Source organism: Pseudomonas sp. RW409, from assembly GCF_003184125.1.
In the GTDB taxonomy this organism is placed as follows: domain Bacteria; phylum Pseudomonadota; class Gammaproteobacteria; order Pseudomonadales; family Pseudomonadaceae; genus Aquipseudomonas; species Aquipseudomonas chlororaphis_I.
In genome coordinates, this window is sequence record NZ_QHHP01000041.1 from 470,473 (window position 1) to 514,351 (window position 43,879).

The following is a 43,879-nucleotide window of genomic DNA, read 5'->3' on the forward strand; positions in this document are numbered from 1 at the left end:
CCTCCCTCGGGAGGCCTTTTTTATTGCCCGCCCATCGCCCCGGAGCATTCCCCCGGACCAGCCATCCATGGATAATCCGCGCCTCTCGCGCCCGCTGTCCGGCGCCTCGACGAAGGGATTCGTATGCAGTGGACTCGTTCTCTCGGCCTGATCGCCTGCCTGGCGTTCGGCAGTACCCAGGCCGCTCCTTTCTATGCTGACAAATCCCTGGCCCACCCGCTGATCACCGGCCTGGCGGAAAGCTCGGCGACCCTGGCCTTTATCAAGCAGGCCGGCAGCGTCAAAGGTTATTACTCGGTCGACCCGGACGAGGGCCAACCGCAGCTGCTGGACGACTTCGGCGATGCCACCATCGAGTCGGTGTTCAACATCGCCCTGGATGATGAGTCCCTGACCCGCCTGGTGCTGTTCAAACAGCGTGGCCAATACCGCCTGCATGCCTATCGCTATGACGAAAACGACCGCCTCTACCGGCGCCTGGAGAAACTGCAGCCCGCCCTGGAGCGCATCGCCAAAGACCGCAAGAAGCTCGATGCCCCGACGGTGAAACAGGCCCTGCGCCAGCTGACGCCACTGAACTACAGCGTCTTCTATGAAGACTCGGGTTTCGACGAGTTCAACCAGCTCGACCATTCGGCCGGCACCCTGGTGGGTTACTTCGACCAGAATGGGCAGCCCATCACCACCAATCCGCCCGGAGCTGAGCAGTACAGCTACAAAAAGACCTTTGCCGAAAAGGACGGACGTTTTCTCACCGCCACCTACTGGCGTGGCGAAGCACCTGCGCCGGAGGGCGAGCCCCTGCTGTACAACTACCGGGCCAGCCACATCGCCTGGGAGACCGAGCCGCAGCGCTTCATTGGCAGTGAGGACGGGGCCTACGTGGAGTACTCCAGTTTCGGCGGTGCCGTCATCGCCCAGGGTGCCTATGCCCACGGCCAACGCACCGGCGAATGGAGTTTTTCCAACCCAGACGATGGCTGGACCCACGGCCGTTTTGTCGATGGCAAACGCCAAGGCCAGTGGACTGAGTCCTACGGCTGGCAAACCGCTACCGGCGAGTATCGGGACGATCTGCGTGAGGGACGCTGGGTGCTGTCCTACGACGAAGGAGGCGAATCCGCTGTCACCGGCTTCCAGACCTATGTCCAGGGTGTGCTCGACGGTCCGAGCGAAGAGCGGGTGGACGGCTCCACGGAGAGCGGCAGCTACCGCAACGACAAACGCGAAGGGCCATGGGTGACCCAAGCAGGTCGCGGCAACTTCGAGAACGGCCTGAAAAGCGGCCCGTGGATACTCAAGACAGACAAGGGCCATAACCAGAGCGTGAACTTCGTCGCCGATAAAAAAGACGGTGAGTTGCGCGAAACCGACGCCAACGGCGTGCTGGTCCTGATCGAGCATTACAAGGCAGATGTGCTGTCCGGTACCCGCGAAGGCTATAGCCCCAGCGGCAACCTGCAGTACTCGCAGCAATATGAGAATGGCAAACGGGAAGGCCGATCACTGGGTTACAGCGAAGACGGCAAGCTGATCAGCGATATTTCCTGGCACAACGATCGCTACGAAGGCCCTCACCTGACCTTCCTGCGCGACGGTACGCCGGCCACGGTCGGACGCTTCGAGGGAGGGCGCTTTGTCGGCCTGATGAAACAATACGATCAGGACGAAGTGCTTTATGAAGAAGCCAACTGGTGCCGCTTCGACAAGCGCGGTTCAACCGTCGAACGCTGTGGAAAACAACGGCGGTTCACCCACGGAAAGCTGTCCTGGGAAACGGACTTTCTCTTTGGCAGCCCCCAAGGCTCCATCGAGTACAACTATGAAACAGGCCAAAAGATCCGCGAGAAGATCATCGGCGACAATGACCAGATCACTCAGCGCACCTACTACGACAATGGGCAGGTCGAGTGCCAGAAAAACTCGGTGGGTTTCACCTGGATGACCATCAACCAGCAACAGGTGAAAAGTCATGAGTCCGACGGCCAACTGACCGGCGAACAGCTGTGCTATCACCGCAACGGCGTGGTCAAGAGCCGCGAGCTGATCGACAACGGCTTGAGCGCCTGCCGGATCGTCTATGACGAAAGCGGCAAGCGACTGTCTTCCAGCCCGACCGATTGCGGGGCGCCCGCGACCGCCGCGGCCGGCCAATGATCCATCTTGTGCCCGACGCTTGCCAGGCACTGCGGTTTTGCGTGCATCATGGCCGCCGACTTGTCCCCAAGAAGCCGAGACTGCCCATGACTTCGCGATTCTGCCTTGCCCTGTTGACCCTGTTGCTGGCCGGCAATGCCTGTGCCGCCCCTGCCACCCTCAGCCCTCTGTTGGCCAGCATCGAAGAACGCCTGGCCATCGCCGACCAGGTGGCCCTGAGCAAATGGGACAGCCACAAGCCGGTGGAAGACCGCCCGCGCGAGCGTGAGGTGATTGCCGGCGCGGTGGCCCAGGCGCCGGCCTACAAGCTCGACGGCGCGGCGGTGGAACAGTTCTTCGCCGCGCAGATCGAGGCCAACAAGCTGGTGCAGTACGCCCATCTGTCCGAGTGGACCTTGCAAGGCCAGGCACCGGACGCCCCGCGCCCGGACCTGGTGGGGCAGATCCGCCCGCAACTTGATCGGTTACAAAAACGCCTGCTGCAGCAACTGGCCGATTTCAGCCCCCACCGCAACGACCCGCAGTGCCCACAATGGCTGGCCCAGGCCACCCACGAAGGTGATCGGGCACCACTGCGTCAACTGGCGCTGATCCGTGCCACCGCCGAGCTTTGTGTGTTCAAAGGTTGAAGCGGCGAACCCGGGCACGGTCTGCGGCTCTATGCTGGAGGCACTTCCATCCTTGAAGCCGCCGCCCCCAGCGCCCAGGAAAGCTGCCATGCGTGTGCCCTGTCTCTACCTGCTGTTGCTGGCCGCCCTGCCGGCCGCCGCGCAGATCTACCGCTACACCGACGCCCACGGCAACACTGCCTACAGCGACCAGCCGCCGGCCGGCGTGCCCGGCCAGGCCGTCGAGCTGGCGCCGCTGAATCGCATCGAGGCGCCCAGGGCGCTCACACCGCCCGGCGTCGAACCAACACAGGCGCCACCCACCCGCGCACCGGCCTACACCACCCTGGAGCTGAGCGGCGTGGCGGATGGTGGCGTGGTGCGTGCCAATAACGGCACCTTCGAGGTCGAGGTGCGCCTGCAACCGCCCCTGCTCAACGAGCATCGCCTGCGCCTGCTGCTGGACGACCAGCCTTACGGTCAGCCCGGCAACCTGCCTAGCCTGCAATTGGTGAACATCGATCGCGGCGAGCACCGCCTGGCGGTGCAAGTGCTCGATGGCGAGCGGGTGATCCAGCAAAGCCCGCCGCTGACCTTCACCCTGCAACGGGTTCATCGGCCCTGAGGTGTTGTCGCGCCTGAATCTGCGAGTACAGGCGCCGCTCATGTTCGAGCAGCCAGCGTTTGCGCCACAGCCCACCGCCATAACCGGTGAGCGAACCGTCGGAACCTATCACCCGGTGACAGGCAATCACGACGGCGATCTGGTTGGCGCCATTGGCCCGGGCCACGGCCCGCACGGCGGAGGCCGAACCGATGCTGCTCGCCACCTCGGCGTAACTGCGGGTAACGCCTGGAGGAATGGCCCTGAGTGCCTGCCACACCGTGCGAGTGAAGGCCGAAGCATTCAGCGCCAGCGGCGTGGCAAAGCTCGCCGACTCCCCGGCGAAAAATCGCCGCAATTCGCTCTCGATCTGGTCGATGGGGGCAAAACGCCCGAAGCCGATGGTCGAGCCGGTGTGCTCTTGCAGGCGCTTCAGCTCAGTGGCCAATGCCGGGCGGTCGAAGAACTCCAGCAGATGCAGGGCCTGCGCATCGGCCACCGCCAGCATCACGCCGATCGGGGTTTGCAGCCAGTCGGCCTTGAGCAGTTCACGGCCGCGCAGGTTCGACGGTGGCTGGCCGAGCAGCCGGGTGAAGGCACTGCGAAAGCCGCTGTCGGAATCGAAACTGGCGCTGATCTGCGCATCGATCACGCTGGCGCCGCCCGCCAGTTGCTGCATGCCCTCGCCAATCCGCCGCAGCCGGGCCATTTCCAGGAAGGTCACGCCAAAGTGTCGCTTGAAGGCCCGGCGCACCGTGGAAGGGTCGAAGCCGAGCTCGATCAGGTCGCCTTCATACCAGCGCTTGTCGGCATTGTTTTCCAGCAAGGCCAGCAGCTGTTTGACCAGGGGCTCCTGGGCACCTGTCTGCTCCAGCGGACGGCAGCGCAGGCAGGCGCGAAAACCGGCCTCGACACAGGCCTTGATCGAGCTGAAGAACACCGTGTTTTCGCGCTTGGGCTTGCGCGCCGCGCAGGTCAGCCGACAGAACACCCCCGTGCTCTTGACCCCGACGAAAGCGAACCCGTCATAGGCCGGGTCGCGTTCGAGCAAGGCGCGGTACAGGGTGTCGTCATCGGGCAGTTGGAACAGCAAGGGGGCGTTGTCCATGGCCGTCTCCAGCACCAGAGGGAATGTCTGTGCACTGTAGAGCAGCGCCGCAGCGGATGCCGCCGCAAATCAGGCGTTGATTCGCCAACGGTGCCCCCACTTTGCGCCCGGCGTGAAACAACGCCGAGCGGTAGCTCCGCCTCAGGCGCGCTCGATCACCATGGCCACGCCCACGCACAGGCTGACCGAGGCCGATGAGAGGATTCGCGCCATGGGCACGACCCCATGCTCCATGCCGATCTCGCGGCTGCTGAGCAACCACACCGCCGCGCCATCGTTAAGCATTGTCGGCGTGGCCATCGCCTCGGCCTGCTATGCCCTGGTCTCCCTGGTGTGCATGCTCCTGCTGCTCAAGCGCATCGGCCACAACGCCGCCGACCTGTCCACCGCCGAGCAGGCGGACGCCGACGAACCGGCCCGGGAACCCCTTGCCACGCCGCTGATCGAGGGTCCCACGATGCTGCCACCGAGTATCGACAAGGACGCCCAGCCCGCCCACTGAGACGCCATCCGCCGCATTCTTCCAGGCCCGCAGCAAGCGGGCCTTTTTGCGTGCGCCGAAAATTTTCGGCCCGGCGTGCCGCTGGCCATTCTTTAGCGCAGCCTCGGATAAATCGCACTATATTGGTGCATCAAACTGCACCTTCATCCATCCGCAGCCCATTTTGGTTCGAAAGTACCCAGCGCAGCCGGCAAAACGCTGCGAAAGAGAACTTTAAACGTCTGTTTCAGGGCTCGAGCGCTTCTTTTCGGAGCCTTGGTTTGGTTTTTGCATTTTCTCGATACCAGCGCCTTATTCGCGCGCGCAATCCTGGGCCGGCCCGGGATTGCCTTGTTTCAAAGAGGTCAACATTTACCCATGACCATCAGCGATCAACTGCACCGCTTGCTACTCGACAACCTGACCACCGCGACCATCCTGCTCAACGCCGACCTGCGCCTTGAGTACATGAACCCGGCGGCGGAGATGTTGTTGGCCATCAGTGGCCAGCGCAGCCATGGGCAATTCATCAGCGAACTGTTCACCGAATCGGCCGAAGCCCTGAGCTCCCTGCGCCAGGCGGTGGAACAGGCGCATCCGTTCACCAAGCGCGAAGCCATGCTCACCGCGCTGACCGGCCAGACCCTGACCGTGGACTACGCCGTGACGCCGATCCTGAGCAATGGCGACACCCTGCTGTTGCTCGAAGTCCACCCCCGTGACCGCCTGCTGCGGATCACCAAGGAAGAGGCCCAGCTGTCCAAGCAGGAAACCAGCAAGATGCTGGTGCGCGGCCTGGCCCACGAGATCAAGAACCCCCTCGGCGGGATTCGCGGCGCCGCCCAGTTGCTGGCCCGCGAACTGCCGGACGAGAACCTCAAGGACTACACCAACGTCATCATCGAAGAGGCCGACCGCCTGCGTAACCTGGTGGACCGCATGCTCGGCTCCAACAAGCTGCCGTCGCTGGCCATGTGCAACGTGCACGAAGTGCTGGAGCGCGTGAGCAGCCTGGTGGAAGCCGAAAGCCAGGGCTGCATCACCCTGGTGCGCGACTACGACCCGAGCATTCCCGATGTATTGATCGACCGCGAACAGATGATCCAGGCGGTGCTCAACATCGTGCGCAACGCGATGCAGGCCATCAGCAGCCAGAACGAGCTGCGCCTGGGCCGCATCTGCCTGCGTACCCGCACCATGCGCCAGTTCACCATCGGCCACGTGCGCCACCGCCTGGTGACCAAGATCGAGATCATCGACAACGGCCCGGGGATCCCCGCGGAACTCCAGGAAACCATCTTCTTCCCCATGGTCAGCGGCCGTCCGGACGGTACCGGGCTGGGCCTGGCCATTACCCAGAACATCATCAGCCAGCACCAGGGCCTGATCGAGTGTGACAGCCATCCCGGCCACACCACGTTCTCGATCTTTCTGCCACTGGAACAAGGAGCCCCATCGACATGAGCCGTAGTGAAACCGTGTGGATCGTCGATGACGACCGTTCTATCCGTTGGGTTCTGGAGAAAGCCTTGCAACAGGAAGGCATGACCACCCAGAGCTTCGATAGCGCCGATGGTGTGATGAGTCGCCTGGCCCGCCAGCAGCCGGACGTGATCATCTCCGACATCCGCATGCCCGGCGCCAGTGGCCTGGACCTGCTGGCGCGGATCCGCGAGCAACATCCGCGCCTGCCGGTGATCATCATGACCGCGCACTCCGACCTGGACAGCGCTGTCGCTTCCTATCAGGGCGGCGCCTTCGAGTACCTGCCCAAGCCGTTCGATGTCGACGAAGCGGTGTCGCTGGTCAAGCGCGCCAACCAGCATGCCCAGGAACAGCAAGGACTGGAGGTGATCCCCGCGCTGGCCCGCACCCCGGAAATCATCGGTGAAGCGCCGGCGATGCAGGAGGTGTTTCGCGCCATCGGTCGCCTCAGCCACTCCAACATCACCGTGCTGATCAACGGTGAGTCCGGTACCGGTAAAGAGCTGGTGGCCCACGCCCTGCACCGCCACAGCCCGCGGGCGGCTTCGCCGTTCATCGCGCTGAACATGGCGGCGATCCCCAAGGACCTGATGGAATCCGAGCTGTTCGGCCATGAAAAAGGCGCGTTTACCGGCGCCGCTAACCTGCGGCGTGGGCGCTTCGAGCAGGCCGACGGCGGCACGCTGTTCCTCGACGAGATCGGCGACATGCCGGCCGACACCCAGACCCGCCTGCTGCGGGTGCTGGCCGACGGCGAGTTCTACCGGGTCGGCGGGCATACGCCGGTCAAGGTCGACGTGCGCATCATCGCCGCGACCCACCAGAACCTGGAAACCCTGGTGCACGCCGGCAAGTTCCGCGAAGACCTGTTCCACCGCCTGAACGTGATCCGCATCCATATTCCGCGCCTGTCGGACCGTCGCGAAGACATCCCGACCCTGGCCAAGCACTTCCTCAGCCGCGCCGCCCAGGAGCTGGCCGTCGAGCCCAAGCTGCTGAAAAGCGAGACCGAGGAATACCTGAAGAACCTGCCGTGGCCCGGCAACGTGCGCCAGCTGGAGAACACCTGCCGCTGGATCACCGTGATGGCTTCGGGTCGCGAGGTGCATATCAGCGACCTGCCGCCGGAGCTGCTGAGCCTGCCGCAGGATTCGGCGCCGGTGACCAACTGGGAGCAGGCCCTGCGCCAGTGGGCCGACCAGGCCCTGGCTCGCGGCCAGTCGAGCCTGCTGGACAGCGCGGTGCCGAGCTTCGAGCGGATCATGATCGAGACCGCCCTCAAGCACACCGCCGGCCGCCGTCGCGACGCCGCCGTGCTGCTGGGCTGGGGCCGCAACACCCTGACGCGCAAGATCAAGGAGTTGGGGATGAAGGTCGACGGCGGGGATGACGACGACAGCGACGAGGGCTGAGCCGCTGTGAGCCTGTAGCCGCTGCCGCAGGCTGCGATAAGGCCGAAGGCCTTCAGCGATCTTGAGGTCCTGCGCGTCCTTCGGTCGCGATCGCAGCCTTCGGCAGCGGCTACAGTGCAAGGCATTCGTGCTGTGTCGAATGGCAGGGCCAATCGCGGGCAAGCCTCGCTCCTACAGATTCAGGTCGTTTGCGGCAATTGCGCCCGACACGGCTTCTGTAGGAGCGAGGCTTGCCCGCGATGCTTTTTGTGCACCGCAATGGTGAGCCTGCACTGCCGAAATGCGCGAACAGACCTGGGGCTTCAGCGCGGGCGACTTCGGTATTTCTCGCCAGAACAAATCCACAGAACGACGAAAGCCCCATAAACCGGGGCTTTCAGCATTTCTTGAAAATTCGCTTAACCGTTTAAGCCAGAATTGGCACGCCCCCTGCAATGACAAGATCACGAGTGCAGTCACTCACCCGTTTTGGGGACCTTGGTACAGGCAGGCCGAGAATCCCCTTCTTTACACCCGGAACCCCTACCGCTCGCAGCGACGGGTTCCAGCCGGTTTGGGGAACCCTGGTACAGGCAGGCCAGGGATTCCCTCTTTAACACCCGGGCTCATCACGCTCACAGCGACGAGCCCCACCCGTTTCGGGAACCTTGGTACAGGCAGGCCAGGGATTCCCTCTTTAATACCCGGGCTCATCACGCTCACAGCGACGAGCCCCACCCGTTTCGGGAACCTTGGTACAGGCAGGCCGGGGATTCCCTCTTTACACCGGGCCCAGCGCGATCAGCGCGGCCCTCACGCTTTTGGGAACCTTGGTACAGGCAGGCCGGGGCTTCCCCTCTTTACACCGGGCCCGGCGCAATCAGCGCCCCGCCCTCACGCTTTTGGGGACCTTGGTACAGGCAGGCCGGGAATCCCCTCTTTTATTCCTCGCGCAGCTGGAGCTCCAGGCGCCAGCGCCCGTCGACCTCGCTGCCCGACCACTCGCCGTGCAGCGCCCGCGCGGCGACCACGTTCAGCAGCAAGCCTTCCTCAGCCGCCCTCACCCGCCAGTTGGCATCCTTGTCGTTGATCTTCAACTGGCCCTTCTGCGCTCGCCCCTCGGCTTCGAACAGCAGCGCCACTGCCCCGTCGATGTGCTCGCCATGGACCTTGGGCTCGTTGTTGAACCACACCACCAGGGCATTGGGCTGGACCTGCACTTCCTGCAGCTCGGTGGGATCCGGGGTCGTCAGGCGACCGATCATCAGCCCCACCATCACGCCAAAGATCGCCAGCGAGCCGAACACCCGCAGCATTAGCTTCGGCCTGACGTCCGCTTCAGGCGTAGAATGCGGCCTGTCTTTTTCTTCGGAGCCGTGCATGTTTCACGTCATCCTTTTTCAACCAGAAATTCCGCCGAATACCGGCAACGTAATCAGGCTGTGCGCCAATAGCGGCTGCCACCTGCATTTGATCGAGCCACTGGGTTTCGAAATGGACGACAAGCGCCTGCGCCGGGCCGGCCTCGACTACCACGAATATGCCACCTTGCAGCGCCATGCCGACCTCGCCAGCTGTCTTGAAAGCCTAGGCCATCCGCGCCTGTTCGCCTTCACCACCAAGGGCTCGCGACCGTTCCACGACGCCAGCTTCACCGAGGGCGACGCCTTCCTGTTCGGCCCGGAAAGCCGCGGCCTGCCCGCCGAAGTGCTGGACGCCCTGCCCGCCGAACAACGCCTACGCCTGCCCATGCGCGAAGGCTGCCGCAGCCTGAACCTGTCCAACACCGTGGCGGTCGCCGTCTACGAAGCCTGGCGCCAGCTGGGGTTCAAATAAGCCACCCACTTCTGCGCCACTCCCTGTAGCCGCTGCCGCAGGCTGCGATAAGGCCGAAGGCCTTCAGCGATCTTGAGATCCTGCGCGCCCTTCGGTCGCGATCGCAGCCTTCGGCAGCGGCTACAGGTTCAGCGCCGGTATCGACATCAGTCTCGAAACCTTGGGCCCGAACATGAAAAAAGCGCCTGAAACGGCGCTTTTTTCATGGAACCCAGCAGCTTATTGAACGGTGCCTTCACCAGCTGCCTGCAGGCGTTGCAGCTCTTGCGCGTACAGCGCGTCGAAGTTCACCGGAGCCAGCATCAGGGCCGGGAACGAACCGCGGGTCACCAGGCTGTCCAGCGCTTCGCGAGCGTACGGGAACAGGATGTTCGGGCAGAACGCGCCCAGGGTGTGGCTCATCGAAGCGTCGTCCAGGTTCTTGATCAGGAAGATACCGGCCTGTTGCACTTCGGCGATGAACGCTACTTCTTCACCATTCTTCACGGTGACCGACAGGGTCAGCACGACTTCGTGGAAACCTTCTTCCAGCGCCTTCTGACGGGTGTTCAGGTCCAGGCCGACGCTCGGCTCCCACTGCTGGCGGAAGATCGCCGGGCTTTTCGGAGCTTCGAAAGACAGGTCACGCACATAGATACGCTGCAGCGAGAATTGCGGTGCGGATTCGTCTTCGGTCGCAGCGGTGTTCTGTTGGTCAGTCATCTCAGATCCTTCTTGATCTCGGGGTCATGTAGGGTTTGCTGATCTTGGGGGGGGCAGTCAGGCCGCGAGCAGTGCGTCGAGCTTGCCGGCGCGCTCCAGGGCGAACAAATCGTCACAACCGCCCACATGGGTGCTGCCGATCCAGATCTGCGGCACGGACGTGCGCCCGGCCTTCTGGGCCATTTCGGCGCGAACCTGCGGCTTGCCGTCGACCTTGATCTCTTCGAAGGCTACGCCTTTGTTCTCGAGCAGGTACTTGGCCCGCGAGCAGTAGGGGCAGTAATCGCTGGAATAGACGACGACGGCGGCCATATCACTTCACCAGCGGCAGGTTGTCGGCTTTCCAGCTGCCAACGCCACCGGACAGCTTGGCGGCGGTGAAGCCGGACTTCATCAGCTCGCGAGCGTGGGTGCCGGCGTGCTGACCCAGGGCGTCGACCAGAATGATGGTCTTGGCCTTGTGCTTTTCCAGCTCGCCCACGCGGGCGGCCAGTTTGTCTTGAGGGATGTTCAACGCGCCGACGATATGGCCCGCGGCGAAGTCCTTGGACGGACGGATATCGATCACCACGCCCTGCTCGCTGTTGACCAGCGCGGTCAGTTCACGGGTGCTGAGGCTGCGGCCACCGCGGCTCAACTCGTGAGCGATCAACAGAGCCAGCAAGATGACGAAGGCGCCGACGAGCAAGTAGTGTTCAGTGGCGAATTGAATCAGGTGAGCAACCATCAAGGAGGTTCCAGGGCGTTAAAATGTCGGCCAGTATACACAGCCCTCCGGGTCGGCCAAACCCCGCCCGGCGGTGACGCCACCGGAACTTCGCTTTAAACTGCCACTCCCTTTTTCCAACATTCTCCCAATCCAGCCACGAGTGGAATCTATGACTACCACGCCTAAACCTTTGGTCCTGATGATTCTGGATGGCTTCGGTCACAGCGAGAGCCACGAATCCAACGCTATCTATGCGGCCAAGAAGCCGGTCCTCGACCGCCTGTACGCCAGCGTGCCGAATGGCCTGATCTCGGGTTCGGGCATGGATGTCGGCCTGCCGGACGGCCAGATGGGCAACTCCGAAGTCGGCCACATGAACCTCGGCGCCGGCCGCGTGGTGTACCAGGATTTCACCCGTGTCACCAAAGCCATCCGCGATGGCGAGTTCTTCGAAAACCCGACCATCTGCGCCGCCGTGGATAAAGCCGTGGCCGCCGACAAGGCCGTGCACATCCTCGGCCTGCTGTCCGACGGTGGCGTGCACAGCCACCAGGACCACCTGGTGGCCATGGCCGAACTGGCCTTCAAGCGTGGCGCCGAGAAGATCTACCTGCACGCCTTCCTCGACGGCCGCGACACCCCGCCGAAAAGCGCCACCTCGTCGATCGAACTGCTGGATGAAACCTTCAAGACCTTGGGCAAGGGCCGTATCGTCAGCCTGATCGGCCGCTACTTCGCCATGGACCGCGACAACCGCTGGGACCGCGTGGCCCAGGCCTACAACCTGATCGTCGACGGCAACGGCGAATTCAACGCCGCCACCGCCCAGGAAGGCCTGCAGGCCGCCTACGAGCGTGGCGAGAGCGACGAATTCGTCAAGGCCACCACCCTCGGCGAGCCGGTGAAGGTCGAAGACGGCGACGCCGTGGTGTTCATGAACTTCCGCGCCGACCGCGCCCGCGAGCTGAGCCGGGTGTTCGTCGAGGACGGCTTCAAGGAGTTCGAGCGCGCCCGCCAGCCGAAACTGGCCGGTTTCGTCATGCTGACCCAATACGCGGCGAGCATTCCGGCCCCTTCGGCCTTTGCCCCGGGCAGCCTGGAAAACGTGCTGGGCGATTACCTGGCGAAAAACGGCAAGACCCAGCTGCGCATCGCCGAAACCGAGAAATACGCCCACGTGACCTTTTTCTTCTCCGGTGGCCGCGAAGAGCCGTTCCCGGGCGAAGAACGCATCCTGATCCCGTCGCCGAAAGTCACCACCTACGACCTGCAGCCGGAAATGAGTGCGCCGGAAGTCACCGACCGGATCGTCGACGCCATCGAAAACCAGCGCTACGACGTGATCGTGGTCAACTACGCCAACGGCGACATGGTCGGCCACAGCGGCGTGTTCGACGCTGCGGTCAAGGCCGTTGAATGCCTGGACCTGTGCGTCGGCCGGATCGTCGAGGCCCTGGAAAAGGTCGGCGGCGAAGCCCTGATCACCGCCGACCACGGCAACGTCGAGCAGATGTCCGACGCCGCCACCGGCCAGGCCCACACCGCCCACACCAGCGAGCCGGTGCCGTTCATCTATGTTGGCAAGCGCAACCTGAAAGTCCGCGAAGGCGGAGTCCTGGCTGACGTGGCGCCGACCATGCTCAAGTTGCTGGGCCTGCCGCAGCCTGCGGAAATGACTGGCACTTCGATACTGGTCTGATATCAAACAGTCCGAATAATGGGCCGGAAACGGCTTTTTATGACGAACGCCTCAAAGCAGTTGGCTTTGAGGCGTTTTTTTTGCAGCGAGGGGCGGGCATACTAGGCCGTCCCTTTCCCTGGTGTCGCCCGCCTCTATGCTTCGCGCCCTGATTACCCTAGCTCTGATCTGCCTGCTCCAACCGGCCTTCGCCGACGAGCGCGCGCAAACCCAACAGCAGTTGGACGCCACGCGTCAGGACATTGCCGAGCTGAAAAAGCTGCTGGGCAAGCTGCAGGAAGAAAAATCCGGCGTGCAGAAAGACCTGCGCGGCACCGAAACCGAGATGGGCAAGCTGGAAAAGCAGGTCGATGCCCTGCAGAAAGAGCTGAAGAAAAGCGAATCCGAGCTGCAGCGTCTCGATGAGGAGAAAAAAAAACTCCAGAGCGCGCGCATTGAACAGCAACGACTGATCGCCATCCAGGCCCGCGCGGCCTACCAGAACGGCCGTCAGGAGTACCTCAAGCTGCTGCTCAACCAGCAGAACCCGGAAAAATTCGCCCGCACCCTGACCTATTACGACTACCTGAGCCAGGCCCGCCTGGAGCAGCTGAAGAATTTCAACGAGACCCTGCGCCAGCTGGCCAATGTCGAAAAGGAAATCTCCCTGCAGCAAGCCCAGCTGCTGGTGCAGAAAAGCAGCCTCGACACCCAGCGCGAAGAGCTCGACAAGGTCCGCAAGGAACGCCAGGTGGCCCTGGCCAAGCTCAATGACGACGTGAAGGCCCGTGGCGACAAGCTCAAGGCCCGCGAACAGGACCAGGCCGACCTGGGCAAGGTGCTGAAAACCATCGAGGAAACCCTGGCCCGCCAGGCCCGCGAGGCAGAGCAAGCGCGACAGAAAGCGCTGATCGCCCAGCAGGAAGCCGAAAAAAAGCGTTTGCGTGAGGCCCAGGCCAGTGCCGACGACAGCCCGCGCAAGCCGCCCCGGGCGGCGCCCGGCCCCTTGGTTTCCAGCGCAGGCGCCTCCTATGGAGGCCCTTTTGCTTCATCCCGGGGAAAACTTCCATGGCCGGTTGATGGTCGACTGCTGGCGCGCTTCGGCGAAAGCCGCGGCGACGATGCCCGGACCAAGTGGGACGGGGTGATGATCAGCGCCTCGGCCGGCAGCCAGGTGCATGCCGTCCACGGCGGCCGCGTCGTGTTCGCCGACTGGTTGCGCGGCGCCGGCCTGCTGGTGATCCTCGACCATGGCAACGGCTACTTGAGCCTCTACGGACACAACCAGACGCTGCTTAAAGAAGCAGGCGATGTGGTCAAGGCCGGCGAGTCCATCTCCACTGTGGGTAGCAGTGGCGGCCAGGGCGCGCCTGCACTGTACTTCGCTATTCGCCAGCAGGGTCGCCCAAGCGACCCGGCACAATGGTGCCGCGCGCAAGGATAAGCGCGCCATCTCATTCAGGAGTTCGTTCGACATGCTGCATTTGTCCCGCCTCACCTCGCTGGCCCTGACGATCGCTCTGGTGATCGGTGCGCCCCTGGCGTTTGCCGCCGAAACCGCTCAATCGACAGCCGCCACGACCACCAAGGCGCCATTGCCGCTCGAAGAGCTGCGCACCTTCGCCGAGGTCATGGACCGGATCAAGGCCGCCTATGTCGAACCCGTCGACGACAAGACCCTGCTGGAAAACGCCATCAAGGGCATGCTCAGCAACCTCGACCCGCATTCGGCCTACCTGGGCCCTGAAGACTTCGCCGAGCTGCAGGAAAGCACCAGCGGCGAATTCGGCGGCCTGGGCATCGAAGTCGGCGCCGAGGACGGCATCATCAAGGTGGTGTCGCCGATCGACGACACCCCGGCGTCCAAGGCCGGCATCCAGGCCGGCGACCTGATCGTCAAGATCAACGGCCAGCCGACCCGTGGCCAGAGCATGACCGAAGCCGTGGACAAGATGCGCGGCAAGATCGGCCAGAAAATCACCCTGACCCTGGTCCGCGACGGCGGTGCGCCGTTCGACGTGACCCTGGCCCGCGCCACCATCCAGGTGAAGAGCGTGAAGAGCCAGCTGCTGGAGTCGGGCTACGGCTACATCCGCATCACCCAGTTCCAGGTCAAGACCGGCGAGGAAGTCTCCAAGGCCCTGGCCAAGCTGCGCAAGGACAACGGCAAGAAGCTCAACGGCATCATCCTCGACCTGCGCAACAACCCGGGCGGCGTGCTGCAGTCGGCGGTGGAAGTGGTCGACCACTTCATCACCAAGGGCCTGATCGTCTACACCAAGGGCCGCATCGCCAACTCCGAGCTGCGCTTCTCCGCCACCGGCAAAGACGAGAGCGAAGCGGTACCGATGGTGGTGCTGATCAACGGTGGCAGCGCCTCGGCTTCGGAGATCGTCGCCGGCGCCCTGCAGGACCAGAAACGCGCGGTGCTGATGGGCACCACCAGCTTCGGCAAGGGCTCGGTGCAAACCGTGCTGCCGCTGAACAACGACCGTGCGCTGAAGATCACCACCGCGCTGTACTTCACCCCGAACGGCCGCTCGATCCAGGCCCAGGGCATCGTGCCGGACATCGAGGTGCGCCGCGCCAAGATCACCAACGAGGCGCAGGACAACGAGTACTTCAAGGAAGCCGACCTGCAAGGTCACCTGGGCAATGGCAACGGCGGCGCCGACAAGCCGACCGCTTCCGGCAGCAAGCCCAAGCCGATGCCGCAGGACGACGACTACCAGCTGGCCCAGGCCCTCAGCCTGCTCAAGGGCTTGAGCATCACCCGCAGCAAGTGATGGAACCCATCGCGAGCAAGCCCGCCGCCTCCTCTGTAGGAGCGAAGCTTGCTCGCGATGGCGTCATCATGATCGCCACACCCCGCCAAGGCCTTACCCGAACCTTATGCTTCAAATCCTGACCAACCAACGCCAACCCCACCCACGGTTGTCGTGGAGGCTCATGATCGGGCTTCTGTGCCTTCTCGCCTTCACCTCGACCCAGGCCGCCGAGCCCGCTGCGCGCAAGGCCTACCTGAGCCTGATCATCGACGATCTCGGGCAGAACCTGCCCCGCGATCGCCGCGTACTCGCCCTGCCCGGCCCGGTGACTACGGCGATCATGCCCGACACGCCCCACGCCGCCGAGTTCGCCCGCGAAGCCCATCGCGCCGGCAAGATCGTCATCCTGCACATGCCCATGGACCCGGCCACCGGCCCCTTCGCCTGGCACCCCGAGCTGCCCATCGAAGAGCTGGAAAGACGCCTCAACGCCGCCTTCAAGGCCGTGCCCTACACCAGTGGCATCAACAACCACATGGGCAGCCGCATGACCTCCCAGCCCCAGGCCATGGCCTGGCTGATGGCCGAGTTGCAGCGGCGCCACAAGTTCTTTGTCGACAGCCGCACCAGCGCCAAGACCGTGGCCGCCGCCGAAGCGCAGAAGATCGGCCTGGCCAGTGTGTCCCGCGATGTGTTCCTCGACGACGAACGCACCGAAGACGCCATCAGCCACCAGTTGCAGACCGCGATCAACCTGGCGCGCAAGCAGGGTTCGGCGGTGATGATCGGCCATCCCTACCCGCAGACCCTGGCCGTGCTCGAACGCGAACTGCCCAGGCTCAAGGCCCAGGGCATCGACTGGATCGATATCGAGTTGATGATCAGCGTGCGCAGCAACAGGGCGATGGTTGGGCACGGCAAGGATGGGGTTTACCGCTGAAACAGCTGCAAGTGGCAAGCTGCAAGCCTCAAGCGACTTGCAGCTCCAAGCTTGCAGCTTGCGGCTGCCCTTCTACAGGTAGCGCCCCATGATCTCTTCCACCACGCCTTCTTCGCGCAGTTGGTCCAGCGCGGCCTGCAGCCGGGCGACGGTCTCGTCCGGCACTTCTTTGTTCAGCGCCAGGTACAGCTGGGTGCTGTGGAAGCGCAGCACGGTCTTGAGCCCGGTCACGCCTTCCTGCCTGGCCAGGTAACGCCCGGCGGGGTCGCCGGTGGCCCATAGATCGATCTGGCCGCCGACCAGCTTCCTGGCGTTGTCCTGGTCCTTCAGCACCACCTGCGGCTTGAGCCCTTGCTTGGCCAGGGTCTCGGCGATGGCGTCGCCCTTGTAGGCGCCGATCCGGTATTTGCGCGCCTGCTCCAGGGATTGCAGGGCGATCTTGCTGTCGTCCCGGGCCAGCAGGATCCAGTCGTCCGGACCGATGGGGCCGACCCATTTGAACAGCGGCTCCCGGTCCGGCAGCCGCGCCGTGACAAACACGCCATACCCCGGCTGCTCCAGGGCGAGCTTGTAGATGCGCTCCCAGGGAAAACGCAGGGTCAGGCTGTAATTGATCCCGGCGCGCTTGAACATTTCGCGGACGATATCCACGGCGATGCCGTTGATATTCTCGCCCTGGGCGAAGTTCTTGCCGTTCCTGGCCATGTTGTAGGGGGGGAAGTTTTCCGTCAGCAACACCAGGGAGGTGTCCGGCGTTTGCGCTGCACGAGCGCCTGCGGCGAAGAGAACCGAAGCGCTGGCAAGAACAAGAAGAAGACGTTTGAACATGACGGGCTACCGGAATCCATGGCGTGCTCAAGAGTGCCGCGAGCCCGCCATGCTGTCCAGTGGCTATCTGACGACGATACCGCGGTGCGCCATGTAGGCCTTGGCCTCGGGCACGGTGTACTCGCCGAAGTGGAAGATGCTCGCCGCCAGCACCGCGCTGGCGTGGCCTTCGAGGATGCCGTCGGCCAGGTGCTGCAGGTTGCCGACACCACCCGAGGCGATCACCGGAATGCCCAGGGCGTCGCTGATGGCGCGGGTCACCCCCAGGTCGAAGCCGTTCTTCATGCCGTCCTGGTCCATGCTCGTCAGCAGGATTTCGCCGGCGCCCAGGCCTTCCATCTTCTTCGCCCACTCCACCGCGTCCAGCCCGGTAGGCTTGCGCCCGCCGTGGGTGAAGATCTCCCAGCGCGGGGTTTCGCCCGGCCCGGACACCTTCTTCGCATCGATGGCGACGACGATGCACTGCGAGCCGAAATGCTGCGCTGCTTCGCCGACGAACTCGGGGTTGAACACCGCTGCGGTGTTGATCGAGACCTTGTCCGCACCGGCGTTGAGCAGGTTGCGGATGTCCTGCACGGTACGCACGCCACCGCCGACGGTCAGCGGGATGAACACCTGGCTGGCCATGCGTTCGACGGTATGCAGCGTGGTGTCACGGCCATCGACGCTGGCAGTGATGTCGAGAAAGGTAATCTCGTCCGCGCCCTGCTCATCGTAGCGACGGGCGATTTCCACCGGGTCGCCGGCGTCACGGATGTTCTCGAACTTGACGCCCTTGACCACCCGGCCGTTGTCGACATCGAGGCAGGGAATTATGCGTTTGGCTAAAGCCATGGTTAATCCTCGAGTTGCAAGCTTCAAGCTTCAAGCTGCAAGAAAGAGCGGATCGCGTTCACGCTCTTAACTTGCAGCTTGCAGCTTACGACTTGGAGCTGGCCGCGTAGCCATCACAAAAGGCCTGAGCCTCAGCCACATCCAGAGTGCCCTCATAAATCGCGCGGCCAGTGATGGCGCCGATGATCCCCGGCGCCTTGGCGTCCAGCAGGGCCTTGATGTCGCCCAGGTTGTGGATACCGCCGGAAGCGATCACCGGGATTTTGGTGGCAGCGGCCAGGGCAGCGGTGAAGGGTACGTTGCAGCCCTGCATCATGCCGTCTTTGGCGATGTCGGTATAAACGATGGCGGATACGCCGTCGGCTTCGAAGCGCTTGGCCAGGTCGATGACCTGCACGCTGCTGACCTCGGCCCAGCCGTCGGTGGCGACGAAGCCGTCCTTGGCGTCCAGGCCGACGATCACCTTGCCCGGGAAGGCGCGGCAAGCTTCGGCGACGAATTCCGGCTCCTTCACCGCCTTGGTGCCGATGATCACGTAGCTCACGCCGGCCTTGACGTAGTGCTCGATGGTTTCCAGCGAGCGGATGCCGCCACCGATCTGGATCGGCAGGTTCGGGTAGCGCTTGGCGATGGCGGTGACCACTTCACCGTTGACCGGCTGGCCTTCGAAGGCGCCGTTCAGGTCGACCAGATGCAGACGGCGGCAGCCGCCCTCCACCCACTTGGCAGCCATGCTCACCGGGTCATCGGAGAACACCGTGGAATCTTCCATGCGGCCCTGGCGCAGACGTACACAGGCACCGTCTTTGAGATCGATAGCGGGGATAATCAGCATGCTTTTTCCTTCGTAAAAAGAGCTGCAAGCTGCAAGCCACAAGCTGCCAGCATGCGTGTGTATGTTTCTCTCTTACAGCTTGAAGCTCGAAGCTTTCAGCTGCTTTTCTCGAGCGCCCACAGGTCGCTTTCGATGCTTTCGAACCGCTCTTTGAGCTGGGTCTGCACATCGAAAATCGCCCTGTTGTAATAGTGCGGAGCAATTTCGCGGGTAAACAGTTCAAGAATCTCGGCTGCCTCGAACGAGCCCAGGTCGAGCTCGAAGCGATCTTCCATGAAGCGCTGGATCTTGCGATTGGCCTCACTCTCCTGCTCGGGGGTGAGGCTCAGGATCGGCGCTTTAGCCTTCTTGACCGCCATTTACCAGCGACCGTCCCACGCTGCGAAGTTCTGCAGCAATTGCAGGCCATGGGTATGGCTTTTCTCCGGGTGGAACTGCACGGCGAAACGCGAACCTTCGGCCAGCGCCGCGGCGAAATCGACGCCGTAGTGACCGCTGCCGACCACCTGCCGCGCGTTGCCGGCGGCGATGTAGTAGCTGTGCACAAAGTAGAAGCGCGCCAGGTCCGGGATGTTGTGCCACAGCGGATGGCTCACCGCCTGTTTCACTTCGTTCCAGCCCATGTGCGGGACTTTCAGGTGTTCGCCGTCTTCATGCAGGTCCTTGCCGAAGAACTTCACCTGGCCGGGGAACAGCCCGATGCAGTCGACGCCGTCGTTCTCTTCGCTGTGGTCGAGCAAGGCTTGCATGCCCACGCAGATGCCGAGGAACGGACGGTCCTGGCTGACTTCACGTACCAGCGCGTCGAAGCCCAGGCGACGGATCTCCGCCATGCAGTCGCGAATCGCGCCGACGCCGGGGAATACCACCCGGTCGGCTTCGCGAATCACATTGGCATCGCTGGTGATCAGCACCTTGCCGGCGCCGACGTGCTCGAGGGCCTTGGCCACCGAGTGCAGGTTGCCCATGCCGTAATCGATAACCGCGACCGTCTGCATTACAGCACGCCCTTGGTCGAAGGCATCTGCCCGGCCATGCGGTCATCCAGCTCCACGGCCATGCGCAGCGCGCGGCCGAAAGCCTTGAACACGGTTTCGATCTGGTGGTGGGTGTTGTGCCCACGTAGGTTGTCGATGTGCAGGGTGACGTTGGCGTGGTTGACGAAGCCCTGGAAGAATTCCTGGAACAGGTCGACATCGAAGCCGCCCACGGTGGCGCGGGTATAAGGCACATGCATCTGCAGGCCAGGACGGCCGGAGAAGTCGATCACCACGCGCGACAGCGCTTCATCGAGCGGCACGTAGGCGTGGCCGTAGCGACGGATGCCCTTCTTGTCGCCGATGGCTTTGGTGAAGGCCTGACCCAGGGTGATACCGACGTCTTCCACGGTGTGGTGGTCGTCGATATGCAGGTCGCCTTTGCTTTCGATATCCAGGTCGATCAGCCCGTGACGGGCGATCTGGTCCAGCATGTGCTCAAGGAAGGGAACCCCGATATCGAATCGGGCCTTTCCGGTGCCATCCAGGTTGATCGAGGCTTTGATCTGGGTTTCCAGAGTGTCGCGCTCGACGGACGCCTTACGTTCGGCCATCACCAGCTCCGCAAAATCATTGGGCGAAAAAGGCGATCATTATAGGCCGGACGGCGGCTAAACAGGAACACGCAGGACAAGATCCTGACGGGCGCAACCCAATAAAGCCGGGGTTGTACCTGTCATGACAAGCAATATGCAACCTGTAGCCGCTGCCGCAGGCTGCGATCGGCCGGAATGGCCGTGGCGATCCTGAAATCGCTGAAGGTCCTGCGGACCTTATCGCAGCCTTCGGCAGCGGCTACATCCTTGCCAGCGAAGCCTTAGTGGAACAACACCGCGGTCTTCTGCAGGGTGACCCACACGCCCCACGCCAGCGGAATGCCCACCACCAGCCAGGCGGCGACCGCCAGCGGCACGCTGCCGGACGAGGCTTTCCACTCCAGCACGGTGCTGCTGTCCGCGCCCTTGTCATGGCCCAGCGCCTGTTCGGCGGCCAGCTCGGCGTCGGTCATGAAGTACTTGTCGGCCACCGGACGCACCAGCAGGTTGCACAGGAACCCCAGCACCAGCAGGCCGGCGAGGATGTACAGGGTGATGTCGTAGGCCGCGGCGCGCTCGACGCCGATGCTCAACTGATACTCACGCAGGTAGTTCACCAGCACCGGGCCAAGCACGCCTGCCGCCGCCCAGGCGGTGAGCAGACGACCGTGGATCGCGCCCACCATCTGGGTGCCGAACAGGTCCGCCAGGTAGGCCGGAACCGTGGCGAAACCGCCGCCGTACATCGACAGGATGATGCAGAACGCCGCCACGAACAGCGCGACGTTGCCCAGATGCCCCAGGTTCGGGATCAGCGCATACAGGGCAAAGCCCAAGGCGAAGAACACGAAGTAAGTGTTCTTGCGGCCCAGGTAGTCGGAGAACGAGGCCCAGAAGAAACGACCACCGATATTGAACAGGCTCAGCAGGCCGGTGAAGCCGGCGGCGATCGCCGCGATCGACGCCAGCTGCGAAGCATCCAGCTGACCGAAGGCCAGCTCGTTGCCCAGCAGCTTGCCGGCGAAGACTTCCTGCAATAGCGGCGAAGCCATGCCGAGGATGCCGATACCGGCGGAAACGTTCAGGCACAGCACCAGCCATACCAGGCGGAACTGCGGGGTTTTCCAGGCCACGTTCACATGCACGTGACGGTGGGTGATCATCGCGTTCGCGGCTTTTTTCGCCGGCGGAGTCCAGCCCTCGGGCTTCCAGCCGGTCGGCGGCACGCGGTACGACAGCGCGCCACCGATCATGAACACGAAGTAGATCGCCGCCATCACCAGGAAGCTCTGCCAGACGCCAACACCGGTTGGCGAAGCGAAGTGACTCATCAGTGCCGCCGCCAGCGGCGCACCGACCATCGCGCCACCGCCGAAGCCCATGATCGCCATGCCGGTGGCCATGCCGCGCTTGTCCGGAAACCACTTGATCAGGGTCGACACCGGCGAGATGTAGCCCAGACCCAGGCCGATACCGCCGATCACGCCGGAGCCGAGCCACATCAGCCAGATCTGGTGGGTATAGATACCCAGCGCCGAAATCAGCAGGCCGCCGCACCAGCACAGCGCCGACACCACACCGGCCTTGCGCGGGCCGGCGTGTTCCAGCCAGCCGCCCCAGACCGCCGCGGAGCAGCCGAGGAAGATGAAGAACAGGGTGTAGATCCAGCCGAGCATCGAGATCGGCCAGTCACACTGGGACGAAAAGACCTGAGCGATAAAGCTCATGTCCGGGGCACAGGCCACCGGAGCGGTAACGCCCAGGGCCTTGGACAGCGGCAACCAGAACACCGAGAAGCCGTAGGCCATGCCGATGCACAGGTGGATGGCCAGAGCGGCCGGTGGAACCAGCCAACGGTTGAAACCGGGCTTGGCGATGATGCGTTCTTTGGACAAGAACGCCGGCTGGGCGGCAATGACGCCCGCCTCGGTGCTAGTGCTCATGAGTGTTTCCCCCAATTATTGGAATTATTCGCCGGCCACTCTCCACCCACGACCTTTGCACGCAGACGTGGCCGTTTTATCGAGTGAAGCTCCATAGAGTGCGACTTTTGGTCGCAGAAGGGCAGATGAACTGCGAGAGATTACCATTTGCTCGTGACAGAAAAAGCAAACTGCCATCACCTTTTCCGCATCATCTGCTCCGCAAGACGGCAAGAACGCCTCTGTAGGAGCCAGGCTTGCCGGCGATGGGCGTTATGCGGTGTGTCAGGCAGAACGCTTCGCGGGCAGCCTCGCTCCTACAGAAGCCTGCGCGGCCCCGTCGACGATGCCTACCCCTCGCCAGCCCGCGCGCTGCTGTCGATAATGGCCAGCCATTCCTTCGCTCTGCACAGGATCCCCCAATGCCCATCGTTGTCGAGTCGCTGAAACAAGCCAGCTATCAGGATCAGCAGGATCTGCAGAAGATCTACCGCGATGCCCCGCCCTGGCTGTTCGCGCCGCAGCGCGATGACCAGGAGCTGATCGAAACCGCCCTGGGCGACGGCAGCCTGATCGCCGGGCGCTTCAACGACCGCCTGCTGGGCGCCGCCCGCCTGCAACGGCACCCAGGCGTCTGGCACCTGTCCCAGTTGTGCGTGCGCAAGATCACCCGGCGTCGTGGCGTGGCCGAGCGACTGGTGAGCGAAGCACAGAAAATGGCCGCCCTGCATGACGCCACCTTGCACCTGCTGGCCCCCGCCGGGCACCTCGAAGCCCAGGCGCTGGCGGCCAAGCTGCAGATACCGCTGGATGTGCTGCAAAGCGATCAGTGACCAGTGGCCAGGCCCGGGGCGTTATACTCCCTGGCTAAATTCGAATTCGACACTACAAGGACTCGCCCATGAAAGCGTTCGGCAAAATCCTGGGTCTGGTACTTCTCGGGCTGTTGCTGATCATCGTGGCTCTCGGCTTCGCCCTGACTCACCTGTTTGATCCCAACGACTACAAAGAAGAAATTCGCCAGATAGCCCGCGACAAGGCCCACATCGAGCTGACGCTCAATGGCGATATCGGCTGGAGCCTGTTCCCCTGGCTCGGCCTCGAACTGCATGAAGCCGGCGTCGCCACCCTGGCCAACCCGACCCAGCCGTTCGCCGACCTGCAGATGCTCGGTCTGTCGGTCCGCGTGCTGCCGCTGCTGCGCCGCGAAGTGCAGATGAGCGATGTGCGTGTCGAAGGCCTGAACCTGCGCCTGACCCGCGACAAGGACGGGCACGGCAACTGGGAAGACATCGGCAAGGTCGCCCCCGCCGACAAGCAGGCCGCAACCCCGGCCACCAGCACCGGCGACACCACCGCCGCGACCCCGGCCAGCCCGGAAAAACCGGCGCAGCCGATCCGCCTGGATATCGACAGCCTGACCGTGAACAACGCCCGGGTGGAATACAACGACGAACAGAGCGGCAAGCAGTTCACCGCCGAAAGCATCCAACTGAGCACCGGCCCGATCCACGAAGCGACCAATACCCCGGTCAAGCTCACCGCCTTCCTCGCCAGCACCCAGCCGGCCGTGCGCGTACGCACCGAGTTGAAGGGCGAGCTGCGCTTCGACCGCGTGCTCAAGCGCTATCAGTTCGAAGACATGAAGCTGTCCGGCGAAGCCGCCGGCGATCCGCTGCAAGGCAAGACCCTGACCTTCGCCGCCCAGGGCCAGCTGCTGCTGGACCAGGCCGCCAACGTTGCCGAATGGAACAGCCTGAAGCTCTCGCTCAACCAGCTGCGCGCCATCGGCGAGCTCAAAGTCCACGACCTGGACAAGACCCCGCAGCTCAACGGCGGTATCTCCATCGCCCAGTTCGACCTGGCCAAGTTCGTCGACAGCATCGGCCAGACCCTGCCGGCCATGGCCGAAGGCAGCCTGAGCAAGGTCGAGCTGGTCAGCCGCCTGTCCGCCACGCCGAACAGCATCGCCCTGGAAAACATCAACCTGAAACTCGACGACAGCAGCTTCAGCGGCCGCCTGGCGGTCGAAGACCTGGCCAAGCAATCGCTGCGCGCCCAGCTCAAGGCCGACACCTTCAACGTCGACCGCTACCTGCCGCCGAAGTCCGCCGAAGCCAACAGCGCCGCGGTGGCGCGCAAGGCCGAAGTGCAGAGCAGCGAAGCCAGCGCCGTCGCCGGGGCCGGCAACTCGCCGCTGCCGGACGCGCCAACCAAGGGCGCCTGGAGTACCGAGCGCCTGCTGCCGGTGGAACGCCTGAGCAAGCTGGATGTGGACGCCGACCTGAGCTTCGGCCAGCTGACCCTGGACAAGCTGCCGATCCAGAACGCCACGCTCAAGGCCAACGGCCAGGGCGGCCTGCTGAAACTCGAAGGCCTGCGCGGCGAGCTGTACAACGGCAGCTTCGAAGCCAGCGGCAACCTCGACGTACGTCAACCGACGCCACAGTTGAGCCTGCAGACCAGGATCAACCGGGTACCGGTGGAGCGCATCCTGGAAAGCCAGGGGCAGAACCCGCCAGTCAAGGGCCTGGTGACCCTCGACAGCAACCTGACCAGCAGCGGCAACAGCCAGAAAGCGCTGGTCGACAGCCTCAACGGCAACGCCAGCTTCGTCGTCAACAACGGCGTGCTGCTCAATGCCAACCTCGAACAGCAAGTGTGCCAGGGCATCGCCACACTGAACCGCAAGGCCCTGAGCAGCGAGCCACGGGGCAAGGACACACCGTTCCAGGAACTCAAGGGCAACCTGACCCTGCGCAACGGCGTGGCCAGTAACCCGGACCTGAAAGTGCGCATCCCCGGCATGAGCGTCAAAGGCAATGGCGACATCGATCTGCGCGTGCTGGGCATGGATTACCGCGTCGGCATAGTCGTCGAAGGCGACAAGAGCGACATGCCGGACCCGGCCTGCCAGGTCGGCGAACGTTTTGTCGGCATCGAACTGCCGCTGCGCTGCCGCGGCCCGCTGGAACTGGGCGCCAAGGCCTGCCGCCTGGACCGCGACGGCCTGGGCCAGGTCGCGGCCAAGCTGGCCGGCGATCGCCTCAGCGAAAAACTCGATGAAAAACTCGGCGACAAGGTCAGCCCGGAACTGAAAAACGCACTCAAAGGGCTGTTCAAACGATGAGGGCCGAGCAGTTCGCACCGGCGGTACTGGACTGGTACGACCGCCATGGTCGCCATGACCTGCCCTGGCAGCAGGAGATCAACCCGTATCGGGTCTGGGTCTCGGAAATCATGTTGCAGCAGACCCAGGTCAGCACCGTGCTCAATTACTTCGACCGGTTCATGGCCTCGCTGCCAACCGTTCAAGCCCTGGCCGCCGCGCCGGAAGACGAAGTGCTGCACCTGTGGACCGGCCTGGGCTACTACACCCGCGCGCGCAACCTGCAAAAGACCGCGAAGATCGTCGTCGCCGAGTACGGCGGCGAGTTTCCCCGCGACGTGGAAAAACTCACCGAGCTGCCGGGCATCGGCCTGTCCACCGCTGGCGCCATCGCCAGCATCAGCATGGGCCTGCGCGCGCCGATCCTCGACGGCAACGTCAAGCGGGTGCTGGCGCGCTTTACTGCGCAGGAAGGCTATCCCGGCGAACCCAAGGTGGCCAAGCAGCTGTGGGCCGCGGCCGAGCGCTTCACCCCGCAGACCCGGGTGAACCACTACACCCAGGCGATGATGGACCTGGGCGCCACCCTCTGCACCCGAAGTAAACCCAGTTGCCTGCTGTGCCCCCTGGAAAGAGGCTGCGAAGCGCACATGCTGGGCCTGGAAACCCGCTACCCGATCCCCAAGCCACGCAAGGAAGTGCCACAGAAACGCACGCTGATGCCGATGCTGGCCAACCATGAAGGCGCCATCCTGCTGTACCGCCGGCCCTCCAGCGGCCTGTGGGGCGGTTTGTGGAGCCTGCCAGAGTTGGACGACCTGGCGGACCTGGAACACCTGGCTTCGCAGCACTCGCTGGAGCTGGGCAAACAACAGGAAATGCCCGGGCTGGTGCACACCTTCAGTCACTTCCAGTTGGCCATCGAGCCCTGGCTGGTGCAGGTCCAGGCAGCCGCCCATCACGTGGCCGAGGCCGACTGGCTCTGGTATAACCTCGCCACCCCGCCGCGCCTGGGCCTTGCCGCCCCGGTGAAAAAACTGCTCAAACGCGCGGCCGACGTATTGAACGCAGGAGAGTTGCAATGACCCGCACCGTGATGTGCCGCAAGTACAAAGAACAATTGCCGGGCCTGGAGCGTCCTCCGTACCCGGGCGCCAAGGGCCAGGAAATTTTCGAGCATGTGTCCGCCAAGGCCTGGGCCGACTGGCAGAAACACCAGACCCTGCTGATCAACGAAAAACGCCTGAACATGATGAACGCCGAAGACCGCAAATACCTGCAGGGCGAGATGGACAAGTTCTTCTCCGGCGAGGAATACGCCAAGGCCGACGGCTACGTGCCGCCGTCCGAGTAATTGCCCGCAAATCGGGGTGGGAACGTAAGCGGCGGTAATAATTAAACTTTTTTTCAAAACTTGCTTGACGCCCCCCCGAAAAACCCGTTTAATGCGCCCCGTTGCCCAGATAGCTCAGTCGGTAGAGCAGGGGATTGAAAATCCCCGTGTCGGCGGTTCGATTCCGTCTCTGGGCACCACTAATACCGAAACCCCTGAATCGCAAGATTCAGGGGTTTTTTATTGCCTGCGATTAACTGGCACTTGTCTGCGCCCCTCCTCCTCGCTCAATAACCTTCATTCCAATGCAGGTTGAGGTCGCGAATGCCCGCTGCCTTCATATCCACCGTGTTGCGCTCGGTACGCCCGCCACGGGTGGCGACAACCTGGTACTTGCCGGCCGGCAGTTGCACAAAGACGATCGGACCCACCTGATTCAGGGTCAGGACCGATTGCCCTTGCGGATTCTGGATCGCCAGGTCGACATCCGAGGTGTATTTGTTTTCCGGGCCGACGGAAAAGGTCATGTGCAGGTTGTACCCCTTGGTCTGCAAGAGCGCCCGCGACTCATCCAGGCCGATACCGCCGGACAGATAGGTAATGCCGTTCTGCTGTTGAGGCTCCAGCTGCACGCCCGCCGGGTCGATGGGTTCGTTGCTGGGGGTGGCGGACTGTACGCTGAACGGCGCGAGGGACAGGAACGCCGCGAGAACGCCTGTTACGACACACGAAAAAAAGGATTTCATGATGAGCACTCCCGGTTCGTCTCGAACCACTGAATGGGATGCCACCGCCAAGAGTCCGGCCCCAGCGCGGTAGCGTCCGGGTCTCCCCTTTCCTCTCGAATGGCTCAGCCTCGTTTCAGCAAGCGATGCTCGAATGAAAAGCCCGTCAGGCGGCTTGCCCGCAGGCCTTGATAGTCAGTGTACGCCCCGATTTAGGGCTGTTTAGATCGATTCGGTGTGAGGCTTTTAACCAAAAGTACCTAGCAGCGATGCCGATTCCGCCGGTTGCCAGGGCGCGGACAAGGCGGTTATTAATGCTTGCACCCAAAAAGAGCCGACACGCCTTTTCGCCCGCAAAGGAATACGCGCCGATGACCGTGCAATCCCCGCCTTCGCCCCTGCACCCGGCCAGCACCGCCAGCAGCCCCGGCACGGCCTTCCGCGAACCCGCCGCCGACGGTTTCATGCTGGGCGGCTTCACCTGGCGCCATGCCGAACCGGACCCGGCACGCCCGGTGGTGATCATCAATGCGGCCACTTCCGTGCGCTGCCGGCACTACTCGCGGTTCGCCGATTACCTGTTCAGCCATGGCTTCGACGTCATCACCTACGACTACCGTGGCATCGGCGAGTCGCGGCCGGCCTCGATGCGCAAGTTGAAGGCATCCTGGTCGGACTGGGGCAGCCTGGACTTCGAAGCCATGCTGCAACGCGCACAGCGGGAATTCCCCGGCCAGCCCATCGATGTGGTCGGACACAGCTTCGGCGGTTGCGCGGCGGGGCTGGGGGCGTCCGGGCAGTTGATCCGCCGCGTGGTGACCGTGGGCGCGCAGTTCGCCTACTGGCGCGATTACGCCCCGGAAAGCCGCTGGCGCATGCTGGGCAAATGGCATGTCGTGATGCCGCTGCTGACGGCGATTTATGGCTACTTTCCCGGCAAGCGCCTGGGCTGGCTGGAGGACACCCCCGCCGGCGTGGTGCGCGACTGGGCCACGCCCACCGCGCACTATCAACGCCGGCCCAGCGGGCGCCATCTGGCGCGCCGGGACCCGGCGCTGCCCTTCGCCCGGGTCAAGGCGCAGCTGCTGGCCATCAGCATCAGCGACGACCCTTACGGCACCGTGCCGGCCATCGAGCGCCTGCTGGACTATTTCACGGCCAGCCAACGCCGCCATTGGCGCATCGAGCCCCGGGACATCGGCGAGCAGGAAGTCGGGCACTTCGCGTTTTTCCGCAGCCACTACCAGGACCGCCTGTGGCCGATCGCCCTGGCCTGGCTGCAACACGCGACGCTGCCCACGGATGCGCCAGGACGCCTGATCAGCGGTAGCCGTTGAGCGTGCCAGGCGGCGCATTTACTGGCATCCTCTGCCGCCTCAAAGCCAGGCCGGACGCAGTATCGATGCCCGGCCCTCCTATTTGCGCAAAAGGTACGACGCCCATGGCATCTGCGAACAAGCAACACAAAAGAGCCCAGCGGGCGAAAACCAAGGCCAAGCAGAACCGCACCCAGCGCAACGCCACCCCGGTGGAGCTGGACCCGAATGACGACCGCATCGACTTTGAATCGGTGGACCTGACCGAACTGTTCAAGAAGATGATCGACGCCGAGAAGACCAGCCAGCAGGCGATGTGCGCGGCGTTCCTGGAAGACCCGCTGCTGGAGATCGTCTACGAGCAGGAAGGCGAGGAAGGCGCCATGGACTTCATCCTTGCCGCCCTGATCGAGTACCGCCAGTGGTCCACCGAAACCGACGAAGCTGGCGCCCTGGCCTGGATCGAAAGCCCGGAATTCCAGGCCGCTTACCTGGCCGCTTCGGAAGCGCTGATGCAGAAATAAGGCTCAACACCATCTGTAGCCGCTGCATGACCCTCACTGCTGCGTCGAATGTTCAATCGTCATCGCGGGCAAGCCTCGCTCCTACAGATGGAGGTGATCCGTAGGAGCGAGGCTTGCCCGCGAAAGCGTCAGTACAGACCACAAAAAAGGCCGCTGTCAGCACTGACAGCGGCCTTTTTGCTTAGCGGGAAAGACTCAGGCGCGGCTCAATACACCGGCTGCCTGCTTCTCCAGCTTGCGTCGACGGGCCACCAGCAGGCCCGCCGCGATCACGATGATGCTCAGCAGGCCGGTGGCGATGATTTCCATGCGGTGCCCTTCCTGGAACAACATGATGGTCAGCACCCCGACGATGAACACAATCACCGCGTAGGTCAGGCCCGGGAACAGCCACATGCGGTAGGCGATCTTCTCGCCGGCCGCGGTGCGTTTCTGGCGCATGCGCAGTTGCGATACCGCAATCACCAGGTACACCAGCAAGGCGATGGCGCCGGAGCTGGCCAGCAGGAAATTGAACACCGCGGCTGGTGCTACATAGTTAGCGAATACCGCGAGGAAAGCCGCGGCGGTAGACAGGATCACCGCCCAGTAAGGCGTGCCACTGCTGTTGGTACGCTTGGAAGCGGCCGGGGCGTCGCCACGCTTGCCCAGGGAGAACAGCATGCGCGAGGCGGTGTAGAGCGCCGAGTTCAGGCAACTGGTCACCGCCACCAGCACCACCAGGTCGACGATCAGCTTGGCGTTGGGGATGCCCATGCGATCGAGCACGGTCTGGTAGGAACCGACCTGGGCCAGGCTCGGGTCATTCCATGGCACCAGCGACACGACGATAAAGATCGACACCAGGTAGAACAGGCCGATCCGCCAGATCACCGAATTGGTGGCTTTGCTGATCTGCTGGCCCGGGTTCTTCGATTCGGCGGCGGCGATGGTGACGATCTCGGTGCCCATGAACGAGAACATGGTGGTCAGCATGGCGGCGAGTACCGCGCCCATGCCGTTGGGCAAAAAGCCCTGGGTATCGAACAGGTGCGAGACGCCGCTGACATTGCTGGTCGGCAGCAGGCCGAAGATCGCCAGCAGGCCGAGCACCACGAAACCGATGATCGCCACGACCTTGATCAGGGCGAACCAGAACTCGAACTCACCGTAGTTCTTCACGCTGAACAGGTTGGTCGCGGTCAGCAGCAAGGTGATCACCAGGGTGAACGCCCAGATCGCGATGTCGGGGAACCAGGCATGCAGGATGGTCGCGGCGGCGTTGGCCTCCAGCGGAATCACCAACACCCAGAACCACCAGTACAGCCAGCCGATGGTGAAGCCGGCCCAGTGGCCGATGGCACGGTCGGCATAAGTCGAGAAGGAACCCGTGTCCGGCGAGGCGACGGCCATTTCGGCCAGCATGCGCATCACCAGCACCACCAGGGTGCCCGCGGCCGCATAGGCCAGCAGCACGGCAGGGCCGGCTTCGGCGATGGCGTGGCCGGACCCGACGAACAGCCCGGCGCCGATTACCCCGGCGATCGACAGCATGGTCACATGCCGCGGTTTGAGCCCCTGTTCGAGGTCATTGGAGGTCTGCGTACTGCTCATTGAAACTACCTTTGCGAAGAAAGCGAAAGCGTCCACCCGGTCTGGATGTTCTTTCTCGTAAAAAGAATCCAACAGGGCGTTCTTTATTTCTTACGCAAGATTTGCGCCAAAATGTTACAGGCTCCCAGCCGGCGCGGCCTGCGAAGGCGACCGGCGGGTGAGCGTAAGTCCTTGAGATTAATGGCCTTGCGCCAGAACGTTACCGCACCACCCATTTGTAGAACGAACCAGTGCACCAGAAACACACACAAAAAGTGTGCGACGCACAAATAGAGGGCGGATACGCAACCTTTGGCCGTTTTACCCTTCCAACACCCGGCCAAAGCTGGCACCATCGCGCCTTTTTTTACGCGACACCCGCTGGGAACAGGGTTCAAACGGGCGTTCGGTTGTTGATGGGGCGACAGTCTGCTGTGCCGATGCGACAACCTGTCACACGCCGTCTGCTTACACCCTGAAGCGCTGTTGGCTGTCATTCGAACGCTATGCTAGGTTGGCGCCTCGCCAGGAAAGCCGCTACCAGCAGGAGCGCAATGAACTCATGAGGACCGCACATGGCTGAGGCCACGCCCGCGCTTGAAATCCGCAACTTGCACAAACGCTACGGCTCGCTGGAGGTACTCAAGGGTGTCTCGCTGACCGCACGCGACGGCGATGTGATCTCGATCCTGGGTTCCTCCGGTTCCGGCAAGTCCACCTTCCTGCGTTGCATCAACCTCCTGGAAAACCCGCACCAGGGCCAGATCCTGGTGGCCGGTGAAGAACTCAAGCTCAAGGCCGCCAAGAACGGCGAACTGGTCGCCGCCGACGGCAAGCAGATCAACCGCCTGCGCAGCGAAATCGGCTTCGTGTTCCAGAACTTCAACCTCTGGCCGCACATGAGCGTGCTCGACAACATCATCGAGGCCCCGCGCCGGGTGCTCGGCCAGAGCAAGGCCGAAGCCATCGAAGTGGCCGAGGCGCTGCTGGCCAAGGTCGGCATCGCCGACAAGCGCCACGCCTACCCGGCCCAGCTCTCCGGCGGCCAGCAGCAACGCGCCGCCATTGCCCGCACCCTGGCGATGCAGCCCAAAGTCATCCTGTTCGACGAGCCGACCTCGGCACTGGACCCGGAAATGGTCCAGGAAGTGCTCAACGTGATCCGCGCCCTGGCCGAAGAAGGCCGGACCATGCTGCTGGTCACCCACGAAATGAGCTTTGCCCGTCAGGTCTCCAGTGAAGTGGTGTTCCTGCACCAGGGCCTGGTGGAAGAGCAAGGATCGCCACAGCAGGTGTTCGAGAACCCGCTTTCGGCGCGCTGCAAACAATTCATGTCCAGCAACCGCTAACGGAGCAACACGCATGCAGAGCTATAAGAAATTCCTCCTGGCCGCTGCCGCCACTCTGGTGTTCTCGGCCAATGCGATGGCCGCCGACAAACTGAAGATGGGCATCGAAGCGGCCTACCCGCCGTTCAACAACAAGGATGCCAGCGGCCAGGTCGTCGGCTTCGACAAAGATATCGGCGATGCCCTGTGCGCCAAGATGAAAGTCGAGTGCGAAGTGGTCACCTCCGACTGGGACGGCATCATCCCGGCCCTGAACGCCAAGAAGTTCGACTTCCTGATCTCCTCGATGTCGATCACCGACGAGCGCAAGCAGGCGGTGGACTTCACCGACCCGTACTACTCCAACAAGCTGCAGTTCATCGCCCCTAAAGACAAGGCCGACTTCAAGACCGACAAGGCTTCCCTCAAGGGCAAGATCATCGGTGCGCAGCGTGCCACCCTGGCCGGCACCTGGCTGGAAGACAACCTGGGCGACGACATCACCATCAAGCTCTACGACACCCAGGAAAACGCCTTCCTCGACCTGACTTCCGGCCGCCTGGACGCGATCCTGGCCGACAAGTACGTCAACTACGAGTGGCTGAAAAGCGAAGCGGGCAAGCCTTACGAGTTCAAGGGCGACCCGGTTGAAGAAAGCGACAAGATCGGCATCGCCGTGCGCAAGAACGATCCGATCCGCGAGAAGCTCAACGCCGCGCTGAAAGAAATCGTGGCCGACGGCACCTACAAGAAGATCAACGACAAGTACTTCCCGTTCAGCATCTACTGATACTGACTGGCCTGCCCGGCGCCCTCCCCCGAGGGCGCCGGTCCTTAGCAAAGCCTGCCGCGACTTGAATAACCATCCATGAATATCGATCTCTACGGATTCGGCCCGGCGCTCGCCGCTGGCGCGCTGATGACCGTCAAGCTGGCTCTTTCGGCGCTGTGCCTGGGGCTGGTGCTCGGCCTGCTCGGCGCCTTGGCCAAGACTTCCCCGTACAAGCCGCTGCAATGGCTTGGCGGCACCTATTCGACCCTGGTGCGCGGCGTTCCCGAGCTGCTCTGGGTGCTGCTGATCTACTTCGGCACCGTCAACCTGATGCGCGCCCTGGGTGAGTTCTTCGGCAACCCGGAGCTGGAACTCAACGCCTTCGCCGCCGGGGTCATCGCCCTCGGCCTGTGCTTCGGCGCCTACGCCACCGAAGTGTTCCGTGGCGCGATCCTCGCCATCCCCAAGGGCCATCGTGAGGCCGGCGTGGCCCTGGGCCTGTCGAAATGGCGGATCTTCACCAAGCTGATCATGCCGCAGATGTGGCGCATCGCCCTGCCGGGCCTGGGCAACCTGTTCATGATCCTGATGAAGGACACCGCGCTGGTGTCGGTGATCGGCCTGGAAGAAATCATGCGTCACTCGCAGATCGCTGTGACCGTGTCCAAGCAACCCTTCACCTTCTATATGGTGGCGGCCTTCATGTACCTGGGCCTGACCGTGCTGGCCATGACCGGCATGCACTTCCTGGAAAAACGCGCCGCTCGCGGCTTCGCGAGGAGCGCTTCATGAACTGGGAAGTGATCATCAAGTGGCTGCCCAAGCTGGCCCAGGGCGCCACGCTGACCCTGGAGCTGGTGGCCATCGCGGTCATCGCCGGCCTGCTGCTGGCCATTCCGCTGGGCATCGCCCGCTCGTCGCGCCTGTGGTACGTGCGCGCCCTGCCCTATGCCTACATTTTCTTCTTCCGCGGCACGCCACTGCTGGTGCAGCTGTTCCTGGTCTACTACGGCCTGGCGCAGTTCGACGCGGTGCGTAACAGCGCGATGTGGCCATACCTGCGCGATCCGTTCTGGTGCGCCACCGCCACCATGACCCTGCACACCGCAGCCTATATCGCCGAGATCCTGCGCGGGGCGATCCAGGCCATCCCGCCGGGCGAGATCGAAGCGGCGCGGGCGCTGGGCATGTCCAAGCCCAAGGCGCTGTTCTACATCATCCTGCCCCGGGCCGCGCGCATCGGCCTGCCCGCCTACAGCAACGAAGTGATCCTGATGCTCAAGGCCAGCGCCCTGGCCAGTACCGTGACCCTGCTGGAACTGACCGGCATGGCCCGCACCATCATCGCCCGCACCTACCTGCCGGTGGAGATCTTCTTCGCCGCCGGGGTGTTCTACCTGCTGATGTCCTACGTGCTGGTGCAAGGCTTCAAGCTGCTGGAACGCTGGCTGCGCGTCGAGCAATGCCAAGGCCGCTGAACCCTTCGCTCCTACCGGCGCCCCGCTAACCTGTAGGAGCGAGCTTGCTCGCGATTGCCATCCCCCAGACACCGCCGAGCCCGCCATGCCCTCCATCCTCCAAGGCCCCGAACTCCTCACCCGCTTCCAGGCCCTGGACCGCTTCCTGCTCGACCATCAACAGCTCTGGCGTCCACGCCCCTTCACCGAGCTGCAACTGCCCTGGGAAGCCCGGCACCACGAACTCGCCCAGTGGCTGCGCCAGCGCAGCCTGGACGATGCCGAGGCCAGCCATAACCACCCCGAGCTGCTCGATGCTCCCGCGCCCTTCCCCGATCTGGCGCGGACTGCCGCCACCCTGGGCGCCGTAGCCGAGCTGCCAACGCACCAGGTACCAGCTGCCCGCCAACGCCTCAACGTCGACGTACCCGGGCGTAAATGGCAACAGATCGAAGCCTTCGCCGCCTGCCTGGAGTTCACCCAGGCACCCGGCCACTGGCTGGACTGGTGTTCGGGCAAGGGCCACCTCGGCCGCCGCCTGCTGCAACCCGGGCAACAGCTGACCTGCCTGGAATACGACCCGGCCCTGGTCGCCAGCGGCCGGCAACTGAGCGAACACCATCGGCTGCCGGCCAGCCACCTGCAGCAGGACGTGCTCGCCGCCGACGCCGCTGCCCGCCTGAGCACCGAACACACCCCGGTGGCCCTGCACGCCTGTGGCGACCTGCATGTGCGCCTGATGCAACTGGCCAGCGAGCGCGGCTGTCGCCAACTGGCCATCGCGCCCTGCTGCTACAACCGCATCAGCCACGCCGAGTACCAGCCGCTTTCCGGTCCTGCCAAGGGCTCGACGCTGCAACTGTCCCTCGACGACCTCGGCCTGCCCCTGAGCGAGACCGTCACCGCCGGCGCCCGGGTACGCCGCCAGCGCGACAGCTCCATGGCCCGGCGCCTGGCCTTCGACCTGCTGCAACGCCGGCTGCGCGGGGGCGATGAATACCTGCCCACCCCGTCGCTGCCCGCCAGCTGGCTGGACAAACCCTTCGCCGACTACTGCCGCGACCTGGCCGCCCTCAAGCACTTATCCACAGTCGGCTCGCAGGACTGGCCGGCGCTGGAGGCCGCCGGCTGGCAGCGCCTGGCCCAGGTGCGCAACCTGGAGCTGCTGCGCGGCCTGTTCCGTCGGCCATTGGAGCTGTGGCTGGTGCTCGATCGCGCGCTGTTTTTGCAGGAACAGGGTTACCGCGTGCAACTGGGCCTGTTCTGCCCGGCACCGCTCACCCCACGCAACCTGATGCTGCTGGCGGAACGTGGATAACTTGGATCCAGCACCCCACCCAGCCTGTGGATAACTCTGTTGATGAATTCCTGCCAAAGCCACTGAAAGTGCCTGCTACAGGCCTAATCCATAGCTGGTCATTTTTTGTTCATAAAAATAAATCAACGAAAAAACAGCCAGTTGCGGCGAACTGAGAACGGATCCACAAAATCGGCCGTAATCGCCGTGCAACCGCCATCGATTGTGCATAAGCGTTAATACCAAAGGACATAACCGCCGAAAACCGGCACCTGGCAGGCAGCAAATTGCGCCGGTTGGCGGCGCTTGTTATACAGACGCAGGCGCTCGCGGGCGCGTCCGAGCCAGAACCTTTGTGACTGACGGGAAAAGACAGTGACGTTCATTTCTTATGCACAGAATTTCGAAGACATCCGCCTGTGGCGCGCGCTCAAACATGTCGAAAAAGGCTTCTACATCGACGTCGGCGCCAACCACCCCACCGCCGACTCCGTGACCCGCGCCTTCTACGACCGTGGCTGGAGCGGGATCAACGTCGAACCGGTACCCAGCTATTACGACGCCCTGTGCCAGGAGCGCCCCCGGGACACCAACCTGCAATGCGCAGCCGGCGACAACGCCGAGGCCCTGACCTTCTACGGTATCGCCGACACCGGCCTGTCCACCCTCGACCCCGCCATCGCCCAGCAGCACAAGGACGTCGGCATGCCGGTGCAGACTCAGATCGTCAGCTCGCGCACCCTGAGCGATATCTGCGAGGCCCATGTCGACGGCCCGATCCATTTCCTCAAGATCGACGTCGAAGGCCACGAAGAAACCGTGCTGCGCAGCATGGACTTCAGCCGCTGGCGGCCGTGGATCCTGCTGATCGAAACCCCGTGGAACCGCGACCAGACCTGGGAAACCCTGGTCACCGGCGCCGGCTACCACCCGGTGGTGTTCGATGGCATCAACACCTTCTACCTGGCCGAAGAACACCTGAACCTCAGGGGCGCCTTCGACATCCCGCCGTGCAACCTCGACGAATTCCAGTTCAACCCCGGCCACCGCTTCGTCGCCCCCGCCACCGACCTGGAACAGGCCCTGATCGCCGAACGCCAACGCGCCGACCGCGCCGAAGCCGAACTCCACGCCCTGCGCAACAGCCGCTCATGGCGCGCCATCGAAAAACTCAAGAAAGTGCTGGTCCGCGGCGGACGTCACTGAGAGCGTCAATCAAGCAATAGCCTCATGCTGCGCTGTGACTGCTTGACTCACACGTTCCCCGCGGGCTTGCAAAAACAGTCTCGGCGGCCGAGTATTTCCGCCTACCTCAGCTCGAACAGGGATATGTTTCAGCGAGGCGTTATCAGGCACACACGGTCACAAGGACGAGACGACCATGACTTCTTTTTGCCAGCAAACGCGGCACGGCTCTCAGGCTGGGTGTCTATCGCAGCATCTGGACAGCGTGAGTCATCCCAAGGCCCCACCTCTCCTCGCTACGCTCCCTGCTTCGCGTAAACCAAACTCGCCACGTACTCAATCCCTTCTGCCCGACCTGACACGGAGCCCGATATGAGCGGGAAACCTGCAGCTCGCGTTACCGACCCTACCGCCTGCCCACTACCCGGCCACGGTACCAATCCAATCGCCTCGGGCTCCCCCGACGTACTGTTCGACGGACTACCGGCCGCTCGCCTGGATGACCCTTCAGCATGCGGAGGAAAGCTGTCCGGAAACCTCTCGGCGACAGTGTTCATAAACGGGAAAAACGCAGCAACGGTCGATAGCCTCGGCACCCATGGCAACGTAGTGATCGGTGGCTCCGGGACAATCATCATTGGCGATACCTTCGTCCCCAGCCCCATGGCACCGATCCAGGGCATGGGCACAAGTCCATTCAAAGGCCGCTTCCGGGTGTTCGACAGAGAAACCGGCAAGGCCATCGCCGGCCAGCAAGTGCGTATCAGCTCCAGCAGCGGAGAGTCGATACAAACTACCGATGCAGAAGGCTACACATCCTGGGTGAACAACGAGCAGCCGGAAACACTGAAGTTCGACCTGATCTATGGAGATGATCAATGAGTGGTGATAACCCCTTGTCGACCGGCGGCATGTCAGCACCAGGGCAGACAACGGATGTAGGCCTGACAAAACCCAGACTCGCCCCTGGAGACAAAAAAGTTCTCTGCTCGGCGGCCTGTTACTGCCAGGCGACACCTAACGTAGCGGTGGACGGCAAAAACCTTAAACAGCAGTGCGTTGCCGCGCGCCTGAACGGGCTGGACAAAATCCTTATGGGGCGAAGCCCGCTGAAGCCGGAAGTCAGCTACGACATGACCAAAAAGCCGCCCGTTCCGATCATGGACAGCCAGAGTGGCGACAACCCTCATAGCTGGATCCCCGGCTGGATCAAGAAATACTGGGATCAGGACCCAGATCACCCACCATTCGAAGCAGGCACGGGCATGATTCGCCGACCAGACGTCGTCATCGTGAATGACCCGAGAAAACCTCCGACCCAAGACAACATCAAACAGGTTGTGGAAATGAAGTTTCCACCCGATTCTCCAAACACGAAACAGACGGCTGAATACGCGAAAATTGCAGGGGGCAGCAATAAGGTGGTCACCCTCGATGCCAGAGAATGCGACTGCACCCAGGAAGAGCAAACTTCTAGAGTCCCGTCTGAAGAGCTGGGGTGGGCCGCAGCGATTGCAGCCGCCGCCGCGTGGCTACTGAGCCGCGGCAAGACGCCTGTCCCGAGATTCCCGGTACCCGCCGGCGCCATGTGATTTAAAGGAACCGACCATGAGTGAACCTTTCGACTTAGCCGCCGAGCTGGAAAAAATGCCTTTCGCCCTAGAGATCCCGGGCCATTTACTGATGAAGGGTGGGCGGCAAGACTACATTGGAGCAGCGCTCTGCATCCGAGGCACCTTGTATTTCAAGGATGCCCATACCGTTCCGGTACGCGAAGAACTTGGTCGATGCTTCAACGACTACCAGCGCCTGGCAGGGCCTGAGTTGAGGTGGCTATGGCGAGAAGAACCGCCTGAAGGTTCAGCATTGACCCCTTACAACAAGGCCAGATCCCTGATCGAGATGCTGGCCACCATGAAAGAAAACGATCACCTGAGTTTTTACTACACCGGTGGCCGTGAAGCGGTAGACGCCAGTCCCTGGTTTTTCGAGTTGTTCGGCCAGCGTGGCTGGGAAGCAAAAATGGGGGATGACCTCAGCGTGCTGGAGTTTTCAGTCCCGATCCTCTTCTTCGAAGAGCACCGTCTCGACTTCCTGCGCTTGTTCCTCGATTGTGCAGCCCGTCTGAAAGCGGAACAGGGCTATGCCGGTTATGCGCTAAACCTGTCCGTGACCAAAAGAGACGGCAACGAAGCAACAGAAGCCTACATGAGCGAGAGCATGCCCGGGCTGGATGCAGGCCTGGCCCCCCTATTGGCCAACCGGCCCGAGTTCCAGAAGAACAAAATCAAAACCGTGAGCTGGCTGACCGTACTCAACAAACCACGCCTGGAAAGCGCAGGAGGTTTAAAGGCACTACAGGCCAGGTTGCCTGACAGCCATTTCGCTTTTTATGACTACGGTGCCGGCGTGATCATCCAGGCCGGAAACGAACCATCCGTGATAGGCGATGCCGACTTCCCACGGCCTCCCGCCTACGTGCTGCTGAACCATGAGCTCAAGGAGTTGCGTTACGAAACAGTCGGCGACCTTCATGGTGGTTCTCATGATGGCGAAGTTCGTCTTACCGGGTGGTCGGCGGATCAATGGTTGAAACGCTTTGATGTGCCGCTGTCCGAGCTGAGCGCCTATCAGCACAAACTCAGCGAACAGCCCGCACTCAGCAGCCAGTACACGCTCAAGGACCGACTGCGCGCTCAAGGTTATACAAGCAGCGGCCCCGGCAACGCCCCCTGACCGGCCAGTTCGGCGGTATGACGCGACTCCAATGAGTGCTACACCACTTTCCGCTTGAGCTGCTCCAAGGGCACCCATGCGAACGTCGATCCTGAGGTAGCTGGAACATCTGCAAAAATAGTCAGATTTCAGGGGTTTACAGAACCTTGCCAATCGCTATAATCGTCGCCCTGACACGCCGGTATAGCTCAGTTGGTAGAGCAACTGACTTGTAATCAGTAGGTCCCGGGTTCGACTCCTGGTGCCGGCACCACATTAGGCTCCATTGCATTCTACTGAATGCTCTGGAAGCCCCGAAAACCCGCCCTTTGGCGGGTTTTTTCGTTCCAGGACCCTCTGTCGGGATCCAACAAAATCCCCCTTCCCCGAGGGTATGTTAGGGGTACTGCGATTTTCCGGTCAGGAGCGCGTACCCCTATGCCACGTCTAGCGATCCCTCTCAGCGACCTGCAATGCCGCACGGCCAAAACCCGCGAGCGCGCTTACAAACTGTTCGACGGCGGCGGCATGTACCTTTTCGTCAAACCCAATGGCGTAAAGACCTGGCGCTTGAAGTACACCAAGCCCAGCGGCAAGGAAGGTACGCTCATCATCGGCAATTACCCCATCGTTACCCTTTCCGTCGCACGACGTAAGCGAGACGAAGCCAAAGCGTTGCTGCTCGACAACCTCGACCCAATGGAAGAAAAGAAGAAGGCCAAGATCGTAGCCCAGCGGGCGGCACTGCTTTTCGAAACCGTTGCTCTGGAGTGGCACGCCGACATGTCCCGTCGCTGGACCGAAGGACACGCAAAAACCGTGATGAGCCGACTGCGTACCCACGTCTTCCCGCTGATCGGCCAACGCCCCATCGCTGAACTCGATACCCATGACCTGCTAGAGATCACCCAGCGCATCAAGGAACGCGGCACCATGGATGTGGCGTTAAGGGTACAGAACTACTTATCCACCATCATGCGCGGGGCCAAAAGGGCTCGGCAGATCACCATGAATCCTGCACTGGATCTGGCAGGCTCGATTCACGCGCCGCGCACAGTCCATCGTCCGGCCCTCTCTCTCAACCGCCTACCCGAACTGCTGCACCGTATCGATAACTACAACGGCCGCGAACTGACGCGTCTCGCCGTCCTGTTGACGTTGCATGTATTCGTCCGTTCCAGCGAGCTGCGCTTCGCTCGATGGAGTGAGTTCGACCTCCAACGCGCCATGTGGGAAATCCCCGATACACGCGCACCGATTGAAGGGGTACGCAACTCCACACGAGGGACCAAGATGAACGGCGACATTCAAATGGTTCCGCTATCGCCGCAGGTCATCGAAATACTGGAGCGCCTGCGCAGCCTCAGTCGCTTTTCAGAGTTAGTGCTACCGGGCGACCACAAGTACTGGAAGCCCATGTCCGAGAACACGGTGAACACCATGCTCCGCAACGTCGGCTATGACACCAGCAAGGACGTGTGCGGCCACGGCTTCAGGACCATGGCCTGTAGCGCCCTACTGGAGTCCGGGTTATGGACCGACGCAGCCATCGAAAGACAAATGAGCCATAAGGAACGCAACCGCGTGCGCGCCGCGTATATCCACAAAGCTGAATTTCTGGAGCAGCGCCGGCTGATCATGGCGTGGTGGAGCAACTACATTGATGCCAACCGCAGCGGGCATGTAACGCCTCACGAATTCGCTCACCCCGTCGGCGACAACATTACCGCCTTACAAAATAACCGTGGCGCATCCAAACGTGGGTAAGCCAATGAGATCACCGCAGTCCGCCCTTCCACGCGGGTCCATCCAAGCGGGGCTGCAAAGCCGCCCTGCTTGGATGGACCTCATTTAAAAAAGTCAAAAGCCCACGCAACTGTCTGTGGAAAACCACTGATTTCCACCGGTGGATAATTTCATCCACAGCCGCAGAATTCCCGAAAACTCGAGCCTTGACCCAAATTATCCACAGGCGTAGAAAAGATCGGGCAAAGCGCTGTCGTTGACAGCAACCCAGGTAGCCAGAACCTTTAAGGCTACGCCACACCGTGGTGGTTCTCCCAAAGTGCGATTAGCGTCCGGTAGCTCGCACGGTCACAGCGATGTGATGGATGCCTACTTTTACCAGAGTGCCCACTGCGGCAACTCATCCCCTTCATAGCTGCCCTGAAGCAACCTATCCGCTTGGTCATTTCCTTGCGCCAACATGCGCCCGTCTCTTTCTCCCGGAAAGAGACGGGCGCTCCTACCACTGCTGCAGCCCACCTCGTACAAGGCTTTGCGGCATTCCCCCTCGTGACAATCGGCGTGACAAACGCCGAAGTCACCAGCAACAGCGATGCAGGTGATGGTGCCGCAGCCCACGGAATGGACTGCACCTGACTGACAGTCAGGCATGCCCCAGTCATCGCATCACTGCCGTCACCTGACTCAGGATCTCGCGACGCTGGTCTCGTCAGCCAGTGCAGCCTCCACCCGCCCACTTCCTTGGAAGTGTTCAGGAGGCCAGATCATGAGATGCCCAGCCTCCCGGTCGTAAAGAGCCGCCAGTCCCGCGTTAGTGGACAACCCTCACAGGTCGCAGGGGCCTTGATCCCTGATAACACTCAACATTCTTGGCGGGATGACGTGGGGAAGGTTTTACAAGTGTGGCTTACAGAGGAGTTTGGTCATGGGATTGGTTGGTAGACGGGAGGGGCGTAATTTTGGCTATGGCCGGCAATTGAGCTATGCCGGGCCGCAGGCACTGAAAGACCTGTTTGGCGGTGGGCATTACGGGACGGTCAAAGCACACAGTGATCGTTGGCAGACGTTCGTGCGCTGGTGTCGGTCGGAGGATGGCCCGGGAATTAATGACGCACGGCAGATTGATCGGCAGACCTTGCTGGATTACGCGGAGCATCTGCGTCACCTGGTTGAGCGCAGCGATCTCGCCATCGCCACTGCGCAAAACCGATTGTCCAGCGTCAATCGGACCCTGGTAGCGCTTCGCGGTGATCAGTATGTGAAAGTACCGAGTCCGAGCAAGGCGCTAGGAATGCGGCGCACCAGTGTTCGTCGTTCGGTGCCGCAAGGCCAAGACCGCGAACATGTGAAGAGGGTCGTAGAGGTGCTTTGCGCACACCAGCAGCCGCGTGCCGCGGCCATCGCTCAATTAGCGCGAGCCACCGGCATGCGCTTACGTGAGGCCATTTTGGCCGACCTTCCGCGCTTAAAACGTGAGGCCGAACAATACGGCAAGATCAACATCCAGGATGGCACCAAGGGGGGCCGCTCAGGTGCCTCGGCACCTCGCTGGATCAGGGCGGATGATCATATTCGCGAGGCGCTGAGATTCGCCGAACAGGTCTCCCCCGACGGTAGCCGCAACCTACTTGCACCGAACGAAACCTACCTCGATTTCCAACGGGGAATCGTCCGTCCTGCACGGGACATCCTCCATCAGTACAACCTCAAAGGCTTCCACGAATTGCGGGCAGCCTATGCGTGCGAACGCTATGAGCAAATCACCCACCATCCCGCCCCCATCAACGGTGGCCATTGCTATCAACTCGACCGACGTCTCGATCAGGAAGCCCGAGTACAAATCAGCTATGAGCTGGGGCACAACCGTATCGTCGTGGTGGCCGCTTACATTGGTGGTCGCGCATGAGCACGGTATTCGATATGGATCTGTTCCTGGCGGGCGTCCTGACCGGGTCGCATACCACGCGCCAACGCCACTTGCGTCAGGCGAAGGCCATCCAAACAGCGATCGCTGAGCGCTGGCAACGCGACAATCCATGGACTTGGCAGAGAAAACACCTTGCGTGGTTTTTGAATCACCACCTAAACCAGCACACTCAATCGACGCGCTATTACTATTTGCTGACCATGCAATTACTCACTCATCGCTTAGGAAAATCCTGGCAGTTCAACCTCTAAACGAAGGTCAGAAAACGGCTGTGGATTCAACCGGTCGATGCAACAGATTGGCTAAATCGTTCAGCGGGCGTTTCGTAGTTTAGTGTTTTCCGAGGACGACTGTTCAACTGCCTTGCCACTTCATTGAGCGTGGCTTGCGAGTGCTCCGCCAGGTCGGTCCCTT

The 43,879-nt window shown here is 62.5% G+C and carries 42 protein-coding genes, 2 tRNA genes and 2 pseudogenes; 31 read left to right on the top strand and 15 right to left on the bottom strand.

Translation table 11 applies throughout. From position 1 onward, the window contains the following. Positions 1 to 123 precede the first annotated feature (123 nt). From DK261_RS22565 to DK261_RS22575, 3 genes are all read left to right on the top strand, one after another. Positions 124 to 2,157 (top strand): hypothetical protein, encoded by a 2,034-nt coding sequence (locus tag DK261_RS22565; RefSeq protein WP_110176430.1) that lies wholly within the window; start codon positions 124 to 126, stop codon positions 2,155 to 2,157. 86 nt (positions 2,158 to 2,243) lie between these two features. Next, entirely contained in the window at positions 2,244 to 2,786 is a 543-nt protein-coding gene (locus DK261_RS22570; protein ID WP_041985467.1) for a chorismate mutase, read from the top strand. 88 nt (positions 2,787 to 2,874) lie between these two features. Then, a complete protein-coding gene (locus tag DK261_RS22575) occupies positions 2,875 to 3,390 on the top strand; it encodes a DUF4124 domain-containing protein (protein ID WP_038630402.1) in 516 nt (171 codons plus the stop codon). Here DK261_RS22575 and DK261_RS22580 read toward each other — a convergent pair. Next, positions 3,362 to 4,477: a bifunctional transcriptional activator/DNA repair enzyme AdaA gene (locus tag DK261_RS22580; RefSeq protein ID WP_110176432.1), complete on the bottom strand. Its 1,116-nt coding sequence runs from the start codon at positions 4,475 to 4,477 to the stop codon at positions 3,362 to 3,364. The genes DK261_RS22575 and DK261_RS22580 overlap by 29 nt on opposite strands. A 280-nt stretch (positions 4,478 to 4,757) precedes the next feature. Between DK261_RS22580 and DK261_RS22585 the strand changes: the two are divergent. The 3 genes and pseudogenes from DK261_RS22585 to ntrC form a co-directional block, all read left to right on the top strand. Then, positions 4,758 to 4,979 (top strand): annotated as a pseudogene (locus tag DK261_RS22585) (MFS transporter); the annotation flags it as partial. A 357-nt stretch (positions 4,980 to 5,336) separates the two neighbouring features. Further along, complete coding sequence (glnL, locus tag DK261_RS22590) at positions 5,337 to 6,422, top strand: nitrogen regulation protein NR(II) (protein WP_009046535.1); 1,086 nt, start codon at positions 5,337 to 5,339, stop codon at positions 6,420 to 6,422. Beyond that, on the top strand, positions 6,419 to 7,855 hold the full coding sequence (gene ntrC, locus DK261_RS22595) for a nitrogen regulation protein NR(I) (protein ID WP_007929941.1): 1,437 nt from the start codon (positions 6,419 to 6,421) through the stop codon (positions 7,853 to 7,855). Before glnL ends, ntrC begins: the two co-directional genes overlap by 4 nt. A 920-nt stretch (positions 7,856 to 8,775) precedes the next feature. Here the strand turns inward: ntrC and DK261_RS22600 are convergent. Further along, the gene (locus DK261_RS22600; RefSeq protein ID WP_028683798.1) at positions 8,776 to 9,216 is read right to left on the bottom strand and encodes a hypothetical protein; all 441 of its coding nucleotides are present in this window, start codon (positions 9,214 to 9,216) and stop codon (positions 8,776 to 8,778) included. On the opposite strand from DK261_RS22600, the gene trmL reads away from it, so the two are divergent. Continuing rightward, a complete protein-coding gene (gene trmL, locus DK261_RS22605; RefSeq protein WP_028683799.1) occupies positions 9,215 to 9,670 on the top strand; it encodes a tRNA (uridine(34)/cytosine(34)/5-carboxymethylaminomethyluridine(34)-2'-O)-methyltransferase TrmL in 456 nt (151 codons plus the stop codon). The two genes, DK261_RS22600 and trmL, sit on opposite strands and share 2 nt — an antisense overlap. Before the next feature lie 219 nt (positions 9,671 to 9,889). On the opposite strand, the gene secB is transcribed toward trmL, so the two are convergent. Genes secB through DK261_RS22620 form a run of 3 tightly spaced genes read right to left on the bottom strand, consistent with a single transcriptional unit; the run spans position 9,890 to position 11,099 of the window. Continuing rightward, positions 9,890 to 10,372 (bottom strand): protein-export chaperone SecB, encoded by a 483-nt coding sequence (gene secB / locus DK261_RS22610; protein WP_009046533.1) that lies wholly within the window; start codon positions 10,370 to 10,372, stop codon positions 9,890 to 9,892. Positions 10,373 to 10,429: 57 nt separating this feature from the next. Then, entirely contained in the window at positions 10,430 to 10,684 is a 255-nt protein-coding gene (gene grxC, locus DK261_RS22615; RefSeq protein ID WP_007930824.1) for a glutaredoxin 3, read from the bottom strand. 1 nt (position 10,685) lies between these two features. Next, a complete protein-coding gene (locus DK261_RS22620; RefSeq protein ID WP_009046532.1) occupies positions 10,686 to 11,099 on the bottom strand; it encodes a rhodanese-like domain-containing protein in 414 nt (137 codons plus the stop codon). A 151-nt stretch (positions 11,100 to 11,250) separates the two neighbouring features. Between DK261_RS22620 and gpmI the strand changes: the two genes are divergently transcribed. From gpmI to DK261_RS22640, 4 genes are all read left to right on the top strand, one after another. Next, the gene (gene gpmI / locus DK261_RS22625) at positions 11,251 to 12,780 is read left to right on the top strand and encodes a 2,3-bisphosphoglycerate-independent phosphoglycerate mutase (protein WP_110176434.1); all 1,530 of its coding nucleotides are present in this window, start codon (positions 11,251 to 11,253) and stop codon (positions 12,778 to 12,780) included. Positions 12,781 to 12,916: 136 nt separating this feature from the next. Further along, positions 12,917 to 14,203 (top strand): murein hydrolase activator EnvC, encoded by a 1,287-nt coding sequence (locus DK261_RS22630; protein WP_041985460.1) that lies wholly within the window; start codon positions 12,917 to 12,919, stop codon positions 14,201 to 14,203. Between the two features lie 31 nt (positions 14,204 to 14,234). After that, on the top strand, positions 14,235 to 15,545 hold the full coding sequence (locus DK261_RS22635; protein WP_009046529.1) for a S41 family peptidase: 1,311 nt from the start codon (positions 14,235 to 14,237) through the stop codon (positions 15,543 to 15,545). A 163-nt stretch (positions 15,546 to 15,708) separates the two neighbouring features. Then, positions 15,709 to 16,467, top strand: a complete 759-nt coding sequence (locus tag DK261_RS22640) for a divergent polysaccharide deacetylase family protein (RefSeq protein WP_037006055.1) — start codon at positions 15,709 to 15,711, stop codon at positions 16,465 to 16,467. Positions 16,468 to 16,539: 72 nt separating this feature from the next. Here DK261_RS22640 and DK261_RS22645 read toward each other — a convergent pair whose 3' ends face one another. From DK261_RS22645 to DK261_RS22675, 7 genes are all read right to left on the bottom strand, one after another. Next, entirely contained in the window at positions 16,540 to 17,295 is a 756-nt protein-coding gene (locus tag DK261_RS22645; RefSeq protein WP_110176436.1) for an ABC transporter substrate-binding protein, read from the bottom strand. A 63-nt stretch (positions 17,296 to 17,358) separates the two neighbouring features. Further along, on the bottom strand, positions 17,359 to 18,129 hold the full coding sequence (hisF, locus tag DK261_RS22650) for an imidazole glycerol phosphate synthase subunit HisF (RefSeq protein WP_007921812.1): 771 nt from the start codon (positions 18,127 to 18,129) through the stop codon (positions 17,359 to 17,361). A gap of 85 nt (positions 18,130 to 18,214) precedes the next feature. Beyond that, positions 18,215 to 18,964 (bottom strand): 1-(5-phosphoribosyl)-5-[(5-phosphoribosylamino)methylideneamino]imidazole-4-carboxamide isomerase, encoded by a 750-nt coding sequence (hisA, locus tag DK261_RS22655; RefSeq protein ID WP_009046525.1) that lies wholly within the window; start codon positions 18,962 to 18,964, stop codon positions 18,215 to 18,217. A gap of 95 nt (positions 18,965 to 19,059) precedes the next feature. Next, complete coding sequence (locus DK261_RS22660; protein WP_028683802.1) at positions 19,060 to 19,323, bottom strand: DUF2164 domain-containing protein; 264 nt, start codon at positions 19,321 to 19,323, stop codon at positions 19,060 to 19,062. After that, positions 19,324 to 19,962, bottom strand: a complete 639-nt coding sequence (gene hisH, locus DK261_RS22665; RefSeq protein WP_009046523.1) for an imidazole glycerol phosphate synthase subunit HisH — start codon at positions 19,960 to 19,962, stop codon at positions 19,324 to 19,326. Beyond that, the gene (gene hisB, locus DK261_RS22670) at positions 19,962 to 20,555 is read right to left on the bottom strand and encodes an imidazoleglycerol-phosphate dehydratase HisB (RefSeq protein ID WP_007921806.1); all 594 of its coding nucleotides are present in this window, start codon (positions 20,553 to 20,555) and stop codon (positions 19,962 to 19,964) included. Before hisB ends, hisH begins: the two co-directional genes overlap by 1 nt. Positions 20,556 to 20,818: 263 nt before the next feature. Then, the gene (locus DK261_RS22675; protein WP_041985450.1) at positions 20,819 to 22,480 is read right to left on the bottom strand and encodes an OFA family MFS transporter; all 1,662 of its coding nucleotides are present in this window, start codon (positions 22,478 to 22,480) and stop codon (positions 20,819 to 20,821) included. A 401-nt stretch (positions 22,481 to 22,881) separates the two neighbouring features. Between DK261_RS22675 and DK261_RS22680 the strand changes: the two genes are divergently transcribed. From DK261_RS22680 to DK261_RS22700, 5 genes are all read left to right on the top strand, one after another. Beyond that, positions 22,882 to 23,292 carry an acetyl-CoA sensor PanZ family protein gene (locus DK261_RS22680; protein WP_016702605.1) on the top strand — a complete coding sequence of 137 codons (411 nt, stop codon included), beginning with the start codon at positions 22,882 to 22,884 and terminating at the stop codon, positions 23,290 to 23,292. A gap of 68 nt (positions 23,293 to 23,360) precedes the next feature. Further along, positions 23,361 to 25,589 (top strand): AsmA family protein, encoded by a 2,229-nt coding sequence (locus tag DK261_RS22685; protein ID WP_110176438.1) that lies wholly within the window; start codon positions 23,361 to 23,363, stop codon positions 25,587 to 25,589. Then, on the top strand, positions 25,586 to 26,653 hold the full coding sequence (gene mutY / locus DK261_RS22690) for an A/G-specific adenine glycosylase (protein ID WP_016702603.1): 1,068 nt from the start codon (positions 25,586 to 25,588) through the stop codon (positions 26,651 to 26,653). The genes DK261_RS22685 and mutY overlap by 4 nt, the downstream gene beginning before the upstream one ends. Beyond that, a complete protein-coding gene (locus tag DK261_RS22695) occupies positions 26,650 to 26,922 on the top strand; it encodes an oxidative damage protection protein (RefSeq protein WP_007921798.1) in 273 nt (90 codons plus the stop codon). The genes mutY and DK261_RS22695 overlap by 4 nt, the downstream gene beginning before the upstream one ends. Before the next feature lie 103 nt (positions 26,923 to 27,025). Continuing rightward, positions 27,026 to 27,101: transfer RNA gene (locus DK261_RS22700), tRNA-Phe, on the top strand. An 87-nt stretch (positions 27,102 to 27,188) separates the two neighbouring features. Here DK261_RS22700 and DK261_RS22705 read toward each other — a convergent pair. Then, entirely contained in the window at positions 27,189 to 27,647 is a 459-nt protein-coding gene (locus DK261_RS22705; protein WP_009046518.1) for a hypothetical protein, read from the bottom strand. Between the two features lie 350 nt (positions 27,648 to 27,997). Here DK261_RS22705 and DK261_RS22710 point away from each other — a divergent pair, with 350 nt between their 5' ends. Further along, positions 27,998 to 28,963: an alpha/beta fold hydrolase gene (locus tag DK261_RS22710; protein ID WP_110176440.1), complete on the top strand. Its 966-nt coding sequence runs from the start codon at positions 27,998 to 28,000 to the stop codon at positions 28,961 to 28,963. Between the two features lie 104 nt (positions 28,964 to 29,067). Continuing rightward, positions 29,068 to 29,466, top strand: a complete 399-nt coding sequence (locus DK261_RS22715) for a hypothetical protein (protein ID WP_016702600.1) — start codon at positions 29,068 to 29,070, stop codon at positions 29,464 to 29,466. Positions 29,467 to 29,661: 195 nt separating this feature from the next. Here the strand turns inward: DK261_RS22715 and gabP are convergent, their stop codons facing one another. Continuing rightward, the gene (gene gabP / locus DK261_RS22720; RefSeq protein ID WP_009046515.1) at positions 29,662 to 31,059 is read right to left on the bottom strand and encodes a GABA permease; all 1,398 of its coding nucleotides are present in this window, start codon (positions 31,057 to 31,059) and stop codon (positions 29,662 to 29,664) included. A gap of 554 nt (positions 31,060 to 31,613) precedes the next feature. On the opposite strand from gabP, the gene DK261_RS22725 reads away from it, so the two are divergent. The 13 genes from DK261_RS22725 to DK261_RS22790 all read left to right on the top strand — a co-directional run bounded on the left by DK261_RS22725 (position 31,614) and on the right by DK261_RS22790 (position 43,716). After that, complete coding sequence (locus DK261_RS22725) at positions 31,614 to 32,387, top strand: ABC transporter ATP-binding protein (RefSeq protein WP_009046514.1); 774 nt, start codon at positions 31,614 to 31,616, stop codon at positions 32,385 to 32,387. Positions 32,388 to 32,400: 13 nt separating this feature from the next. Beyond that, on the top strand, positions 32,401 to 33,156 hold the full coding sequence (locus DK261_RS22730) for an ABC transporter substrate-binding protein (protein ID WP_009046513.1): 756 nt from the start codon (positions 32,401 to 32,403) through the stop codon (positions 33,154 to 33,156). A 78-nt stretch (positions 33,157 to 33,234) separates the two neighbouring features. Further along, positions 33,235 to 33,930, top strand: a complete 696-nt coding sequence (locus DK261_RS22735) for an ABC transporter permease (protein WP_009046512.1) — start codon at positions 33,235 to 33,237, stop codon at positions 33,928 to 33,930. Further along, the gene (locus tag DK261_RS22740; RefSeq protein WP_007922607.1) at positions 33,927 to 34,616 is read left to right on the top strand and encodes an ABC transporter permease; all 690 of its coding nucleotides are present in this window, start codon (positions 33,927 to 33,929) and stop codon (positions 34,614 to 34,616) included. Before DK261_RS22735 ends, DK261_RS22740 begins: the two co-directional genes overlap by 4 nt. Positions 34,617 to 34,701: 85 nt before the next feature. Then, positions 34,702 to 35,913, top strand: a complete 1,212-nt coding sequence (locus DK261_RS22745) for a methyltransferase (RefSeq protein ID WP_110176442.1) — start codon at positions 34,702 to 34,704, stop codon at positions 35,911 to 35,913. Between the two features lie 354 nt (positions 35,914 to 36,267). After that, a complete protein-coding gene (locus tag DK261_RS22750; RefSeq protein ID WP_110176444.1) occupies positions 36,268 to 37,098 on the top strand; it encodes an FkbM family methyltransferase in 831 nt (276 codons plus the stop codon). Between the two features lie 351 nt (positions 37,099 to 37,449). Then, positions 37,450 to 37,959, top strand: a complete 510-nt coding sequence (locus DK261_RS22755) for a PAAR domain-containing protein (protein WP_028683813.1) — start codon at positions 37,450 to 37,452, stop codon at positions 37,957 to 37,959. After that, a complete protein-coding gene (locus tag DK261_RS22760; RefSeq protein ID WP_039967602.1) occupies positions 37,956 to 38,669 on the top strand; it encodes a VRR-NUC domain-containing protein in 714 nt (237 codons plus the stop codon). The genes DK261_RS22755 and DK261_RS22760 overlap by 4 nt, the downstream gene beginning before the upstream one ends. Before the next feature lie 16 nt (positions 38,670 to 38,685). Then, positions 38,686 to 39,813, top strand: a complete 1,128-nt coding sequence (locus DK261_RS22765; RefSeq protein WP_110176446.1) for a type VI immunity family protein — start codon at positions 38,686 to 38,688, stop codon at positions 39,811 to 39,813. A 177-nt stretch (positions 39,814 to 39,990) separates the two neighbouring features. Beyond that, positions 39,991 to 40,066: transfer RNA gene (locus tag DK261_RS22770), tRNA-Thr, on the top strand. 164 nt (positions 40,067 to 40,230) lie between these two features. Further along, entirely contained in the window at positions 40,231 to 41,559 is a 1,329-nt protein-coding gene (locus tag DK261_RS22775; protein WP_110176449.1) for an integrase arm-type DNA-binding domain-containing protein, read from the top strand. 904 nt (positions 41,560 to 42,463) lie between these two features. Further along, a complete protein-coding gene (locus DK261_RS22785) occupies positions 42,464 to 43,444 on the top strand; it encodes an integrase domain-containing protein (protein WP_110176451.1) in 981 nt (326 codons plus the stop codon). Further along, a complete protein-coding gene (locus DK261_RS22790) occupies positions 43,441 to 43,716 on the top strand; it encodes a hypothetical protein (protein ID WP_110176453.1) in 276 nt (91 codons plus the stop codon). Before DK261_RS22785 ends, DK261_RS22790 begins: the two co-directional genes overlap by 4 nt. A 26-nt stretch (positions 43,717 to 43,742) precedes the next feature. Here DK261_RS22790 and DK261_RS22795 read toward each other — a convergent pair. After that, positions 43,743 to 43,879, bottom strand: a pseudogene (locus DK261_RS22795) (IS30 family transposase); the annotation flags it as partial.

Coding starts and splice junctions, on each gene's coding strand:
- DK261_RS22600 (WP_028683798.1), bottom strand. CDS start 9,216: ATGCACGGCTCCGAAGAAAAAGACAGGCCGCATTCTACGCCTGAAGCG.
- DK261_RS22705 (WP_009046518.1), bottom strand. CDS start 27,647: ATGAAATCCTTTTTTTCGTGTGTCGTAACAGGCGTTCTCGCGGCGTTC.
- DK261_RS22635 (WP_009046529.1), top strand. CDS start 14,235: ATGCTGCATTTGTCCCGCCTCACCTCGCTGGCCCTGACGATCGCTCTG.
- hisA (WP_009046525.1), bottom strand. CDS start 18,964: ATGCTGATTATCCCCGCTATCGATCTCAAAGACGGTGCCTGTGTACGT.
- grxC (WP_007930824.1), bottom strand. CDS start 10,684: ATGGCCGCCGTCGTCGTCTATTCCAGCGATTACTGCCCCTACTGCTCG.
- trmL (WP_028683799.1), top strand. CDS start 9,215: ATGTTTCACGTCATCCTTTTTCAACCAGAAATTCCGCCGAATACCGGC.
- mutY (WP_016702603.1), top strand. CDS start 25,586: ATGAGGGCCGAGCAGTTCGCACCGGCGGTACTGGACTGGTACGACCGC.
- DK261_RS22680 (WP_016702605.1), top strand. CDS start 22,882: ATGCCCATCGTTGTCGAGTCGCTGAAACAAGCCAGCTATCAGGATCAG.
- DK261_RS22735 (WP_009046512.1), top strand. CDS start 33,235: ATGAATATCGATCTCTACGGATTCGGCCCGGCGCTCGCCGCTGGCGCG.
- glnL (WP_009046535.1), top strand. CDS start 5,337: ATGACCATCAGCGATCAACTGCACCGCTTGCTACTCGACAACCTGACC.
- DK261_RS22790 (WP_110176453.1), top strand. CDS start 43,441: ATGAGCACGGTATTCGATATGGATCTGTTCCTGGCGGGCGTCCTGACC.
- DK261_RS22660 (WP_028683802.1), bottom strand. CDS start 19,323: ATGGCGGTCAAGAAGGCTAAAGCGCCGATCCTGAGCCTCACCCCCGAG.
- DK261_RS22620 (WP_009046532.1), bottom strand. CDS start 11,099: ATGGTTGCTCACCTGATTCAATTCGCCACTGAACACTACTTGCTCGTC.
- DK261_RS22565 (WP_110176430.1), top strand. CDS start 124: ATGCAGTGGACTCGTTCTCTCGGCCTGATCGCCTGCCTGGCGTTCGGC.
- DK261_RS22785 (WP_110176451.1), top strand. CDS start 42,464: ATGGGATTGGTTGGTAGACGGGAGGGGCGTAATTTTGGCTATGGCCGG.
- hisH (WP_009046523.1), bottom strand. CDS start 19,962: ATGCAGACGGTCGCGGTTATCGATTACGGCATGGGCAACCTGCACTCG.
- ntrC (WP_007929941.1), top strand. CDS start 6,419: ATGAGCCGTAGTGAAACCGTGTGGATCGTCGATGACGACCGTTCTATC.
- DK261_RS22725 (WP_009046514.1), top strand. CDS start 31,614: ATGGCTGAGGCCACGCCCGCGCTTGAAATCCGCAACTTGCACAAACGC.
- DK261_RS22745 (WP_110176442.1), top strand. CDS start 34,702: ATGCCCTCCATCCTCCAAGGCCCCGAACTCCTCACCCGCTTCCAGGCC.
- DK261_RS22685 (WP_110176438.1), top strand. CDS start 23,361: ATGAAAGCGTTCGGCAAAATCCTGGGTCTGGTACTTCTCGGGCTGTTG.
- gabP (WP_009046515.1), bottom strand. CDS start 31,059: ATGAGCAGTACGCAGACCTCCAATGACCTCGAACAGGGGCTCAAACCG.
- DK261_RS22570 (WP_041985467.1), top strand. CDS start 2,244: ATGACTTCGCGATTCTGCCTTGCCCTGTTGACCCTGTTGCTGGCCGGC.
- DK261_RS22575 (WP_038630402.1), top strand. CDS start 2,875: ATGCGTGTGCCCTGTCTCTACCTGCTGTTGCTGGCCGCCCTGCCGGCC.
- DK261_RS22730 (WP_009046513.1), top strand. CDS start 32,401: ATGCAGAGCTATAAGAAATTCCTCCTGGCCGCTGCCGCCACTCTGGTG.
- DK261_RS22710 (WP_110176440.1), top strand. CDS start 27,998: ATGACCGTGCAATCCCCGCCTTCGCCCCTGCACCCGGCCAGCACCGCC.
- DK261_RS22695 (WP_007921798.1), top strand. CDS start 26,650: ATGACCCGCACCGTGATGTGCCGCAAGTACAAAGAACAATTGCCGGGC.
- DK261_RS22630 (WP_041985460.1), top strand. CDS start 12,917: ATGCTTCGCGCCCTGATTACCCTAGCTCTGATCTGCCTGCTCCAACCG.
- DK261_RS22760 (WP_039967602.1), top strand. CDS start 37,956: ATGAGTGGTGATAACCCCTTGTCGACCGGCGGCATGTCAGCACCAGGG.
- DK261_RS22675 (WP_041985450.1), bottom strand. CDS start 22,480: ATGAGCACTAGCACCGAGGCGGGCGTCATTGCCGCCCAGCCGGCGTTC.
- DK261_RS22580 (WP_110176432.1), bottom strand. CDS start 4,477: ATGGACAACGCCCCCTTGCTGTTCCAACTGCCCGATGACGACACCCTG.
- secB (WP_009046533.1), bottom strand. CDS start 10,372: ATGACTGACCAACAGAACACCGCTGCGACCGAAGACGAATCCGCACCG.
- gpmI (WP_110176434.1), top strand. CDS start 11,251: ATGACTACCACGCCTAAACCTTTGGTCCTGATGATTCTGGATGGCTTC.
- hisB (WP_007921806.1), bottom strand. CDS start 20,555: ATGGCCGAACGTAAGGCGTCCGTCGAGCGCGACACTCTGGAAACCCAG.
- DK261_RS22765 (WP_110176446.1), top strand. CDS start 38,686: ATGAGTGAACCTTTCGACTTAGCCGCCGAGCTGGAAAAAATGCCTTTC.
- DK261_RS22715 (WP_016702600.1), top strand. CDS start 29,068: ATGGCATCTGCGAACAAGCAACACAAAAGAGCCCAGCGGGCGAAAACC.
- DK261_RS22740 (WP_007922607.1), top strand. CDS start 33,927: ATGAACTGGGAAGTGATCATCAAGTGGCTGCCCAAGCTGGCCCAGGGC.
- DK261_RS22645 (WP_110176436.1), bottom strand. CDS start 17,295: ATGTTCAAACGTCTTCTTCTTGTTCTTGCCAGCGCTTCGGTTCTCTTC.
- DK261_RS22755 (WP_028683813.1), top strand. CDS start 37,450: ATGAGCGGGAAACCTGCAGCTCGCGTTACCGACCCTACCGCCTGCCCA.
- hisF (WP_007921812.1), bottom strand. CDS start 18,129: ATGGCTTTAGCCAAACGCATAATTCCCTGCCTCGATGTCGACAACGGC.
- DK261_RS22775 (WP_110176449.1), top strand. CDS start 40,231: ATGCCACGTCTAGCGATCCCTCTCAGCGACCTGCAATGCCGCACGGCC.
- DK261_RS22640 (WP_037006055.1), top strand. CDS start 15,709: ATGATCGGGCTTCTGTGCCTTCTCGCCTTCACCTCGACCCAGGCCGCC.